The organism is Trichocoleus sp. DQ-U1 (assembly GCF_039961925.1).
GTDB lineage: Bacteria > Cyanobacteriota > Cyanobacteriia > Cyanobacteriales > FACHB-T130 > FACHB-T130.
The window spans coordinates 57,395-115,065 of sequence record NZ_JAMPKB010000006.1 but is presented as its reverse complement, the minus strand read 5'-3'; the positions used below and the strand labels follow the sequence as shown (position 1 = coordinate 115,065).

The window sequence follows — 57,671 nt, the reverse complement described above, 5'->3', positions numbered from 1 at the left end:
TACCGCACTGCCTTTGATGCCCGCGAAAATTTTGAAATGGAATACCGCCTGAGGCGCTTTGATGGCGAGTATCGCTGGGTTTTCGATCGAGGCGTTCCCCGGCTGACTCCAGGCGGGAGCTTTGTCGGTTATATCGGCTCTTGTATCGACATTACCGAGCGCAAGCAAGCCGAACAAGAGCGCGAAAAACTGCTCGTTTACGAACAACAGGCGAGAATGGCAGCTGAAGAAACCAACCGCCTGAAGGATGAGTTCTTAGCAACCCTCTCTCACGAGCTTCGCACCCCCCTCAACTCAATGCTGGGATGGACTCAGTTGCTTCGGACTCGGAAGCTTGACGAAGCGATTATTGTGCGGGCAATGGAGACAATTGAGCGTAATGCTCGGTTGCAAACACAGCTAATTGAGGATCTGCTGGATGTTTCGCGGATTATTCAGGGGAAATTTCGCCTTTATGTCCGTCCGCTGGAGCTATCCTCCGTCATTGAAGCTGCGATCGCGACCATCCAACCGGCGGCTAGTGCCAAGTCGATTCGATTGGAGTCTTTTCTTGATTCCTCCGCAGGGTTAATCTGCGGCGATCCCGACCGCTTGCAGCAAGTTGTATGGAATTTACTGTCGAATGCAGTGAAGTTTACACCCAAACGGGGGCGAGTCGAGGTGCGGCTGGAGCGGAGCAACTCTTGGGTTGAGATTCAAGTCAGCGACACCGGACAGGGAATCGCTGCCGACTTTCTCCCCTATGTGTTCGATCGTTTCCGTCAAGCTGATAGCTCCATCACCCGGTCATACGGCGGACTGGGACTGGGGTTAGCCGTCGCCCGCCACTTGATAGAACTGCACGGAGGTACGGTCTTTGCCCAAAGTCCGGGAGAAGGAAAAGGCGCAACCTTTACAGTGAAGCTGCCGATCCTCGCTGTCCTCATCGAGCCAAAGGATATCGAGCAGGGATTCTGGACAAGGGACAACGAAGGACTCTCAGAGTGTCCTCCAGGACTCAACGGATTGCGAGTGCTGGTAGTAGATGATGAAGCCGATGCCCGTGAGTTGCTGACGGTTATCTTGCAACACTACGGAGGCGAAGTGATGGCAGTTGCATCCGCAAAAGAGGCAATGGCAGTCTTAACTGACGATGCTTCGGATTGGCGTCCGGATGTCCTGGTGAGCGACATCGATATGCCGAACGAGGACGGCTATACTTTTATCCGCAAAGTTAGGGCGCTGGATGCACAACAAAAGGGAATTCCAGCTTTGGCTCTGACAGCGTATGCCAGAGAAGAAGATCGCTCGCGGGCTGTCAAAGCTGGCTTTCAGACACACGTCGCGAAGCCAGTGAAACCATTAGCATTGGTGGCAGCGATCGCCCATTTATCCAGACGATGCGGATGAATCGGAGAATCTTTTCCTGACGCAATCAATCTCGTCTGGAGACGGGGAGTTTAACTCCACCCCTGCCCCTCCTCCCTTCAGGGTAGTTTCATACAAGAAGAGAAAAAACTTGGTAGAGTTGATTGGCTAAAGCGCGTTGCGCCTGAGGGATAGTTCGGAAACCAAGAAATCTGGCGATGGTAATGAAAAAATTGTGTAAAATCGCCCAATTAACCGGAGCATTGCCACCGCGTCGGGGTGGAAAGTCTTCAGCGAAGGTAACATCTCTAACCCAATGGAGCCGGTTTTCAATCCCCCAATGTCCAATGGTGTCGGCTAGAAATTGGTTGGCACACAGGGATTGACTGCTGATGTAAAACTGACAATCATGAAAGTGTTGACCATCCCGAAAGCCCTCTCGTTCGACAAGGTTCCATCAAGCCGCGTCGTACTGCTTCACTCATTGCTTGGGCTTTCTATAACAAGCCTTCTTCGTAAACCTGCATCAGCGCTAGTAACTCGGAACGTTGTGTTTGTGTAAGTGTCCCATCTTGTTGTCTGTCCAACAGTCTACTCAGACTTTGGTCTTGATCCGGTTCCATCTGAAGCTGCGCTAAAGCCATCACTTCATCATCAGATAAAGCTGATACTGGTTTAATTGCTTCTGAGTGTAGACCAAGTGGTGATAGTGAAAGCTCAATTGTATCTGCCAGGACATCAGCGACATCTCGGCTGCTCAGTTGTGCTAGTCGCTCAGCTCTACGGTAAACCTCATCTGGCAGGGTAAGAGTGACTTGGGTACTCATAAGAATATTTTGTGTAAAAGTTTTCTTTATTGTGGCAGAGGAGAGCGATCGCGTTTGTAGTGGATGGGGATGCGATCGGTTAGTTGCTTATTAGTTGCTTAATAACCCTCTAATTTTAACCTTGATTAAAGTGTAGAAGAAGTTACAGTGTCCTAGTTAGCGGTAGTGACTTCTTAAGAATAAAGAAATTACGATCTTGACTTAGTAATTCTTTAAACTCCTACCTTTAAAAATAAAATGTCACAAGCTAATGCACCAGTACCTAGCAACTCCGGTGCGGAGAGGCTACTTAGCACTTTAGACGCCTTAAAAACTTGTCTAATTCTTGTAGAAGGAATTCAATCTATCTTGAAAAAACACCCTGAAGCAAAAGACATAGCTCCCTATTCAAAGATTGAGCAGCTTTTATTGAATGTGCAATCCGATTTACAAGAACAAGTAAAGCAGGTTGAGCCAAATTTATCAGAACCCGCCGCAAATCTTTATAGAGACGATCAAATTATGAATTCCTGTTGGTTTCAACTGCGTGTAAAAATAAGAACTTTACTGCCAGATTAATTTAAATAACACTAACAGGGTATTTAGATATATCTTTGCACTTTTGGGCTAAATAAGGTACCAAAAAGATGGGTGTAGTTTTACGCCCATAATCATTCATTGACTGACATTTATTATTAACTTTTCATAAGTTCTTTTATCAATTCGTCAAGATAATGTTCAATAATGCCTGTGTTGCCAGAGCGTTGTTGTAGTTCATCATCTAATTTAATAGCCGTGAGCGCATCTTTATAGGGCTTGAAATTATTACCTATCTTTGATAAAGCTGTAGTCATTTCAGGCGGATATACTCGACGCTTGTCAAGCACATCAATACTATCCCGTAACCAATTTACACACCTACCAATATCTTGGCTAAAAGCTCTAGATACAGAAGACATAGCTGAAATATTATTTTTTCGTAATGTTTCAGCGACGATTTTTTCTAATAACTTTTCACGCTCTTTTCTATTGTCTAACCACTTGACAATTTCTTGAGATACCTCATAGTTATTAACGTAGTTTTTAAAAATTTCTTTAAAAGAATTAACTTTTAATAAGCATTCAGTAGCAACAGGTTCATTCGATTTTCTTAATTCTATTTCTACTAATCCTAAAGTTCTTAAATGGTTAATTGCGTAGCTTTTAACCTTATTTTCGCATTCCTTTTCTTTTTCCTCTATTATGGTTTTTGATTGCTCCTCAATTTGAGTATTAATAAAATAGTTAAGAGCCGCTGCTGCTAAAGGAATTAAGCCTAATAAAAAAGGATAAATTATTTTTTCTCTCTCTAAAACAAGTTCATTTTTATCAGGTATCCTACCGATTTCGTAGCCAATCCACCAAAGAAAGGCACTGTAAAGACTAAAGAGTGTGACAGTCGTTGATTTAAAAAGAGTTTTTAACATGGCAATGCCTTTCTAGATAAGGACTTAACAAAAAAATTAAGCTCATATGACACAGAACATAGAGCCTACTATCAGTCTCATTTAAACACTGCAAAAGTTTTTAGACTTGTTTAATACTCGTCAGCTTCGATAAGCCTCCGTAGTAACTCGGCTTCCTCAACCAACGCTTTACGGATACGCTCAATCATGTAGGCTGCTGTATTCTTATTAACCCCAACCTCCTTGGCAAGCTGACGCACGCTGATACTTTCTGGTGAATTTAGGACAAGGTGAATCGCGAAAAACCATTTTTCCAAGTTTACATGAGTCTTATGAAATAAAGTGCCAACTGTAACGCTATATGAAGTAAAACAGAAATTACAGTGGTATCTGCGTTCATTCTTGTATGCTGTAGCATTTTTCGATTCACAATAGGGACACTTTGGCTTTCCACTCCAGCGAATTTGTTCAAGAAGGGCAATGCAATCTTCGTGGTTTCGTCTCATCTTAAAACTCAGAACTCTGAGCTTTAAGATGGATTACAAATTCAAGCGTTCAACTGCCTATTTGTGTCTGTAAGCCGTTTGGGATATGCGATCGCCTGTAAATTATTGATAAAGCAAAACCCCAAAGCAGCTAACCTTGGGGTTTTGCGGGTCTATTCTCAATAAAATTCACTTAAGCTATAGAAAAGACACAGCAGGCGATCGCCTAAGACTTCCTCCTACGCTCCTCTTCAAGCTTGAACTACCGTAAAGCTTGCGATCGCAACAATTTATCAGCCCAAGCCACATCTGCGTCTGAGAGAGATCGCACTAGCCCATAAACCTAATCTATTGCACCCCGCAAAACAATTAAGAACAGGTTGTGCCTACACCACATTGATCGTCACTTTTCAGCCAACCCTTAACACCTCGATATTCAATCTGCGCCCATTGTCCCTGACAGCCTATTAATTTAACATCAGTTCTACGTGGAACTCGTGCGATTTTTCGGCTTTGCTGACTGGGATTGGCATAAAGATTAACGCCATTCGTTTCATAGCCCCTTGTTGCAGTGCCTAACATGGACAAAAACACCCAGCCAGTTCCCTGAAAGCCGCCAATTTCTCTATCAGCATTCGTAATTTTTACCCAATTTCCAGAGGAAGCGATGATTTCAACTGACTCATATGTGGGGATTTTTCCTAAGATTCGACTATTACTACTTGGGCCACTACGCACATTTAAACCTTGCGGATCTTTGTCTATGACAACCGCAGAAATATCGCATTTTTTTTCATTAATTGGTTGTGCTAATACGCTAAGATTAGCCGTACCAGTATTGATAACCCAGCTCATGCTAGCTAGCGCTAATCCTACGGTTAGCTTTGATGCTGTCTTGTTCGCCTTTTTAGCCATAATTTTCCCAATTATTTAACACCAGCGTTAGTGCTGGTGCCAAACAATTACTTCATATCGTAGCCGAACAATTTCGGATCAACTTCTCCTAATTGCAAGTCGGCTAAACCATACTCTGCCCAGCGTCGTTCCACCATCGCCGCCACATCTGGATCGGATTCCAAAGGTTCGCCCCATTCATGTTCGGTTTCAGGAGGAATTTTCGTGGTCGCATCAATTCCCATGCGTCCGCCTAAACCAATTTTTTCACTGGCGAAATCCAAAGTATCAAAAGGCGTATTCGGCAAAATGAAAACATCACGCACGGGGTCAACTTTAGAACTAATTGCCCACACCACTTGACGCGGATCTCGGATGTTAATATCTTTATCCACGACAATCACAAACTTGGTGTAAGTAAACTGAGGTAAAGCACTCCAAAAAGCCAAAGCAGCCCGTCGCGCCTGACCCGGATATGCCTTATCAATGGAAATAATCGCCGCTTTATAACTCAACGCCTCCATTGGGAGGAAGAAATCAACAATCTCTGACACTTGTTGTCGCAAAATCGGGGTATAGATGCGGTTCAGCGCGATCGCCATCATCGCTTCTTCTTTCGGCGGACGACCGCTAAAAGTCGTCATATATATTGGATCTTTGCGGTGCGTCATGCACTGGAAGCGAATTAACGGCGAATCCTCCACACCGCCGTAATAACCCATGTGATCGCCAAAGGGGCCATCTGACAGCACTTCCCCCGGCGTAATCGTGCCTTCTAGGACAAATTCCGAGTCGGCAGGCACTTCTAAATCTACCGTCTTACACTTTGCCAACTGCACCCCAGAACCGCCGTAGAGTCCGGCAAACAGCCATTCTGATAAATCGACTGGAATCGGCGTTGCAGCTGCCATGATGATCAGAGGGTCAACACCGAGTGCGATCGCCACCTCCAACTTTTTCCCCTGTTCCGCCGCCTTGCGTAGATGTCTCGCACCACCCCGCACCGATAGCCAATGCACCGTCATCGTGTTGTGCGATTGCAGTTGCAGGCGATAAACACCGACATTCGGCGTCCCCGTCTCGCAATCCTTGGTAATTACCAAGCCCAACGTGATAATCTTGCCAGCATCCCCAGAATAAGGACGAATTAACGGCAATTGGTTCAGATCCAGATCATCGCCTTGGATAACCACTTGCTGACAGGCTGGGAAAAAATCGCGCCCCGGTTTCGCCTTCAGCACATCAAATAGCACCTTGCCAAATTCCACCGCCTGAGAAATCTTCTTCGGTGGCTTCGGCTGTTGCAACATACTCAGCTTTTTGCCCAGTTCCTCCAACTCCAACGGATGCTGCATATTCATCGCCCAGCAAATCCGTTCAACTGTACCCATCAGGTTCACCGCCACCGGATAAGCTGATCCTTTTACATTTTCAAATAGCAGCCCAGGACCACCGCGTTGTAACATCCGGTTAGAAATCTCAGCAATTTCCATATCTGGGTCAACTAGGGCATCGATTCTCCGTAACTGCCCTCGTTCTTCCAGTAGCTTGATGAATCCCCGCAAGTCTCTTGCCATAGTAAAGATTAAGAAGTATAAAGCACTTTCTTTTATTATGAGGGGAATCCTAAACCTAAGAGCGCTCCCTAGAGACTTCAGGGATACGCCGCCTGAATATAACCCAAAAAAACTATGCCAGATAACGTTCGCGTGACGTCGGTAAATGATTCTACTGTCATTAAGGAAATTAGTTTCTGTATCTATCAAACCATTATTTTTGTTCAGCAACAGCAGCCAAAATTATTAACTGAAAAGTACCGGAATGTTCCTTGGAGTGATGCTCTCTATCAATCCTCTTTCCTATTAAAACTGCAAACAGAATTCAACAAAGCACCTGATAGAGACACACTAATTAAAACAGTACAAAAGTTACTGCGATTAATCTTAACTCCTCAATGTTTAGAATTGCCGATATCTAGTAAATTAATAGAAAAACTCCGTATTTTAATCGATTCAGCATCTGAAATAGCTCCCAGAAATGGCTCAGGCTTTTCACCTCCACCAGAAGCGCCGCGAGTGCTGATTCCAGAGCAACACATCGCGATTTTGCTTTTGGATGCCGAAAACTTACAACTCGATACCGAAACAGAAAAGTTCCTGGCGGCAGTCTGTACTTATCCCATCCAAATCAAAATTGCTTTTGCAAATTGGCGCAATATGGGAAAGCAAGATGCAGAACTACACGGGCGCGGCTACGAACTCATTCATGTTCCTGCTGGTAAAGACAGCGCTGATGTAAAAATGGCAACAGTTGGCTCTTCTATTTTTGTACATTATCCGACTGCTAAAGAAGTTTTTGTCTGCTCATCCGACAAGGTAATGACTCATCTATGTACTACGCTTCAAACTCACGGATTAACAGTATATTTAGTTTGCAAACAAGGAGAGAATATAACTGTCCTCAATAGTAAGACGGGTCATTCTCAGACTCGTTCTCTCAAACCTAATTCAGAAATTCCCTCTCTCGATCAATGTATTATCCAGCTCAAACAGTTAATTAAAGCTGAAAAAGAAGGGGCTGCTAACTCATGGATAAAGCTTTCTAGACTTTCACAGCTTTTTCATACAACATATAACATCACTATCAGTCAGGTAGTATCTGCTCATACTCCGGGCAAGAGAGCTAGAGACATTTTTCTAGAACGTCCCTCCGAGTTTGTTGTGCATCAACCCCAAGATCAAGCTGAATTATATGTAACTATCTTTGATATGAACCAGGAAAATAATTTGATGGTTAAAACTTTTGAAAAAGAAATTGAGTCAAAAACTCAAAAGCCAAGCTCTTTCAGTAAAATCACGTCAAAAATAGAGCTAGAAAAGGCATTAGTTATTATAATAAATGATTTAACAGCTCATTCTCCAGGAAGCTATATTGGAATTCCCAGTGTAGGTAGTGAATTTCATAAACGCTATAAGCAACCCATTACCAAAGTTCTCAAGGACTTACAATTAGGTAGTAAATTTCCTGTTTTTTTGAAATCAAATAATACTTTTAAACTGAAGAAGGCAGCAAATACATATCAAGTAGCGATCGCTCAAAAATCCTAAATCAAATCGCGATCCATTGCTTATATTAAACAAATTAATTCTTAGATGCCAAAAAGGCTTTGAATTCGTTGACGGATTCGGATTAAAGGAGTCTGTTCGGAGACTTCTTCTGTCAGTATTCCCAAATCTCGTAACGCCTGTTGCCGTTCTGATAACTTTTGGGCAATCTGATCGGCTAACTCCTGATGCGTGACTAAAAGCTTCTGTAAGTCGTTGCGGTCTACGACAAACAAAATGGAATCTTCCAAAGTGCGAACTGTTGCTGAGCGAGGAGTTCCTAGCAACAAAGAAATTTCTCCAAAAAATTCCCCTTTGTGAAGCGTTGCAATATATTTCTCTGCTTTTTGAGAAAAGACTTCTACAGAGCCAGTCAGAATAATATAAAATGAATCGCCAGGGTCATTTTCTTGACAAACAGCCTGTCCGTTTGGATACAGTTGTCGATATCCGTACTCAATCAATTGACGCAGTTCTAAATCCGTACACGACTCAAAGAAAGTGACTCTCCGCAACAAATCGCGCAGCGTCCAATTATCGGGGGATTTGGGAAGAACTTTGGGGTTGGGTGTGATAGTACTATTGTGCGAATTGACTTTGCCATTAGGAACATCTGTCGCGCTGGTTTTATGAAACCGATGCGTTATTTCTTCTAAATTGCGAATGTGGATATCCCTCTGGGGAAAAGGAATCTCGATTCCCCGGTCGCGAAATTCATTCTCAATCGCAAAGTTTAAAGAACTTTTGATGGGATCGCTACCCTGCGGTCGATCGATCCAAACTAATAGCTCAAAATTTAAAGAACTTTCCCCAAAATTTTTAAACCAAACTTTAGGAGCAGGAGAAGATAAAACGCCTGGTTCCATTCGAGCAGCCGCTAAAAGTGCTTCTGTGACTAAGATGGGTTCGCTCCCATAGGCAACTCCAATCGGGATATGGATGCGACACTTGGGGTCTTTATAAGTCCAGTTAATAATATGGTTTTCTACAAATCGAACATTGGGAACGATGACAAAAACGCCATCCAGTGTCCGAACAATCGTAGAACGAATAGAAATATTTTCTACAGTTCCTAACAGACCGTCAACTTCAATAAAATCTCCGGCTCTAATCGGTTGTTCAAAAAGTAGCGTCAATCCGCTGATAAAGTTGCTGGATAAATTCTGTAATCCGAAGCCCAACCCAATTCCAATCACTCCAGCGAATATCGTTAGAGAACTCAGGTTGATGCCTGCTGTTTGCAGGACAATCATAAATCCGAAACCGGCTAAAAGGTAGCCGATGACCGCTGCGATCGCTTCTCGCGTTCCTCGATCCAATTTCACCCGCACCAGAATTTTCCGCTTAATCCACTCGCTGGTAGCGCGAGAAGCAATAAAGACAGCGATCGCTAACAAAATCAGTTGGACAATCGAACCGAGAGAAAGACGGGTGTTGCCGATTTCAAAAACCGGAGTTGTAAATAGCTGGGATAAGCCAGCAAATATTTCCCCGGTCTCTTTGACTATCCAATCCATGATTCACTCAACCTGAAGCAGGAACTCTCACGCACTTTGTCCATCACAGCCTCGATTTTTACGAAATGTCAAGGTTTTACCTGGGAAGTCTGCTCATTTTCGCGGTTTCTGCTTTGAGAGGCTCTACGAGGAAATGCCTACTGGATGGGCTGCTGCTGCGCTTAGGTGCTACTACGGTGTTCCCACCCTCTTCCTAGAGTTTCTCGGTGATGGCGGCAAGCAAGAGCCTCCTGAGAGCGTTCTTAGGCGAGGTCTCCTCACCTTGGAAACGAGAAATCACTGGTTTGAGCAGAATGAATCGCGGTCAGTATGATGGGAGAGGATGTAAAGAAATGTAAAGGAATATGCAAGATAAAGTCGTTGTCATCGTTGGTGCTACCGGCGGCATTGGTTCTGTCTTAACTCGCAAACTAGCACCGATGGGGGCGCGGTTGGTACTAGCGGCAAGAGATAGCAGTCGGTTGGAAAACTTGGCATCTGGACTCCCTCAAGTCTTAACCGTACCGACAGATATTACTAAACCGCAGCAAGTGGAGACGCTAATGGAAAAAGCGATCGCCCACTTTGGTCAAATTGATGTTTTAGTCAATGCGGCGGGCGCTGGCGTCATGAAGCAGTACAACCAGTTAGAACCCGCAGATTTAGACGCCATGCTCGACGTGAACTTAAAAGGCAGCTTCTACACCTGTCAGGCAGCTGCGGAGGCGATGAAGGAGCAGAAAAGCGGTCATATCTGCAATGTGGTGGGGATTCTGGGCAAGCACTCAATGGCGATGGCATCGGCTTACTGTGCCTCCAAGTTTGGCGTCGTCGGTTTCAGCAAGTGTATGGCAGATGAGCTGAAGCGCTTCGGCATCAAGTTCACCCTGTTCTATTTTGGCGGCGTTGATTCTCCTTTTTGGGACAATGTCAGCCTAAAAGTCGATCGAAAAAAGATGCTTAGCCCTGAAACTGCTGCTGATGCAATTCTGTTCGCGCTCAGCGCCGATCCGCAAGCGGTGCCGATGGAAATTAATATTCAACCAGAAAGCCACCTGTTTTTCTAAATCGTCATTGCGAACTGAGTACACCACGGATAAAATTTGCTGTTTTTTTACTGACTCTGTGCTGCTTTGCCATCTCCCACTCGGTTCTCAACAGGGCAGGGAAACCTAATGCCTAAAGCACTCAGCGCTTTATCAAAGGAGGGATTCTTTCTCAAGAATGACCTGTAAATGCCAGGAAGAGGGCAAAATTTACACTCAGGTAGAGCTGCTCAGACTGGATAAACCATGAAAATTGACCACGTTCACTTCTATGTTGAAGATGCCAAAGCGTCGCGCGACTGGTTTGTGCTACTGCTAGGGTTTCAAGCAGTAGCCGCTGAGGTAAGCAACCACACTCGCACGGAAGTGGTCAAAAGCGGCTCAGTTTATTTTTTGCTGTCTTCACCCCTGACATCGGCGAGTCCCGTTGCTCAGTTTCTGCACCAACATCCTCCTGGCGTTGCTGACATCGCTTTTAGCGTTCCAGACGTGGAAGAGGTGATGACGAAGGCGGTCAATGGAGGCGCTAAGGTGTTGCAACCCATCCAAGAACAGCAACAGGGTAAGGTCTTTCTGAAGTGGGGCAAGATTGCCGCTTGGGGTTCTTTGAGCCATACCTTGATAGAAAGGCAGCCTAGGTTTGTTGAGCGCCAAGATAGAGGTTTTATTTGCACTTTTCCCCACCTTGACTGGGATGGCGGAAAAGTCTTATGGGATGATGATTCCGAGCGGTTAGATGGCAGGAGCAACACCGGCTTCGCGTTTGGCGGCATCGATCATGTCGTGCTGAATGTGGCGGCTGGGGACTTGGATCGGGCAGTTGCTTGGTATGAAAAGACGCTAGCGTTTATACCGCAGCAGTCGTTTGCGATTCAAACCGAGCGTTCGGGACTGCACAGTAAGGTGATGCTTCATCCGGATGGTTGGGTCAAGTTACCGATTAATCAACCCGCATCTGCAAATTCCCAAATTCAGGAATTTTTGGAGGTGAATCGGGGACCAGGAGTTCAGCATATTGCTTTGCAAACGCCCAATATTGTGGATGCGATCGCTTACCTGCGTCAACGCGGTCTACCCTTTCTGCAAGTTCCCCGCACCTACTACACGCAACTACTTCACCGGCAAGGACTTCAGCTATCAGAGGCTGAAATTCAGGAAATCGCGGCGCAACAAATTTTGGTGGATTGGGAGGAAAACTCTCCCGAAGCGTTGCTACTGCAAATCTTCACTCAACCGATTTTTGAGCAACCTACTTTCTTCTTTGAGTTAATTGAGCGTCGCTTACAGGCACGGGGTTTTGGGGAAGGCAACTTTCGCGCTCTTTTTGAAGCGATTGAACGAGAGCAGATGAAGCGGGGTAGCCTGTATTGAGGAACCTATCGGCAGGCAGGTAAAAAGGGGGTAATTTGTGATTAATCTTAGTCATATAGATTAACCCCTGCGTCTAAAAATGTTAAGAATTATCAGTGACTTCGACGGCCCAATTATGGACGTTTCGGAGCGATATTACCAAGTTTACCAGTTTTGTTTGGAACAGACGCGGCGGGAAGACCAGTCAGTTCGTCAGATGTCTAAGGAGGAGTTTTGGGGTTTGAAGCGATCGCGCGTCCCAGAACGACAAATCGGCATCCTTTCCGGTCTCGATGAAGAGCAAGCCCAAGCATTTGCGGCACTGCGGCGTCAAACCGTGCATACCATGCCCTATCTAGTTTATGACGCCCTGGCACCCGGAGCCGTTGACGCCCTGGAAAAAGTACAGCAAGCAGGCGTCGATTTGGTCGTACTAACCATGCGCCGTCAACGAGAGTTAGATTACGCTTTCGGTCGTTACGACTTAGCGCGATTTTTCCCAGAGAATCGGTGCTACCACCTAGCGAACGACTACGTGAAGACTCGTGACATCGACGACAAACCGCTGCTGATGGAACGCGCGATCGCGGAACTTCCTCCCGCCTCTGAGGTGTGGATGATCGGGGATACCGAGGCTGATATAATTGCCGCAAAAAACCACGGCGTTAAGGTCATCGGGGTTTTGTGCGGGATACGCGATCGCGCTCAGCTTGAGCAATACCAGCCAGACTTGATCGTAAACAACCTTGGTGAAGCCGTAGATTTCGTGTTGAGTCAGCCGCTGCCTGAAGAATTAAACATAAAAAATGAAAAATTAAAAATTCTCTAATTAACTCTTAATTTTTCATGTTTAATTCTTAGCTTTAGCGCAGAAAGCTACTAACCAGCCAGAGAATAATAAACGTCACCACCGTGACGAATTTATCTGGCGTCAATCCGATATTGGAAATTTGCGTCATCAGCACATTATCGAGCAGCGTTCCCAATCCAATTCCAACGAACAACCCCAGCAGCGTCAGCAGGAAAGCGCGACCAAATTTCCGCTCTTTGCGATTGACCAAAAATAAAGTTAATCCAGCCCCTAACGCCATATTCAATGGCAGCATCGAATCATTGGTGCCTGGATAGGCTGTAATGGCGCTCAATGCCAAGAACAAACCGCTAGGCCACGCCACCTCCTGTAAGCTGGGCGTATCAATCAGATTTTGCAACCAAGCTGGGGAACGGTTGACCGGCACAGGAGTAAAAGTGGGAGGAGGCGCGATCGCCCGCTCTGGGAACCGAATCCGTTCCGGAACCTTAATTTTTCCCTCTTGGCGCATCCTCAGACGTTCCATTAAAATCGCATCGTAGGCCGTCTCCATCGCTTCCAGAAGCTCCTTCTCGCCATGATGCTCTTGAAGAAGGCGCTTGCGGGTCTCCTGAATTTCCTCAAAAGTTGCGTCTTCTGACAGTCCAAGCTTTTCGTAGGGATTTTGCTCGCTCATCCAAAACCTCCCAGAGATCTATTATTTTTAGCAGTCTTCATCGACTCAATCGTTTCTGGCAATCTAGCTCCCTATCTACACTGCCAGTTCCTCAGGCTAGAAGAAAGTATCGTTAGCCAGCCGTTCTAACCTATGTAACCTAAAACTCCCTAATTCCCGTTGCGAAAAGAAGATCTCCGACCCCATGAGAGCGCGATTGGAATACTTTCACGCTGATTGGAGAAGGTGCTACGGCTCTTGAAGGATGGAATGCTCATAAATTACTACATTTGGCAAAGTATCTATACATTTCCCGTGAAGTTTTGTCATACTGGTTTTTTGTTCAAAGCCGTTCAAGTCCTTGAAATCACTGCCTAATCGCAGTTGACCCTTAGCCTTGAGTGCCTACATTCATCCTATCCTCCAAGTTAGTTTAGCTTGATCCTTGAACACAAGCGCTTCTCTCGAAAGACACTTTTATTCGTTTACCAGCTAACCGTCAGATGATTTATCCGGATTCGCTCGGCAAATTTAATTTTTTTAGACAAAAAAGACTTACAACAAACCGCCAGACTGCCCATCGTGGAGACTTGACGATTACGAGATATTTTCACTAACTGGGGAGAGCGACGATAATTGTCTAAAATGCTCATTACGTCATTAAGCTTGGGAATATTAATAAGGTAAGGAAGCGATTTTTCGCCTTCCAAAGCGCTTATTTCCCCGACTCGACCTGTTTGCTTAAAATACCGCTGTCCGTTAATCATAATCCAGTTCTTAGTGGAAAGTTATGGTCCTGGCTTCCGCAACTCACAAGATTCTTGTCGTGGATGACGATCCGGCCATCCGGAATCTCATCTATCGCTTCTTAAGTCAGCAAAATTATCAAATGGAGTCTGCTGAAGACGGCAAGACCGCCCGCGCCGTGTTTGATCAATTCAACCCAAACCTGGTGATTCTGGACGTGAATTTGCCTGACGCGAATGGCTATCAACTCTGCAAAGAATTGCAAAGCCGCACCGACGTATTAGTACTGCTGCTAACGAGTCGCGCCGACGAAAACGATAAAATCCACGGCTTCTCCCAGGGTGCGGATGACTACATTACCAAGCCTTTTAGCTTGGGAGAATTAGGCGTCCGCGTCGGGGCGCTTTTAAAGCGCCATCGACCCCTGAAAGTCGCCGAACAGCAACGCCTCATCTTTGACAAACTAGTGATCGATCCAGTGCGTCGAGAGGTGAATCTAAGCGACCAACCAGTACCTCTGACCGCCTTAGAATTTAATTTGTTGCATTTCTTGGCGAGTCATCCCGGTCGAGTTTGGCGTCGAGCCGAGTTAATCAAGGAAGTTTGGGCTTCTGACTACATTGGAGACCCACGGGTTGTTGACGTTCATATCGGGCAGATTCGCAAGAAGATAGAAATCGATTCTACTCAGCCTGAGTTAATTCAAACGGTTCGGGGCGTCGGTTACAAATTTGAAGTTCCGGGTAAACCCGAACTCAATGGCAAAGCGGAGCGCTGAAACGAATGGTTCAAGAACATCAAAGCCTAAAATCATAGTTTTTGCTAGGGAAAAAACGCTTGAGTTCTTTTTTGATGCCACGCAAGTGTCCGGAGAATGCCAATCGGTTCGCTATCCTACCCCCTCTCATCCTGCTAAGTCTGGTTATGAGTCTTCTGCTGGGGGCTTGCAGTGCCCCAGCTATTTCCCCAAAGGCATCTGAATCTACATCTACCACGCTGACTGTTGCTGCTGCTGCTTCGTTGAGCGAAGCTTTTACAGAGATTGCCACATCCTTTCAAGCTCAGCTTCCTACCTTTACCGTTAACTTTAATTTTGCCGCTTCTGGTTTCTTGCAAAAGCAAATCGAACGGGGTGCCCCCATTGATGTATTCGCGAGTGCAGCAGCTCGACCGATAGATGCTTTAGAAACGCAGAATTTGTTGCTTCCCCAAACTCGCAAGACGTTTGCTCGTAATCAATTAGTCCTGGTGGCAACTACTGCTCAAACCCCTTGGCTGAAGAAACTATCTGACTTAAGGGATAGTCGTCTGAAACGTTTAGCAATCGGTAATCCAGCTACCGTGCCAGCGGGAGAGTACGCAAAAATGGCTCTGGAAAAAGAAAATCTTTATACCAAACTGGAAAAAGAAAAAAAGTTAGTCTTTGGTGACAATGTGCGTCAAGTTTTGACTTATGTGGAGCAGGGAAATGTTGACGCCGCCCTTGTCTATGCAACGGATGCGGCGATATCGAAGAAAGTGAAGGCGATCGCCCGAATTTCCCTTGAATCAACTCGACCTATCAGCTATTGGATAGCGGTTGTCAAGCAAAGTCAAAATTCTCAGCAGGCAAAAGAATTCATCGACTTTGTTACTAGTAACAGAGGGCAGCAGATATTGCAGAAATATGGCTTTCTACCAGTCGCTGACAATTAGCGTCTACCCCCTTTCCTGTTCTATAGCAATTCTCTATTGGATCCACTACGGTTTAACCCCACTCCTGCACTCTCCCAGCGAACGGGGAGGGGTTCGATATTCACCCTCTCGGTTCATAAAAGGGGGTTGGGGGTGAGGTTCCTGTATATTCCACTAAGAGTGAGAATCGCTAGCGTGGCAACGAGAATTGCCAGTTTTAGCTGTGTTGCGATGAGCTAGTTGCGGGATTCTCTGACTTTCCGTTTGCTACTTTCTCTGAGTCAGCCTGGGGAAGTGTCTTGACAGCTTGTTCTATCTGCTCTGCTTCCTGCTTGAACTCAGTTTCAAATTCTCTGGATGCTTCCTGGAAGCCGCGAATTGCCTTGCCCATACTGCGACCAATTTCTGGCAACTTTTTGGGACCAAAAATCAAAAGAGCCACAACCATAATCAGCGCCATTTCCGGCAGACCGATGCCAAAGATATTCATAGGATTTTTCGTGCAAAAGGTTAACTTTAGTATAGAACCGACAAAAAAACCCGGTCTAGCCGGGAAAGCATCAGTGTTTTTTAATCGTGGCGTTATGTAAAGCCCAAGGACTTCCCGCCCGATCGCAGTCGATTAACGCCCTAGGCTTTTCCAATCGACATCAACACCCTCAACGAGGAGTGAGGAATTGTAAAGTTGCAGAATAATCAGTAAAAAGACCAAAAATAGCACCATAAAGACGCCCATCAATGGCGTAGTGCCCCACCCCGGAGATACTTTCCCATATTCAGAGTTAAGGGGTTTGAGGACATCTCCTAACCAAGTCCGTTGTGCCATAGCTTTCCTAGGATCAATCTCGACAGAAGTTTTTAACGTTTTGTAATATTGTATAGGAACTGCTCTCATAAATTATCTCACCTATGGAACCCGCAACAGTTCTTAGCATTTCTATCGCTACCTTTCTCGTCGCTATCACTGGTTTCACCATCTACACTGCGTTCGGACCTCCTTCTAAGGAATTGAGCGATCCGTTTGAAGATCACGAAGACTAAAGCTTTCCGACGACTGACCCGTGTAGGGCGATCCAGTGTAGGGCGATCGCTCTTAGGGGTAAGCGTAGCTACACAAGATTGTCCTAATTGGGCGCTGATGATGCGCCAAACCTGGTGTCGTTTTCATCCAGGTTTGGCTGTGGCGTCCAGTACAGATTTGAGCCTTCTGGGTGGCGACCCGGCTGTAGGATGGGATGTTGTTTATCTAGGTAGCGATTAGGTAGCGATCGCTTGACTCTGGATTCCCCCCAGGGGGGAATCCGCCCAATTGTAACTTTGATTACATTCTCCCTTAAAATTTATTGATATCTATACATTTAAGCTTTCAAAGTTCATCCAACAAATATTGATAGCTATCGGGTAAAAAAAATTAATAGCTTCTAGGGTTCCGGTTTAAGTCTCAAGATTTAAACGGCTGGTCCGAGAGAAGCGAATCAGTCATGGAGTGTTTTTAGAAATTGAAACACGGACTGGTTACACGGCGGGAGAAAAGCCCGGGAGGTACATAGCAGAAGCTTATCTGTTATGGCTTACCCGGGCTATTGTTTTTGCAAGTCTTCTTTGACTTGGGAGAAAAAATAGAGCTTTTAGACTGACGAAACATCCCATTTTTCCAAACATGACTGACATAAATTCTCAAAACTCGAATTCGGATTTTCAGCCGCCGTCTACTGAAGCGAGTCGCGCCTTAGAGAAAGAAACCCATCTGCCAATGACAGGCTGGCAACAGGAGGTTGCAAAAGGGTTAGAGTTTGGATTAGAGGCAGCAGAAAGTATACGCGATCGCTCTATTTCCACCTTCTCTCGCGGCGAACTTCCCCATTACGCAGGCATTAACACCTTCCTGAAAGCACCTTATATAGAAGATGTGCGAAAAGTCGGTGAATACGATGTTGCAATTGTAGGCGTACCGCATGATTCTGGCACCACCTACCGGCCTGGAACCCGGTTTGGACCCCAAGGAATTCGGCGGATTTCGGCTTTGTATACGCCCTATAACTTTGAATTAGGCGTCGATTTGCGAGAGCAAATAACTCTGTGTGATGTTGGAGATATTTTCACAATTCCGGGAAATAACGAAAAGTCATTTGACCAAATTTCTAAAGGAATTGCTCATATCTTTAGTTCTGGTGCTTTCCCAATAATTTTGGGAGGCGATCATTCAATTGGCTATCCCACAGTGCGCGGAGTTTGTCGCCACTTAGGGGATAAAAAAATGGGGATTATTCACTTCGATCGCCACGTCGATACCCAGGAAACAGACCTTGATGAGCGCATGCACACCTGCCCTTGGTTCCATGCCACAAACATCAAGAATGCCAATCCAAAAAACCTCGTGCAATTAGGAATCGGCGGCTGGCAAGTGCCGCGTCAAGGTGTAAAAGTCTGTCGAGAACGAGCCACAAATATTCTGACGGTTACAGACATCACAGAAATGGGTTTGGATGCAGCAGTAAACTTCGCTCTAGAAAGGGCTTTAGACGGAACCGACTGCGTTTATATCAGCTTTGATATTGACTGCATTGATGCCGGTTTTGTCCCAGGAACGGGTTGGCCTGAACCGGGCGGATTATTGCCCCGCGAGGCTCTTTATATGCTGGGCAAAATTGTTCAGAAAGCACCCGTTTGTGGACTTGAGGTGGTGGAAGTGTCGCCCCCTTACGACATCAGCGACATGACATCTTTGATGGCAACTCGAGTGATTTGCGACACGATGGCGCATTTAGTGCTGTCAGGACAGTTACCTCGAAAAGAAAAAGCCGCATACATTCACCCCTACGCCCAACCAGAATTAGTTGCAGAGTGGAGTTGAGCCTTGCACGAAACTGACATGACAAAGGCGCTCATTTTCACAGTAAAAGACTGGTGGGAATCCCAGACTGAGCGCCCCCAGATTACCCAGATTCACTTAATTGTTGGTAAGTTCACTTGTGTCGAACCTGTCAGTCTAAAATTTGCTTTTGAAGTACAGACTGGCAACACCTTTTTAGAAGGGGTAGAACTGGTAATTCAGGAAACACCGCTGATTGCCTTTTGTCACCGCTGCCAACAAGAATATGCACCCCAAGTTGGATTGCAATACGGCTGCCCTGAGTGTGACTCACCGATGGAGGATATTCGCTCAGGTAGAGAACTAAAAATTGACCGAATTGAGTATAGTTTTGACGAAGTACAGAAAAACGCTTATGCATCAAACATTTGACGCTGCATTAGGAATTAACTTGCTCCATGCTAATCAGAAAGGAGCCGATCATAATCGGGCGCATTTCGATAAGTGGGGGATTACTTGTTTCAATATTATGAGTAGTCCTGGGGCGGGTAAAACGGCACTGTTAGAGCGATCGCTTGCTGTTTTGACAGATGAGTTGAAAATCGCCGTAATCGAAGGGGATATGACGACGGAGTTGGATGCCGACCGTTTGCGTCAATATGGAGTCCCTGTTATTGCAATTAACACGGGGCGTTCCTGCCACTTGGATTCCAAGATGGTAGCTGGGGGAATTCATCAACTAGAACACCAGTACAATCCTGCTGATTTTGATTTAGTGCTGGTTGAAAATGTCGGTAATTTAGTTTGTCCTGCTGAGTTTGAAGTGGGAGAACACATTAAAGTTGCTTTGTTGAGCGTGACTGAAGGAGAAGATAAGCCGCTCAAATATCCGGTGATGTTTCAAGAAGCGGATTGTTTATTAATTACCAAGATCGATTTAGCTCCTTATCTTGATATTGATATTAATCGGATTGCCGCTAACGTCCGTCAGATGAACCCTCATGTCACAATTATTGCGGTTTCTGCCAAGACAGGTGAGGGATTAGAAAATTGGTTTGATTGGGTAAAATCGCAAGTTTTAAATCAACGTTCATCTGCTGCGGCAACAGAAATGCTACCCGCCTAATGAGCCTGCTAGTAAAGAGTGAGACTCAATGAAGACCCGCCAGTTACTTTCTCTATTCTCGGTCTTTTTGCTCAGCCTCGTCATTACGGTTAGTTGTGCTAACCCCCAGCAAACCGCTACATCCTCAAAAACTGAAACAATTCAAATGGGTTTCAGTGTTTGGCCTGGGTGGTTGCCCTGGCAGGTGGCTCAGGAAGAAAAGCTGTTTGACGCGAACAAAGTTAATGTGAATTTGAAGTGGTTCGATGGCTATTTAGATTCCATTAACGCCCTCAATGCTGGTCAGCTCAGCGCGAATACCCAAACCTTGAATGACACGATCAGCTCAGTGGCTGCTGGTTCCGATCAAGTGATTGTATTAGTTAATGACAATTCGACAGGCAACGATAAAATTATTGTTCGGGAAGGTATCAATAGTATTGCCGACCTCAAAGGGAAAAAAATCGCTGCTGAAGAAGGAACCGTCGATCATTTTTTGCTACTTCTCGGACTGAAAAAAGCGGGTTTAACCCAGGCTGATATTACTTTTCAGCCTTTAGAAACCGGCGCAGCCTCAGCTGCTTTTGTTGCGGGTCAAGTGGATGCAGTTGGAGTTTTTGCACCGTTTACCAGCAAGGCATTAGAACGTGCTGGAAGTAAAGAGTTATTCAGTTCTAAGGACTTTCCAGGAGCAATTCCCGATCATTTAACAGTCAGTCGAAAACTGATTACCGAACGTCCTCAAGACGTGCAAGCTTTGGTCAATACTTGGTTCGACACGTTGGCGTTTATCGGCACCAATCCTGACAAAGCTTACGCCACAATGGCAAAACGGGCTGGGGTCACGGTTGATGAATACAAGAAATACGAAGCCGGGACTAAAATCTTTACCATTGAAGATAATTTGAAAGCATTTAGTCCCGGTAATGACATGACCTCTTTGGGTTACGCCGCTCAAGAAATTAGCAAATTTTTAGTTGAGGCTAAGTTAGCTAAACAGGCTCCGAATCTCACCCAAATATTTGACGATCAGTTTATCAAAGCCTACGCGGCAAAGCAAAAATCATGAACCGCTACGCTGAAGATTTGCCGGAAAATAATTCCGCTCGTCCTCGTAAAATGTTATCGCCTAGCGTCTTCTGGCGCATTGGTGAGGAGATTCCTAAAAAATTGGCATGGACTTTAATGGTTCTGTCAATTTGCATCCCGGTTGCTCTTTGGTGGATAGTCTCCAATGCTGGGATAGTCGCACCTTTATTTTTGCCGACTCCCGCTCAAGTTTGGGGCGCTTTTCAGAGGCTTTTAGCAACTGGCGATTTGCAAAAAGATATTGCCTATAGCCTGTTTCGCGTTCTGAGTGGCTTTTCTCTGGCGGCGCTGATTGCAATTCCCTTAGGGATACTGATGGGAACTTTTTCCAGCATTCGAGCGCTGATGGAACCGATTATTGGCATTGTGCGTTATATGCCAGCACCGGCTTTTATTCCCTTACTAATTTTGTATTTTGGTCTGGGAGAAGAACCAAAAATTCTGCTGATTTTTATCGGAACGCTATTTTTTAACACGCTCATGGTGATGGATGCGGTGAAGTTTGTACCTAAAGAGCTATTGGAAACTTCCTACACCTTGGGCGGTCAGCGAAAGCAAGTTTTATTGCAAGTAATTTTTCCCTTTATTCTTCCGAGTATTATCGATGCGGGTCGCGTCAATATGGCAGCTTCTTGGAACTTAGTCATCGTGTCCGAGTTGGTGGCAGCGACAGAAGGCTTGGGTCGCCGTATTAGTGTCGCCCAAAGATTTCTCAAGACCGATGAAATTTTTGCGGGACTGATTGTAATTGGCTTGATTGGTTTGACGATCGACCTTTTGTTTCGATTGTTACTGCGCGTGTCTTGTAAGTGGGCTAATGATTAAGAAAAGAAGTAAGCAGTCATTGGTTTTGAAGGATTCGTTCGGTGCTAGTGACCAATGACGATTAGAGTGGGCAACTCAATCTAAAAACTTAAAATTATCACTCATTATGCATTTGCAAGTTTCTCAACTCCATAAACAATTTCCAATTCGACGCGGTTCGCTCGTTGCTCTCAAAGATATCAATTTGCAGATTGAAGAGGGAGAATGTATCTGTGCGGTAGGTGCTTCGGGTTCTGGTAAGTCAACATTGCTACGGTTGATTGCTGGATTGGATACTCCCACGGCGGGGGAAGTTTTGGTCGATGGGGTGCGCGTGACGGGACCTGGCCCTGACCGGGGAATGGTGTTCCAAAGCTATACGCTATATCCGTGGATGACGGTTGCAGATAACGTGGGATTTGGTTTAAAGCTGCAAGGTGTCTCCTCGATAGAACGACGGCGACGGGTGGCTTATTATCTGGATGTGGTTGGGTTGTCTGGGTTTGCGAAGGCACTTCCGAAAGAACTTTCAGGTGGGATGAAGCAACGGGTCGCGATCGCGCGTGCTTTAGCCTCGCAACCGAAAATTTTACTGATGGATGAACCGTTTGGGGCGTTGGATGTGCAGACGAAAGAAGCGATGCAGCAATTTTTACTGCAAGTCTGGCAACGCACGCGGACAACAATATTTATGATTACTCACGATGTTGAGGAAGCAGTGTTTCTATCTCAACGCATCTATGTGCTGAGTTCGCGTCCAGGTACGGTTAAAGAAGAATTAAGTATAAAACTCCCCACCGATCGCACTTATGACATTAAGTGCAATCCTCTGTTTCAGGATTATAAGGATCGGGTAATGGAACTCCTCCGCGCCGAGGAAGACAAAACTTTACTAAAAAGTAGCTTTCAAGAGTTACCGATGGTGGTTTAAGCAACAAGATCGTTTCATTCTAGTTCCGGAACCCCACCCCAACCCTCCTGAATAAAATTTATTCCTTATCTTCCCTCTGCTGGCGGGGAGATAGAGGGGGGTACGGAGAAGGGGAATTTTGCCTTTTGGGATTAAAAATTATTTCCGATCTTACTCTTGCTGGTGGGGAAGTGAGGAGGTTGTGCAAGTAAGCAGGAACAGGTCAATCGGGTATGCCCAAACCTTCTGTAAGTTTATAACTCGCGCATTTTCCCTTGAAGTTAAGAAATAGAAAAATTTAAGAGTCCTGGGCAGAAAAAGTAGTATTCCTCAAGATTGCCCCCTTGCACTCTCCCTATGAATCGACCCCTCCGTACCTTGGGTGTGCCGCCGAATGCTTGGGCAGTTGATGCGGAAATTGCTGATATCACGCGCCCGCCTTTAAAACCGCAAGTTGTCACCCTAGCCACAGAAACCAAGACGCTACGCCTAGATTTGGCAAAAGCCGCAATTTTGGTGATTGATATGCAGAATGATTTCTGTCATCCCGATGGCTGGCTAGCCCACATTGGCGTAGACGTGACACCCGCCCGAACTCCCATCAATCCGCTTAAAACGCTGTTGCCAGAATTGCGAACGGCAAACGTTCCGGTGATTTGGGTTAACTGGGGAAACCGTCCCGATTTATTGAATATCAGCGCTAGTGTACGCCATGTTTATAATCCCACGGGCGATGGTGTGGGTTTAGGAGATCCACTGCCCGCGAATGGTGCGCCAGTGCTGATGGTGGGCAGTTGGGCGGCGGCGGTGGTGGATGAATTGGAACCAAAACCGGAAGATATCCGCGTCGATAAGTACCGGATGAGCGGTTTTTGGGATACACCTCTCGACAGCATCCTGCGGAACCTGGGAAAAACGACTTTGTTCTTTGCCGGAGTTAATGCAGATCAGTGCGTGATGGCAACGCTGCAAGACGCTAACTTTCTCGGCTATGACTGCATTTTGGTGAAGGATGGTACTGCTACCACATCGCCAGAGTATTGCTGGCAAGCTACTCTTTATAACGTAAAACAGTGTTTTGGTTTCGTGGCAGATTCTCAAGCTATCGTAGAAGCAATTAAGTTGGCTAACCGCTAATGCTAATCGCCAATGGTAACGAACAATTAGCCATTAGCCATATTGCTCTCTTTTAGAGGAGAAATGCCCGATGGACTCGTCCCGTTGCATGATTCCGATCGTCAAGTCTCCCAGAGACTATCAAGCCTTTCGCATCAGTCCTGAGGATAGCAATCGGTTAGCGATTGTCTTCGATCCGGCAAGCGCTAACGTTTCATTAACTTTTTGTGTAGAAATTTTTGATATTGGTGGGAAAACTCCTCCCAATCGTCACCAAATGGCTGTGGAGATGTTTTTTGTCCTCAAGGGGCAAGGGCTAGCGACTTGCGACGGCAAAACCGTCCCGATTTGCCCTGGAGACAGCTTATTAGTACCGCCGACGGGGATTCATAAAATTGAAAATACAGGTTGCGATCGCTTGTATACGCTGTGCTTTATGGTTCCCAACGAGGACTTTGTGGAACTGATTCGCAGCGGCGTCCCCGTCGAGTTGGATGAGGAGGATTTAAGAGTTCTGAATCGTTCAGATGCGCTTGTCGCTTGCTAAAGGTTTAAGAGAAAGAAACGGTTTGTCTGCTTAGTTATTAGTTACGAGTTATTAGTGAAGGCGAGATCCCCGACTTCTCCCAGAAGTCGGGGGTCTGAACCGCTCGTATCTGATAACTAAACCAGGCTCGTTATCAATACAAATAAGTTCAATAAATAGAGAAAGGTAATTATTGTAATTTAAAGTTTCAACTTATCTAAAAACAGTTTTTATATAAGCTTAAATTTTAAAATTGTTATAGTTTTGCCATGCTTGCCAAAAGACATAAATAGATAAAATCCCTAGCAAGGTGCGAAAGGCTAAACTGACGACTTCATCGGGCAATTTGGGTAGAAAGCGCGTGCTTATTTGCGCCCCCAAGAAACCACCACATCCTAAAAGAAGTCCTTCAACTAACAAAACATTGCCTCTGAAAGCGTGTCCGATAGTCGCTGATATAGCTGTAATAACGATGACACCTAAACTGGTTTGAATGGCGACTTTGATGGTTTCTCCTAAAAGTAAAATTTGCAGCGGCACCATAATTACACCGCCACCAACCCCAAATAAACCTGCGAGTATCCCAGCAGCGCTGCCAGTGGCAATTCTGGCAAAATTTGGATTGAAGAAGATGTTTGAATTTTTAGGGATGGTATCGTGGCTACCTGAAGTTTTTAGTTCCTGTTCTTCTTCCTGCTTCTTCTTGATTGTTAGCTGCTTGCGTAGTTCAACTAAGTAAATATTTAAAAGTAGCAATAATCCAAAAGCTGCTAGCAGTAAATAAGGACGGAATTGGGTAGCTAAATAAGCACCAATTTGTGCAGTGACTACAGCAGGAAATCCAATGGCAATCACTCTTTTGAAGCTGAATAACCCCATCCGCCAGTTTTGGACACTGCCAGAAATTGCCGTGATTAAAATTGCTAGGCTACTGGTGCCAACCGCTTGCACGGGTGTGTATTTCAAAGCGACTAATAAGGGGACAAGAACCGTACCGCCGCCAATGCCTAAAAATCCCGCGAGAATTCCGGCAAAGAGTCCAGCGATCGCAAAAATAAATAAACTCGTGGTTGTCATAGTAAAAACGCCTGACGATTGAAGTCGCGGCTATACAAACAAAGCCTGCCTACGCAGACTAATAGGGATTGTATCGCTACAACTGTAGCGGCGATAATTGGGTGAGAACCTCGTCTTCTTGACCTGCTGCCCAACTAGCAAAATGCTTGGCTAAGGATGGCACGAATACCAAGGGATTTGAAAATCCGGAGAAGAGATAAGCACCGTCTACGTTATTGAGTGCCCCAACTAAGGGAAGGCGATCGCTACTAAACGCAACCAAGCAGTGATGCCACTTTCCGGGTAGATTTTCTAGTGTTGGTAAGATTTTCCCCACCGCAGCGCGGAGGTTCGCTTCACTTTGGGCCGCATCAATTTTAGCGTTGGGAGCGGTCAGAACTCGGCTAATTTGACCGATGCGTAAACTGCCATCTTGGAACTGAATCGCACCGGCATCTAGAATCGGTGGAACAGGCTCATAATCGGGTTCATCCCATAAGCGATCGTGTTCAGGGATAGTTGCTTGGGCTTCTAGTTGAAAGCGTTTGATCTCTGCTGGCATCACCGTTGTCTGCAACTGTACATCAATGGGTGGCGTTTCGATGAGTTCGGTATGGGTGAAATACAAGCGGATGGGAATCTCCGCAGCTTTGAGTAGCTGCCGACTCATGGCACCGGCACAAATAACGGTTTTGGCAGCGTGGTAGGTTGCAGTTGCGGTTTTGACTCCCTGAATCTTTGAGCCTGTGCCGAGTAGTTCCACCACCCGATCGATTTGCACCTCACCCCCAGCGCGGCGAAAAGCTTGAGTGTAGCCTTGAGTTAGTTTTTCGGGTTCAATGTGACCGTGACGAACCGTTAAAGCAGCAGCGATCGCATCTGGATTGAGTAGCGGTTCCATCTCGCAAGCTTCTGCAACGCTGAGTAACCGAGGCGGAATTGCAAACTCAGCGTAGTTGGCAGCAACTTTCTCCGGATCGTCATCAGTACCAATGGTCAAAATTAAATCTAATTCGCGGAACTGGGTATCGGTGTCTAATTCCTCAGATAAAATGCGGTGACGCTCAATCCCCTCAGCACATAACTGTCGCGTCAACTCAGTCGTCCCTGACCAGTAGGCAATTCCACCATAACTATAGCGAGTGGCACCTTGCAGTGAGGCGTGTTGCTCTAATAAAAGAACCGAAAAGCCTTTGATTGCCAGTTCGTAAGCCAGCGCCGCGCCTGTAATGCCGCCGCCGACAACAATCCAGTCGTAAGTTTTTATCATTGCCATTGGTCATTCCTGCGTCTAATGACGATTTTTCTTCCCCGCGCACATACGCTCTGTAAAGCTCTGTAACCCTAACGAGCCTTGGTTTTGCCTGATTTCTGGAAATGCTTTTCGTCGATTTGAAGAACCAAAAAGCAGGCAGTTGAAGGGTGCTAAGTGCAGATGCCGACAACTCGTCTTCAGTTCAAAGGAAGGTTAACACATGGCATTCGGTCTTCGTAAATTTAATTACAAATATGTTTCAACGCTGGCGCTACTCGGTGCAGGCGCATTTCTATTGTTGAACTCCCAAGCATGGGCGACAGCACTCACTAACAACGCTTCCGGTATTCATGTTTCTAAGACTAACGTAGGCAATACTACCCTCCAAATAGCCGCCCAACCCCAAACCGGCGTCAATCGGCGCGTACAGTTTGCACGGGGGAGAAGCTCTACTACGATTAAGGGAGCGGTGCCCCTAGGCAAAAAAGACATCTATACTTTCAGGGCACGGAAAGGTCAAACAATTATTACAGAAATAACCTGGGAAGGCGATCGCGTAGGTGCCGATAACAACGACGAAGGACTGTCTGGCTTCACCTTCGTTTGGCCTAACGGAGAAGTGATGGAACACCCACAAAATATTTATTTCCAGGCAACGTCAACAGGCGATTATCGGGTTGTGGTTGCACAGCCTTATAAGCTGACCAATTCCAGATACACATTTAAGTTGACGATTGAATAAGGAATCGGGCTTAAATAACGTATAAAGTTCGTGTTCCCTAGGGATATGGTATTGCCATGCCCCTAGGGTATTTTTATAGCCGCCCAGCACAGCCACTCAGCACTCGGTCAGCAGCTAGTAGATAATAAGAAATTTCTATGGAGTTACAAATGCAAAGCTGTCCCTGTTGCTGGAATAAGCGCTTATTTGCCTGGTTGCTATCCAAAGGCAACGCTGGATATGAAAAACTGGTAAGCGATCGCAAGCGCGATCTATTTTCTGACTTGCACGGCGATGTGTTGGAAATTGGCCCCGGAACGGGTGCTAACTTCCCTTATTATCCCAAAGACATTCGCTGGATTGGCATCGAGCCGAACCCGTATATGCATCCTTATCTGCGAAAAGAAGCCGAACGAAATGGCTTAAACAATCCCGATATCCGCAGTATTAGCGCCCAACGACTGGAAGCTGAAGATAACAGTATCGATGCAGTCGTTAGTACCCTTGTCTTGTGTTCGGTGCCGGATTTAACGGCAACTTTCCATGAAATCTTGCGAGTTCTCAAACCCGGCGGGCGCTTCTTGTTTCTCGAACACGTCGCCGCACCCCAAGACACTTTCTTGCGACGGGTACAGGAGGGAGTGCGTCCAGTGTGGAAATTTCTTGCCGATGGTTGCAACCCAGATCGAGAAACTTGGGTAGCATTGGAAAACGCTGGTTTTGACCGCCTCAATTACGAAAAGTTTGAGATCGATTTCCCCATTGTTAGCCCTCAAATCGCCGGTGTCGCGACCAAGTAGCAGGATTGTTTGGGAAAGTAATTGAAGTGCTTGGAGTGCGCTCTTTGTGTAGCCCCAAGTCCGCCTTAAACTCAAGTTCAAGGCTCATCGCTCAAGTCCATTGAAATAAACTAAAATTCTTAGGCAGTCTTCTCTTAGAAGACTTGATTCTGTTAGCCAGGAATTAAGCTCCGGGCGGGTAATGCGACTGGTGAAAGATGTGACAACCAACTTATCGTTAGCGTCGAGCTTAAAGTCGCCTGTAACAAGGTTGAAAGTTTATCCTAGATTGCGTCTGCATATTAGCTTTGCCGACCTTATAGCAAGTCTTTTTTCCTTTCTTTACTTCCCAAACAGAGAGCAAATCATCCGAGACATTCAATTTGATTGGCTGGGAAAGCGAGAACTTTTAGTAACACAATACGATCGCGTCAAAATTCTTTCTAAGCCTGGGTGTAAGAGTGGATGGGACGAGCAAATTGATGAATGTAGCAAGGTTCTAGTTACACTTTCAGTTAGAACAGCTCTCGATCTGCTGCTACAGTCATTAAACCTTCCTGCTGGGTCGGAAGTGTTGATGAGTGGTGTCAATATTCGGGATATGGTTGATGTGGTGAAACGGCATGGGTTAGTGCCGATACCCGTTGATATTTCCTTAGATACGCTTGCACCCGATCTCAATTTACTGGAATCTCTGATTTCGGAAAAAAGTAAAGTTTTGATTGTGGCACATTTATTCGGCTCGATTATCAATCTGGAGCCTTATGGCGAACTGTGCAAGAAACACCAGATTTTCTTAGTAGAGGATTGTGCCCAAGCTTTTGCCGGTGACAAATATCACGGTTATCAGGACGCAGATGTAAGTTTATTTAGTTTTGGCCCGATCAAGTCCTGTACGGCGCTTGGAGGAGCGATCGCTATCATTCAGGAGCGATCGCTTGCTCAACAAATGAGAGAGATCGAGCAACAATATCCCTCCAAGAGCGAGCCTTGGTTTTTTAAACGTATTCTTAAGTATTTTTGCTTAAAGCTTTTTTCGATTCCTTGGATATATTACCCTCTACTGGTTTTTCTTAAATATTTGGGAAAGAATCTCGACTCCGCGATCAACTCAATGACACGGGGGTTTTCTCAAGGAGATATTCTGGCAAAAATTAGGTATCGTCCTCCGACTCGGATGCTGGTTCTTTTGAGGCGGAGATTAAGAACCTGCGATACCCAATGGTTTGAAAGACGGTCAAAAAATGCCCGCAAATTTCTGTCTCTTCTCAAACCCGAAATTCCTTGCCCCGGAAGCCAAACTGAGTACAACTCGTTTTGGGTTGTTCCCATACTGGTTTCAAATCCCCCATCGGTGATGGCAAAACTTAGAGAGTCTGGTTTTGACGCTACTCAAGGAAATACCAGTTTGACCTTTATAGATATAGATATAGATAACGCTTCGTCAGGTGACAAACCAGCGACTGAAGCAGCGGAGAATGCACAACGGCTGATCCAGCATGTGCTTTACCTGCCCGTGTCTGAATCTTTACCGGAAAATGACCTAGTGTGTCTTGCACAATTAATCAATTCCATGAAGTGTGCCCCATGACAGCAAAAATGTAAGGGCGACTAGGCGGACTGAATACGCACATATCCCCAAGCTTGAGGCGGTAAGACTAAATTCGCATGCATCAGGATGCTCCTCCCAAAGCATGATTTTTATTATGAAATTGAAATTCTGTCAAGATAATGAAATAAAGATGTTATATTAGTTTACATAGGTTCACACGAGGTTACACATTCATGCGATACACCAATAAAGAAGGGAATACCCTAACCCTCGATGAGTGTATGACTGCCGACAGCTTCTTTATGGAGGCTGATGTGTATGTCGGCGAACCACTAGAGATGCATTTCGACGAAAAACAAGAGCTAAAAGCAGGCAAGAAACCGAAGAAAGCAGTAGCAGCCAATCCAAGCGATCGCACATAAACCGCTCCCTACGAAGGTGTAATGGCTTTACTGTTGCAGAAACTTCAAAAATTAAAGAATTCTGGAAGTGTTACAGAGTGGTTGTTAGAGCGATTGACACCCATAGCAAGATCGGGGGTTTGAAAAAGCTCAACACGGCTAAAACACTTTCCTAAACCGGATATCTCTTCTCTAGACATTAACCTCGGCATACACAACCGAGGTTTTTTCTTGGGATACCCTTTAACTTTTGGGCAACGATAGATCAGAAACCCCCGTACCCCGACGTTATCAGGGATGGGATTTCTAAAAACTGAATCTCGATAAGGAGATGTATCGGGTTAAGCGCGATCGCCATTTGCAATTGGCGCTGAAATGATACCCTGTGCCTCCAGTACCGCCGCCACCCGGAGAATCAGCGTCTCGTTGTAAGGTGCGGCGATGATTTGCACTCCTAAAGGCATGGCATCGGGGCGATGAATGGGGACAGAGAGAACCGGCAAACCAATAAAAGATAGGGGTTGCGTGAAGAGTCCTAAGTGGGGACGGACTAGCACCTCTTCTCCAGCGATCGCCATTTTTTCTTGTCCAATCGGAGGGGCAATGCAGGGAGTGGTTGGGGCGAGAATGATATCAACCTCGCTGAAGATTTCCCGAACGCGCTCGCGGTACCATTGCCGAAATCTTTGCGCCTGAATGTACCAGCTTGCTGGAATGAGGGCACCCGCTAGAAAGCGATCGCGGGTTGCCGGATCGAAATCTTGAGGACGCGATCGCAAGGAAGCTAAATGCAGATTCGACCCTTCACTCGCCGTAATCACATACGCCGCCGCCCTTGCCCGATGGGGTTCCGGGATGGTGACAGTTTCTTGCACGCCTAACGCCCGCGCGACATTAGCAACCGCTTCCAACGCTTCTGGTTCTGCACCTTGGGCAAAATAAACATCCGCCACGGCAATTCGCAACCCCTCAATGCTCCGTTTGAGGTACGGCAAGCACGGTTCTGGGGGGCGAGTTGTACAAACCGGATCTCTGGCATCTGCCCCTTGCAAGACATCAAAAACGGCAGCTAGGTCGCGCACGGAACGGGCAAACGGCCCAATATGATCGAAGCTACTGGAAAACAATCCCGCGCCTGCTCTTGACAAACGCCCATAAGTAGGCTTAAAGCCGAAAACTCCGCAAAATGCCGCAGGAACGCGGATCGAGCCGTTCGTATCCGAACCCAGCGTCAGCGGCACTAATCCAGATGCCACAGCAGCCGCAGAACCTCCAGAAGAACCTCCGGTAACGCGAGTCAGATCGTGGGGGTTTGCTGATGTACCGTAGTGGCTGTTTTCAGTGACAAAGCCGTAAGCGTACTCATCCATGTTCAACGCCCCGACTAGGACGGCACCTGCTTGTTTGAGTTTGACGACGGCGGTGGCGTCTTGGATCGCTGGAGGATTTTCGGCGTTAATTTTTGCGCCTGCGAGGGTGGTTAAACCGGCGATATCGAAGAGATTTTTAACGGCGAAAGGCACCCCTGCTAAAACACCCGGATCGTCGCCTTGAGCGATCGCGCGATCGATGGTTTCGGCGTCTGCAATTGCCGTCTCAGCCGTAACAGCCGTAAAACAGTTCAGCGTCTGATTCTGGTCGGCAATTCTCGCCAAGGTAGCAGCAACGACGGCTTTTGCTGAAACTTCAGAATTCCGCACGGCATAGGCAATTTGAGTAGCGTCAGGATAGGCTTGGCTCATGGTTGAAACACGGGTGCGGCTTCGATTTCATCGGGCAGAGGAAACTCGTTGACGAGTTGCGCGATCGCGGCAATTTTACTCAGATTCTCCACCACACCTGGATGGTGTTCTGGAGCCAGTGGCAAATCAATTAATTTTGCCATCAAATTGACATATTCTTCAGCGATGTCGTCAGTAGTCATTGCGGAAAAGGGAATGGGGAATAGTGCGTATTACTTGGGCAGATCCCAGATTAGTTCGATGAAAGCAGACTAACTTTCGCGGAGGGTTTGCATAAGTTTGTTCAGATGCGAACTCTATGCGCCAAGTATTTTTTTGTTTTCATGTCGTTTTTATCAACTGAGTTTAATTTAAATTTTATGAATAAGTTTCCAGAGCGATCGCGTTGAATGAACGAGATTGGCGTGAATTTAGACACTAAAACCCAAAGATACCGGGAAAAAGTGGCGAGTTGCGATTTTGAGCGCGATCGCTGCTAATCATTGGGAATCCTAACAACTCAATAAATAATCCATAAGGTGAATACCAAAAAATTGTCATCTATCTTAGGGTAAAAAAAGCCTTGATGAAGGTGCGCTTTGGATTTCAATTTTGAAAGGTTCATGCTGAAAGTAACACGCTCCCAACTGCTGAGCTATGGCGTGGCTGTCTTGAGCGTGGTAGTAGCACTGCTACTGACACTCCTGTTACAGCCGCTGATGGGACCGCTCATTTTCCCCTTCTTTTATGCAGCAGTGTCGATTAGTGCCTGGTATGGTGGCATGGTTCCGGGGCTGCTAGCTGCAATTTTATCGGCTTTAGTTACCAATTTCCTCTTCTTAGGGCCGCTCTATTCTGTAAACGTCACCAGCACGAGCCTTGTAGTGCGACTGGGTGTATTTATTCTGGTGACGTTCTTGATCAGCTCGCTGAACTCAGAACTACACACTGCAAAACAGCGGCTAGAGACGAGTCTGCTGAAGCTACAAGCAAGTGAGAAGCGCTATCGTCGCCTCATCGATACTGCCAACGAAGGCATCTGGACAATCGATACCCAAGGACGGACAGACTACGTCAACCAGCGAATGGCGCAAATGCTGGGATACAGGGTGGAAGAAATCCTGGAACGATCCATTTTCGACTTTGTGGATGAAGCGTCGCGCCAGGAAGCACTGCAAAAAATACTACAACCCAACCCAGACGTCACCGCTCAATATGACTTGCAGTTCCGCCGCAAAGACGGCTCGGATCTCTGGGCAATTGTATGTACCAGTCCAATTTTCAGCGACATGGGGGAATTCCTCGGCACGCTTGCCATGATTACCGATGTCAGCGATCGCAAGCAAGCAGAGTTGGTGCTACAGGAGTCCACCCGTCGCGTTACGAACGTCCTAGAGAGCATCACTGATGCGTTTGTCGCTTTGGATCGCCAGTGGCGGATCACCTATGTAAACCATGAAACAGCGAGGCTCAACGGGCAAAAACTGGAGGAAATCGTTGGAAAAACTCACTGGGAGCAATGGCCTTGGTCAGTAGGGACGAAAGTTGAGCGAGAATATCGACGGGCAATTACCGAGCAGGTGGCTGTCCATTTCGAGGTGTTCTACGAGCCGTTAAGCATCTGGTTAGAGATCCATGCTTATCCTTCCGAAGACGGGCTGAGCATTTATTACCGGGACATCACCGAGCGCAAGCAAGCGCAGGAGACGCTGGAAAAAAAAGAAAATGAACTCCGCCTGATTACAAATGCCTTGCCAGTCCTGATTGCCTATATCAATTCAGAACAGCGCTATTGCTTTCACAACAAAGCCTATGAAGAATGGTTCGGGGATTATGGCACGCAAGTGAATGGAAAGCACGTTCGGGAGGTTCTGGGCGAAGCCGCTTATGAAGCGACTCGTCCGTATATTGAGACAGTCTTGTCAGGAAAACAAGTTACTTACGAAACCAAACTCCCCTATAAAGATGGTGATACCCGCTACATCAGTGCCACTTACATTCCCCAGTTTGACAGTCTTGGGCAAGTTGAAGGATTTGTCGGCTTAGTCAGCGATATTAGCGATCGCAAAGCGGCTGAGGAAGCGCTGCGTCGCTCGGAAGAACGCTTCCGTAGACTGTTCGACTCTAATCTAAGCGGCATTGCCTTCTGGAATTTGGATGGTTTCATCACCGAAGCCAATGATGCTTACCTCCGCTTGGTTGGCTACACCCGCGAAGAATTTACCGAATTGGGAAAAATCAGTTGGAAAAACCTAACGCCCCCAGAGTACCAACACGTAGATGAGCGAGCGATCGCAGAGGTTCTAGCAACGGGAGTTTCCAATATTTACGAGAAAGAGTACGTCCAACGGGACGGCAAGCGAGTGCCGATCGTTCTGGGGATTGCCTTGCTCAACGACTCCCAACAAGAGGGTGTAGCTTTCGTACTGGATATTAGCGATCGCAAACAAGTAGAGGCAGAACGCGCTGTGCTTTTATCCTTAGAGCAAATCGCCCGTGCGGAAGCAGAAGCCGCTAGAGAGCAAGTCTCCAATATTCTCGAAAGCATCACCGACGGCTTTCTCGCCTTCGACCGCGAGTGGCGTTTCACCTACGTCAACCGCGAGGGAGCCAGAACTTTGGGTCGTTCCCCGGAAGAACTTCTGGGCAAGAACTTCTGGGAAGAGTTGCCAGAAGTTGTCAACACCCGCTTCGATCAGATGTACCGGCGGGTAATTGCCGAGCAAGTGCCTCTGGAACTGGAAGACTATTACCCACCATTCGACGCTTGGTTTGTCGTCCGCGCTTACCCTACGGAAACCGGAGGACTATCGCTATACTTCCGCAATATTAGCGATCGCAAGCACGCTGAAGCCGCATTAATCGAAAGTGAGGAACGCTTTCGCCTAATGGCAGATACGGCTCCCGTCTTGATTTGGATGTCTGGTTTAGACAAGCTCTATTACTACTTCAATAAACCTTGGCTAAACTTTACTGGCAGGACTTTGGAACAAGAGATGGGCAACGGTTGGATAGAAGGAGTCCATCCCGACGATCTCCAGTTTTTAGATACTTATGTAAATGCCTTTGATGCTCGTCAAGATTTCAAAATGGAATATCGTCTCAGACGCTTTGATGGGGAGTACCGATGGCTTCTAGAGATTGGGATTCCCCGATTTACACCGGATGGCAGTTTTCTGGGTTATATCGGCTCGTGTATCGACATTAGCGATCGCAAAGAAGCTGAAGCATCGATTCGACAACTCAATGAAAAGTTAGAAAAACGGGTCCAAGAACGGACTGCTCAACTAGAAGCTGCTAATAAAGAACTTGAATCTTTCTCCTACTCGGTTTCCCATGACTTGCGGGCACCACTTCGCCATATTAGCGGTTTCGTGGACTTGCTCCTAAAACGGCTAGGGTCAACAACCCTCGATGAAACCAGTCTGCGTTATCTCAAAACGATTGCCCAGACCACTAAACAAGCCGGAGTTCTCGTCGATGAACTGCTCGCCTTTTCCCGCATGGGGCGCACTGAGATGCGCTATGCATCGATTAATATGGATCGGCTGGTTCGAGAAGTCCAACGCGATCTAGAGCCGGAAATCAATAACCGGGCGGTAACTTGGCAACTTGAAAACTTACCTGAAGTCCAAGGCGACCCTTCCATGTTCCGGCTGGTACTCCAGAATCTGATGGCGAATGCTATTAAGTACACGCAGACACGCACCCATGCCGAAATAGAAATTGGCAGCACTGACAATGAGTCTGAGGTTGTCTTTTTTATTCGTGATAATGGCGTAGGATTCGATATGCAGTACGTACACAAACTTTTTGGCGTATTTCAGCGCCTGCACAGCCAACAAGAGTTCGAGGGGACTGGCATTGGATTGGCGAACGTCCAGCGAATTATCCATCGTCATGGCGGTCGAACCTGGGCAGAGGGTGCGGTAGAGGGTGGAGCAACTTTCTACTTCTCATTGCCAAAATTGGCAGGAAAAACATGAAAATTAAAAATGCAAAATTAAAAATTAAGAAGAATAAATTTTTTAATTTTTAATTGATACAGGGGGATGAATGAAAGAATTGAAACGAATTTTGCTAGTTGAAGATAGTCCCAACGATGTTGAGTTAACACTCGCAGCGCTAGAGGAAAACCATCTAGCGAATGAAGTGGTGGTCGTGCGCGACGGGGAAGAAGCGCTAGATTATCTCTATCGACGGGGGATTTTTAAGCTGCGGATTGAAGGGAATCCGGTCGTGGTACTGCTAGATCTAAAATTACCCAAAGTGGATGGGCTGGAAGTGCTAGCACAGTTGAAGTCTGACCCTACGATGAAAGTAATCCCAATCGTCATGCTGACTTCTTCACGGGAAGAGCAAGATCTGATTAGGAGTTACGATTTAGGGGTGAATGCTTATGTTGTGAAGCCAGTTGATTTTCATGAATTTGTGAACGCAATCAAGGAAATCGGGCTTTTTTGGGCAGTCGTCAATCAGCCACCACCTGGTTCTTTACCCATTGCCTGTACTGTCTAAGCAGGTAGAAGAAATTAAGCATTCATGATGGAGTTTATTCATGAAAACAAGGGATTATAAACGAAAAATTTTTAAATTATGAGTTTTAAATTTGAAATCAAAAAAAATCTAATCACTCAAAATCAAAACTTTCATTTTCAGTTTTCAGCTTTAAGCAGTAATGTTGATTTCCACGGTTGCGCTGAATAATCAAAAAAAGGTTTGAGTCCTGTGAAAGTACTGCGTATCCTCCTACTCGAAGACAGTCTGCTAGATACAGAACTCATCTATGCGAATTTAAGCAATGGTGGGATTGACTGCGAGTTGGTGCAAGTAGAGACGCGCACTGACTTTGTTACAGCACTAGAAACAGGCTCTTTTGACTTGATTCTCTCAGATTACTCACTGCCGTCGTTTGATGGCATCTCAGCGCTGAAAATTGCTCGCTCCCTTTGCCGCGATGTGCCATTTATTTTTGTCTCGGCGACGATTGGCGAGGAATTGGCGATTGACACTCTGAAAAACGGTGCGACAGACTACGTGGTGAAGCAACGGCTAGAGCGACTGGTGCCATCAGTCATGCGAGCTTTGCGAGAAAGCCAGGAACGCAGCGATCGCAAAGCTGCGGAACAAGACCTACACAAAAGCCATGAGCGGCTCAAGCTTCTATCGGAAACGGCAAGCAAGTTACTGTTGAACGATCGACCGCAAGAACTGATCGAAAACCTATTTCAAGAACTTTCTTCTCATTTAGGACTTGAAGTTTATTTCAACTACTTGGTCGATCGGGAAAAACAACTTCTGCATTTAAACTGTTGTGGTGGAGTTTCCGAGCAAGTTTCCCAAGAAAGAGAGTGGTTGGATTTGGGTGAAACTGTGTGTGGACGTGTCGCTTTAGAGCGTCACCACTTCGTCGCAGAGAACGTTCAGCAATCCACAGACCCGAAAATAGAAATGGCGCGATCGCTGGGAATGACAGCTTATACTTGTCACCCGTTACTCGCCCACGGTCAGCTCATGGGAACCCTTTCTTTTGGCACCCGCAACCGCATCCGTTTCGAGACGGATGAAATTGAATTGATGAAGGTTGTTTGCGATCAGGTAGCGATCGCTTTAGAACGCGCTCAAATGTTGACCCGTCAACGGCAATATACCAGCCGTTTGCAACGCCTCGCAGAGGCATCCGTTTCCATCAACTCAACCCTATCTCTCGACGAAATGCTATCGCTGATTACCGCACAGTCCCGCGAAATTATCGGGACACATCAGTCAGTCACTAGCATCACGGTAGGCGAGAACTGGGAACAGGCGATTAACTCAGTTTCTCTGTCAGATAAGTACGCGCAGTGGCGAGATTACAGTGAAACAACCGATGGTTCTGGCATCTATGCACTGGTCTGTAGCATGAAGCGCCCGATGCGGATGACGCAAGCCGAACTAGAAGCACATCCAGCTTGGCGAGGTTTTGGGAAGGCGGCTGACCAGCACCCACCGATGCGGGGTTGGCTGGCTGTACCGCTGATTGGTCGGAATGGAAAAAATATCGGTTTAATTCAGCTTTCCGACAAATACGACGGGGAATTCACCGAAGAGGATGAAGCCATCCTGGTACAAATGGCTCAGATGGCATCGGCGGCGATTGACAATGCACAGCTTTACCAAGAATCTCAGCAAGCGAATCGCATGAAAGATGAGTTCTTGGCGATACTTTCTCACGAGTTGCGATCGCCGCTCAACCCAATCCTCGGTTGGACGCAACTACTCCGCACCCGCAAGTTTGACCAAGCTACCACCACTCGTGCGATTGAAACTATCGAGCGCAATGCTAAGTTACAGACACAGCTCATTGATGATTTGCTGGATGTCTCGCGGATCATCCGCGGAAAAGTCGGTCTAAATATCTCCCCAATCAACCTAGTCTCTACCCTTGAGGCAGCTATCGACACGGTGCGTCTGGCGGCTGACGCGAAATCGATTCAGCTTCAGTCTTTCCTCGATCCATCTGTAGGGCTGGTTTCGGGGGATTCCAGCCGCATACAACAAGTTGTTTGGAATTTGCTCTCAAACGCGATTAAGTTTACGCCGGAAGGCGGTCGTGTTGAGATAAGACTGTCAATGGTCAGCGGTCAAAAGTCATTCGCCAACGAACGCGAACTCATGACAAATGAAGGACTCAGGACTAATCGCAACTATGCCCAAATTCAAGTCCTTGACACCGGAAAGGGTATCCGTGCTGACTTTTTGCCCCATGTCTTTGATTACTTCCGACAAGCGGATGGCTCAACGACTCGGAAGCACGGTGGACTGGGACTCGGTTTGGCAATCGTGCATCATTTAGTAGAACTGCACGGTGGGACTGTCTACGCAGAAAGTCCGGGCGAAGGACAGGGAGCAACTTTCACAGTAATATTGCCACTTATCAAGAGTGAGGCGAAAAAACTAACAATGGAAGAAGATGTTTTATTGGGTTCTGAATCCTCCGTCGGCAGCGCTTTACTCGATGGCGTGCGAGTACTGGTTGTGGACGATGATACTGACACGCGGGAATTTCTGACCTTCATGCTGGAACAATATGGCGCTGAAGCGATCGCAGCGGCATCGGCACAAGAAGCATTTGAGCGAATCCCTCAAGTCAGACCGGATGTTCTGGTGAGTGACATTGGGATGCCCGACGAGGATGGCTATTCTTTGCTTGGGAAAGTGCGGAAACTGGATGCCAGCCAAGGAGGAGAGACTCCGGCGATCGCGCTGACTGCCTATGCGAGGGAAGAAGACCGCACGCAGGCTCTCTCGGCAGGCTTTCAGATGCATTTGGCGAAGCCAGTTGAGCCAGATGAATTGGCGAATGTGGTTGCAAAGCTGGCGGCAAGCACTTCAAACCGATAACTGCTAATTCTAATAGATGAATATCAATCGAAATTGTGGTTTGCACAATTGGGTAGTTTTTCGTAGCGATCGCTAGTCTTAACCCTTAGAGTTTTTCATAGCGATCGCTAGTCTTAACCCTTCCAAGGTTAATCAAACTTTTTTTAAATTTAATAAAACTTAATCTTATATTAACGAGGATTTTACCACTTTTAGGTCTGCAACTCAAACCCCCCAGGAAAGTTTTTTGTTTATAGCTTGCTATTTCTTTGGAAGGTTGATCTCTCATTAATAAGAAATTAATTTACTGATATCAAAGCATTTTTATCTATCGGAAATAAACAGTTTGTACTCCTAGCAGAACCAGAGACGATCTCAGTTCAGCCTAGGATACGTTTCTGCAAACTTTGCCTTTTTCAAAGGAATCATCTGCATTGATGACAAGCTGAAATGTCTGTAGCACGAGCTATTTTTTTCGGGCTTCTTATCAGAGTATTAAGCAATTTTAAGCAAAGTGAGTAAGCTAGCCATCAAATAAGCCGGTTGAGAAAATTTAATTGTCTTTATTTGTTTCCCAATCAACTATTAAACCTTTGCTCGATAAAGCAACAATGTTATATCGCCAATCGGTAAACAAACTGCGAAAATTCCTACCAAACCTCCGCTCTTTGCGTCGCTTTGGGATATCTATTCTTCTTTTCTTGGGCATCGTATTGTTTAGCTGGTTCGTGATGGCTCAGCAGCCAGTCACGCTCAACCTGTTGCTGCCTGCCCCAGATGCCCCACCCTTGCAGCGGATGATCAAAGACTTCGAGGCAGAGAATCCAGGCATTCGCATCAACATCGTTGAAGGTCCTAACGCTACAAACTTGGTTGAAGACCTCTATACCTCTGCTTTCATCTTGGGAGAATCTCCTTATGACCTAGTGGTCATGGATATCATCTGGACGCCAAAATTTGCGGCGGCGGGTTGGCTGCTAGACCTCAGCAACCGGATTTCCCAAGACGAATTGGCAGCATTTTCACCCAATGATGTCGAAGGGGGACGTTACGAAGGCAAGCTGTACCGACTGCCAATTCGTTCTGATGCGGGGATGCTCTACTACCGGAAAGACTTGCTAGCAGAAGCCGGATTGCAGCCGCCAGAAACTTTTCAAGATTTAATGGCAGCTTCCAAAACCTTGCAGAAGACAGGAAAGGTAACATGGGGCTACCTCTGGCAAGGTCGCCAATACGAAGGAGCGGTGGCAATGTTTATGGAGGTTCTCGAAGGCGCTGGTGGCTTCTGGGTGAATCCCGACACGTTAGAAGTTGGGTTAGATCGACCGGAAGCCTTAAGAGCCATCGAGTTTTTGCGCGGCACCGTTCAGGAGGGTGTTGCTCCGCCTGGGGTGACAACCTATCACGAAGAAGATACCCGACGCTTCTTCCAAAACGGTCAGGCAGCGTTTTTAAGAAGTTGGCCTTATGTCTGGCCCTTAGCGAATGAAGAGACTTCGCCAATCAAGGGAAAAATCGGGATTAAACCGATGGTTCACGTCCCCGGTCAAAAAGGGGCGGCTTGCCTAGGCGGGTGGGGTTTTGGAATTTCTAAATCCTCTCGACATCCAGAGGAAGCCTGGAAAGCGATTCAATACTTTACCAGTGAAGAAACACAGCGGCGATTCATTTTGCAAGAAGGCTATCTGCCCAGCCGCCGGGAATTATTTACAGACCCACAGATTGTCGCTAAATACCCCCACTTCCCGCAGATTTTAGAGGTAGTGCAAAGAGCCGTCTTACGTCCGCCGATTGCACAATATGCCCAAGCCTCTGATATTTTGCAACGCTACCTCAGTGCCGCACTAACCAACCGGACGAGTCCGGAAAAAGCAATGCAATCTGCCGCCAATGAAACGCGCCGACTCCTCAACGCGGGTCAAGCGAAACCGTCGGCATAACCAGGCAACCCTGTAAAAGGCAAAAGTAAATCAAAACAATTGCATCATTTGCGGTTTCTTTTGCCTTTGCACCTTGGACTTTTGACTTTTTTAAGAGTTAGTCTTTTGAATTTTTACCTTTGACTTCATGATGAACCTGAATACAATTCGAGGTCGGGAACAACGCACGGGCTGGATCTTACTACTGCCTGCCTTGCTTGTCCTGTTATTGGTCTATGGCTACCCGATTGTCCGGGCATTCTGGTTGAGTTTGTTTACGAAGAACCTAGGAACCGAGTTGCAACCTGTCTTCGCGGGTCTGGATAATTACGGGCGGATGGCGGGGGATGGTCGTTTCTGGCAGAGTTTCTGGACAACAACAGTCTTCACTACCTCAGCCGTTATCATCGAGCTATTGCTAGGGCTGGGAATCGCTCTGGTTCTGACTCAGAAATTTCGGGGAAGAAGCTTGGTACGAACGACGGCTATCTTACCGTGGGCATTACCAACTGCTCTGATTGGTCTTGCCTGGGGTTGGATTTTTAACGACCAGTTTGGCGTTGTCAACGACATCCTCAGACGAGTCGGTCTAATTGAAGGTGGGATTAACTGGCTGGGAGATCCAACCCTGGCATTGATGGCGGTGATCTTTGCCGATGTTTGGAAAACCACGCCGTTTATCAGCATTCTGCTCTTGGCTGGGTTACAGTCGATTTCGCCTGACCTTTACGAAGCCCATTCGATTGATGGAGCAACCCCTTGGCAAAACTTCACTAGAATTACGCTACCGTTGCTGATGCCGCAAATCTTAATTGCACTGCTATTTCGATTTGCCCAATCTTTCGGGATTTTCGACTTGATTGCGGTGATGACGGGTGGCGGGCCTGGAGGTTCGACGGAAGTGGTCTCGCTGTACATCTACTCCACCGTGATGCGCTACTTAGACTTTGGTTATGGTGCGGCGCTGGTGGTAGTGACCTTTACGTTGCTGATTGTAGCGGTAGCGATCGCTAGTTTCTTGCTCAGTCGCTCTCGTGCCAAAACTTCAGGAGCCGCTTAAGTTATGACTGTCATTCCCCAAGAACGCCCAACCGCTCCAACCCCAACCAAGGGGAAAAAGTTTTCCTGGAAAAAAATCTTAATGCCCCTGGCAGTTGCCCTGGTAGTAATCTTCTGCCTAGCGCCAGTTTTATGGCAACTGCTGACTTCATTCAAAGTCAATGAGGATATTGCCGCCGTTCCCACGGTCTATTTTCCCACTCGATACACCCTTGCTCACTACATTGAGTTATTCGTTCGTCGTCCATTTTGGCGCTACATCTTAAATAGTGCCTTCGTCTCGATTACTTCCACTGCTCTGGCTTTAGCGATTGGGGCACCCGCTGCTTACGCTCTGGCACGATTGCATCTTCGGGGCGGCAAAGTTATCCTCGCCGGTGTCCTCATCATTACTTTATTCCCTGGAATTTTGTTGTTCTTGGGACTGTTAGAAATTGTCCAGGCATTTCGCTTGGGTAACAACTATTTGGCGCTGATAATTCCTTATACCGCTATCAATTTACCGTTGACGATTTTAGTGCTGCGAAGCTTTTTCGAGCAATTGCCAAAAGATTTGGAAGATGCCGCTAAAGTTGATGGCTATAATACTTTCCAAATGCTGACGCAAATCTTACTGCCGATGACGGTTCCGGCTTTGGTCACGACTGGGATTCTCACCTTTATTTTTGCTTGGAACGAGTTTATCTTCGCCCTCACCTTTATTACTCGTGAAGATATGAAGACGATTCCGGTTGGGGCGGCTCAATTAGGCGGTGCGTCCCTATTTGAAATTCCATACGGGCCAATTGCTGCGGCAACGGTCTTGGGAACTTTGCCCCTAGTTTTACTGGTGTTGTTCTTCCAGCGCAAGATTGTCCAAGGTTTAACAGCGGGTGCTGTTAAAGGATAAAGGGATGAATTTTGAGTTTTGAGTGATGAATGAATCACTCAAACTTTAAAAATCATCCCTTTGATTCAGGCTGAGCCAGAAACCGAGGTAAAAAAACTTTCAACCTTCAACTTTCTGCAACTTTCAACCTTCAACCTGTTTAAAATCATGGCTAGACTCGAACTCCGAAACTTAAATAAAACCTATAATCCGAAAGTCATCCCGGTCAAAGACGTTAGCTTGAGCGTAGAAGATGGTGAGTTTCTCACGTTACTTGGACCTTCTGGATGCGGTAAATCTACCATTCTGCGGTTGATTGCAGGTCTAGAGGAACCCACGCGCGGTCGGGTCTCCATCGGGGATAAAGATGTTACAAACTTGCGACCGGGCGATCGCGACATTGCAATGGTATTTCAAAGCTATGCCCTTTATCCTCACATGACGGTTTACGAGAATATCGGTTCTGGTCTCAAACTGCAAAAAACACCCCCGGAAGAAATTAAACAACGGGTGGCAGAAGCTTCAAGAGTATTGGGATTAGACGAATTAATGAGCCGCAAACCGGGTCAAATGTCTGGCGGACAACGGCAGCGGGTCGCTCTAGCACGGGCTTTGGTACGCCGTCCTCATGTCTTTTTATTAGATGAACCCCTAAGTAACTTGGATGCGCTGTTGCGGGAAAACGTCAGGGCTGAAATTAAGCAATTATTTGAATCTCAACACGTTCCAGTTGTTTACGTCACCCACGACCAGACAGAAGCGATGACGCTTTCTAGCAAAGTGGCTGTTCTCAACAAGGGCGATGTGCAGCAACTTGACCCCCCCGAACGTATTTATAATAATCCGGCAAATCTATTTGTGGCTGGGTTTGTGGGCAGTCCCCAAATGAATTTGTTAACGCTGCCTTGCCAGGGAAATTCCGCCATGCTAGGTAATTTTAGAATCCCGCTGCCGGAAGTTCCAACCGTGCCGCCGCAGATTGTGTTGGGGATTCGTCCGGAAAATGTTCGCATTGCACAACCTGAAGATAGAAACACCGTTCGGGGTCGGGTGTTTTTGGTAGAAAACTTGGGGATGAACAACTTAGTAAGCGTACGGGTTGAGGGTTCTGCTGGCGAACCCACGACAATTCGTACCTTGTTACCGACGGATCGGCGCTGGAGTGGCGAAGATATAACACTGGCATTGCCACTTCAGAATATCCACTGGTTTGATGTGCAGACGGGGGATGCTGTTTTTAGACGGCAACCGCTTGCGGTTGGGCGTTAGGAACCCGTAAAGGTTCATTTTGCAATCAGAAAAAATTTTTGTTTGACTCGGTCAAAGAGCCAGGGGATTGTTTCCCTGACTCTTTGCTATGCCCCTACATCTGCGAAGACTCTACAGAGCTTGCCTGTGCTATGCACCGCTACGCTAACAAGCGATCGCGTTTCGGTAATGCTCAGAATGGTAACAGGATTAAAACACTTTCTTAAAACACAAAACTGGTGCGGACGGTGCCGACATAAATTAGATCGTTGTTAGCATTGTGTTCGGGATTTGTGACTACAAAAAATCCTGGGGTAATCGCAATATTATCAGTGATTTGATAGCGGTAAAAGGCTTCTAAATGTAAGGAGGTATCGGGATCTTCGCGCCCAACAACATCATTTTCAATCGCTTTAGGCGGTTGACCAATCACGAATCCGAGCAGATTACCGAGTCCACCGACATCGGGTAAAGCAAAGCTTAAAGCCCACGTAAAGATTTTGGCATCGCTACCTTTATTCGGTTCGGATTCGGCACGAGCATTAATTAACCCCGTCCAGCCAGAAATGTTGAAGTTAGGAGAGACTTGATAAGAGGCTTGTAATCCATAAGCATTGGTAGAAAGATTCGCACCATTAAAAGGGTCTTCGGCGTTACGACTGCCTTTGCCAGTGACGATGTTGTAGGAATGAATATAAGTTAAACCCACACTCAGGCTGTCTGTGGGGTATAGAGTGACTTGAGCGATCGCGCCGTAACGACCCCCAAATAGACCCGTTTCCGCTTGATTGGTGTTCGATGCGAGATATCCCAAAGACAGCCGCACCGCTCGACTAATGCGATATTCTAAACCAAACCCCGTGCCTCCATTCAGGCCAAATAGCTGCGATTCTCCAGCAAAGTTAGAAACGGCAGCAAGAAGAGAATTGTTGACATAGGGATTGAGGGTAGGCGTAAAATCACCAAAGCCAATCCCGATCAGTCCAAAGTAAACGATCGCTTGTTCTGTCACCGGATACCGATAGAACAGTGCGCCGAGTTGAATGTCATTCTCGTTGTTTCCGGTGAATGAGAGTTTGGCAAAGTTGGTTCCCGTGACTTCTGCAAAGTTAGGCGTATTTTGAGCCGCTAATCGGGTTCTCAACAAGTCTTGACCAGAGAAACTGGTATCAAAATTCAATTCAACTCGGTTGCTGAAGACAACGTTGGCATCGACATCCTGGTTGTTGATTTCGCCGCCACCCACTCCACTGACGGCAAACAGGATTTCTCCCCGAAGTCTGGTTGTCGTGGAAAAGCGTTGTTCTTCTAACTGAGTAACGGATGCCTCTAAGTTACTTACACGAGTTAACAAGGTTGCGAGTTCTGGTGCAAATTCGGTTTGTAATCGTTGCAGCGTCGCTAAATCTTCTTGGCTGGCAAGTTCGCCAGTTGAGGTTTGAATGAGTTGATTGATTCGATTGAGACAGGCATTTAACCCGGCGGCAAATTCATAGCGACTGAGTGCGCGGTTGCCTCTAAAGGTGCTGTCGGGATAACCTGCAATGCAACCATAGCGCTCGACTAGGGATTCCAGCGCCTGGAATGCCCAGTCTGTCGGCTGCACATCGGAAAGTTGAGTGACGGAAGTGACTTGCTCCATCGAGTCAGCTTCTAGCTCATCTAGGCTGGTTGGCTCCAAGTCGTCAGGGGTTTGCGCTATTGTTGTCGCTTTTTCGCTTAACTCTGTTTCAATAACTGATTCAATAACTGGCGCTTCCGGTAAATTTGGATTGAGATCGGCAGGAGTCGGCTCAGATAGAACGGCAACTGAACTGACATCTATGCTGATATCTATTGGTGAAAGCTCGGTGCTGTTTGCTCCTGGTGACTCCTGGGTTTCTGGGGTAAATAAGGCAATTGTTTCTAAGGAAGTGGTATTAGGTTCGGTATTGGCAATTTCTGTGGCGATCGCTTCTATAGCAACGGCACGATTGCACAATAGCAAAGCGACACCCCAGATGCCTATACCAAGTCCTAAAGCCCGGAATAGCTTAAACATAGTTCCTCCGCACACCTGTATACACGCTGGTGAAAGCGCTGAGTCGGCAAAGACAACCTGTGAAAAACTCCCTAGTTTTTCAAAATCTTTTGTAGTTAGGTTAAAACTCGGTTGTTCTCAGCTTTGCTCAACCGCGCTTTAAAAATTAATCTGTAGCTTGATTTTATCTATTATTTTCCGATTTTCAGCTGATTTGATGCAGTTATTGACATTCTGTAAACTTAGAAGCGGCGAATGAGAACTGCACAAATCTGAAGGGAATTATTAGGAGCGATCGCTCAAATCTTAAATGAAGGTTTAAAATTATATGTTCAAGGCGGAGCTACTTTTAAAATTCTTTGCTATAAAAAAGGTAAGAAAGATAAAGCATCCTTCTTAGGTAGCATTGTTGCTTATCATTTTCATGAATAATTGTTGAAGATGATATACGCGATCGCTTTGCCGTAAATGGCTCTCCCTTTAGAACAGCTTTCCAAGTTCCTGAATCGCATCTACCAGACACTCGCACCCCTAGGAGGTCATAACAATGAAGCGTCTTAAGCAATTGTCTCTGGCATTAATTGCAGGCACTCTTACCTTTGGCGTCGGCGCTTCTGGAGTAAACAATCCATCAGCGCAGGCGATTCAATTCTCAAACGGCAGAAGTTCTTTTGGTGTTCCTTTTCAATTAAGTAATACCAGAACGAGTCAAGCCAGCGTCCGGTTCAGAGGCGCAAGCTATTACTTCACTTTTAACTTACCAAAAACGGCGTCTCAATCTTTAAATCGAGTAACAATTCGTCAAAATGGTGGCAATTTAGTTGAATTCGATTCTGCCAGAACTAAAGCGTTTCTCAATGAGAAACCCAAAGAGAATTGTAAGTTGGGCGAAGTAAAAGTTGACAAAAAAACTCAGGAAGTTGACCTAGTATTCGATCCCCCAATTCAACCCGGTCAAACTGTAACGGTTGCCATTGGACCCTTTGAAAATCCTAGTGTTTCTGGGATATATAACTTTGGCGTGTCAGCGTTTCCTACAGGCGATAAACCCGAAAAGCAATTTTTAGGTTATGGTCCTTTGCGCTTTTTTGATGCTCGGTAAAGTTTGTATTATCAATAAAGCCAAGCCGCAACCGCTGGGGAGTTTTCTCTAGCGGTTTTTTCGTGAATATTCTTGACAATATAAGGATTCTCGGTTAAGCGCGTTTTCTCTATATGGGCGTTGTATTGTAGTGCGGGGATCGTCTGCCGCGATCGCGCCGATCGAGCTTACTCATAAAGCCTAACTAGCGCTGAAAATCCTCTAAAAACCTCAGGAGAAAAAAGTTAAGCACAAACGTTTGTATGGATGAATTCATAGGAGTATAGCGATAGGATTAGATTTCTATTAAGTTAATTTAAAAATCTGGAAATTGTATAAGTTTGTAGCAAATAATACTAAATGAAAGGGTAGCAACCACAAACAGATTTGGCTGTGCAGGATACTCCGAGAGCCAAAATCCCCTTGCTATGATGAGAGCTTATTTCCAATTCCCTGCGTAGATTGCCCTAGACGACATCTTGAGTGCATCTTGTGAGCTATTTATGGAAAACCCAAAAAAAGTATCTTCGCATAAGCATATTGTTTTAACATCCCATCCCGGTAAAGCGGGTAAAAAATCCGTTTCCGTTCATTGGGGAGAAAGCGATCCGATTAAACGAGGACCCATTATTGGGACATTAGCGAACCCAAATCAACGGAATGCAATTGGCACGCATTCGGGATCTTATGCCGTTTATCGGGCACTTGCGATCGCATCTGGCGCACTCCAGGCAAATCACCGCGCCGATTTAACCAATACCTCTCCGGTTGTCCACATTGGGCCATATCCCAGTTGGGCAGATGCGAACAAAATTGTCTCACTCGATCCATTTGGAGCAATTGTGGGTGAAGTTTTCCCTTCATTTTATGAAGAGGGGTACGATATTCGTCCCACCATTGCTGTCACCAAAGCTCATATTAATATGCCGGAATTGCAAGATTCTGTGGCAAAAGGGCGCTTGCAAGTTGACGGTCAAATTATCAAAAATAACGGTAATTTAGTCGTCACAAAGGTCGCAATCGATCCAGTCTGGTATTTACCAGGGATTGCCAAGCGACTCAACATTGAAGAAAGCGATTTACGTCGCATTCTCTTCCAGCAAACAGGCGGGATGTTTCCAGAATTGGTAACGCGCCCAGATTTACACGTATTCTTACCACCGATTGGCGGCACGACGATTTATCTGATTGGCGATGTCGCCGCAATTACAGATCCCAACCGACTGCTTGCCGTGCGGGTACATGACGAATGCAACGGTTCAGATGTGTTTGGTTCCGATATTTGCACTTGTCGCCCTTATCTGGTGCATGGCATTGAAGTCTGCGTCCAGACGGCACAAGCAGGCGGCGCAGGGGTGATTGTCTATTTCCGCAAAGAAGGTCGTGCCTTAGGCGAAGTAACTAAATTTTTAGTTTACAATGCCCGGAAGCGTCAGGAAGGAGGCGATCGCGCAGATGCCTATTTTGCCCGGACTGAATGCGTGGCGGGACTTCAAGATATGCGGTTTCAAGAACTGATGCCGGATGTGTTGCATTGGCTAGGAATTACGCGAATTGACCGCTTGGTGTCGATGAGTGATATGAAATACAACGCGATTACAAATTCTGGTATCGAGGTAATCGAACGCATCCCGATTCCCGATGATTGGATTCCAGAAGATGCGTGGGTGGAAATTGCTGCCAAGCAAGCCGCTGGTTACTACACGCCGGGAGAGGTGCCCACTGCGACAACTCTGGCAGAAATTAAGGGACGGGGTTTAGGGGATTAGGTTTTTTAACGCAAAGGTACGCAAAGGTTTACGCAAAGGTACGCAAAGTTAATCTTTGCGTTTTTATTGTTTATGAACAATTCTGAACGGGAAGCGATCGCATATTTGAGGAGTCCGGCGGCAATTCGGGAAAGATGCGATCGCCTCTTTCTTTTAGGCTGTGAAGACAAACTGCGTTACTTTCGAGTTGATTTAACGCAGTTAGACAAATGCGCTGATTACGTTATCGGGGTGATGCGCGATGATTATCCCGATCTCGATATTCCTTTTCACAGTCGCTGGCGACATTTTGAAGTTGGAAATGTGCCTCGTCTTTTGGAACTTGAACAAGCTTTAACGAGACTGACTGGATTAGAAAAAGCGAAAGTTAAGTTTGATTTAGCGATTGTTAGCGTTTTACTGGATGCAGGCGCGGGCACTCATTGGCAGTATTGCGAACCAGAAACGGGACAAGTGTTTCGGCGTTCGGAAGGCTTAGCCGTGGCTAGCTTCCGAATGTTTTTCCAAGGTGCTTTCTCTAGTCACTCGAAATCACCATTACAGGTAGATGCCGATGGACTCCTACAGTTAACAGAAGACGCTTTAGTGCAAGGTTTCCAAGTTAGTGAAAAAAATCCGCTGGTTGGGGTGGAAGGGCGCGTTCAGCTGCTACAGCGTTTGGGACAAGTCCTCGCTCAAAATCCTAAGTTTTTTGGCACCGAAAGCCCGCGTCTTGGCAATCTAGTCAATTATTTGTGGGATAGCAGCAATCATGGACAACTGGCTGCGAGTAAGGTGTTGAGTGCGGTTTTGGAGGGGTTAGGGGAAATTTGGTCGGGGAGACTTGCGATCGCTGGGGTAAACTTAGGCGATGTGTGGATTCATTCAGCTTTATCGGGAGATAAGAAAAGCGACAATTATGTGCCGTTTCACAAACTCTCCCAGTGGTTAACTTATTCTCTTTTAGAACCCCTTCAGGAACTCGATTTAAAAATCACTGGACTAGAGGAACTTACAGGTTTGCCCGAATATCGTAATGGCGGTTTATGTCTAGATACTGGATTGTTACAAGTCAAAGATTCAGCAGTTTTGCAGGAACGTCATCCAGTAGGTTCTGAGGTAATTGTAGAATGGAGGGCTTTAACGGTTAGTTTGTTAGATAAAATTGCGGCAACGATTCGACAAAAGCTGAATATGACTGCTGATGAATTACCCCTAGTAAAAGTTTTACAAGGAGGAACTTGGAGTGCGGGGAGAAAAATTGCCGCACAATTACGAGAAGGCGGCGTTCCTCCAATTAAAATTGCGAGTGATGGAACCGTGTTTTAATAGAAATTACCTGGTGAATATAGCAATTCTCTATTGGATGCAGTATGGTTTAACCCCACCCCTGCCCCTCCCCGTAAACAGGGAGGGGTTAAATATTCCCTCCTGCTTGTAAACGGAGAGGGGTTAAATATTCCCCCCTCTCCGTTCACGGAGAGGGGTTGGGGGTGAGGTTCTTTTATATATTGCACTCAAGTGAAAAGGAATTTTTGCTTATTTTTTAAGCCTGCGTAGGTAGGCTTTGTCTTTGTGCATCTTTCGAGAGGAATTTATTAATGAATGCTGAAGTCACTGTAATCGAACATCCCTTGATCCAACATAAATTAACCCTGATGCGGAAAACGGAAACTAGCACAGGAAAATTTCGCAATCTCCTCAAAGAAATCGGAATGTTGTTAGCTTACGAGGTGACGCGAGATTTACCGCTAAAATATGAAGAAATTAAGACGCCTATTGCCCCGATGTTGGCACCGATGCTGGCTGCTGAAAAGAAGATGGTAATTGTCTCAATTATGCGGGCAGGACAGGGGATTTTAGATGGAATTTTGGAACTGATTCCTTCCGCAAGAGTCGGGCATATTGGTTTATATCGCGACCCGACTACTCATGTAGCGATTGAGTATTATTTCAAGGTTCCGAATGATATTGAACAGCGAGATATTTTGGTTGTCGATCCCATGTTGGCAACCGGAAATTCAGCCGTCGCGGCAATTGACAGAATTAAGGAAGTTAGCCCGATGTCAATCAAGTTTTTGTGCTTGCTGGCAGCACCAGAGGGGATTGCACACTTACGCCGCGAACACCCGGACGTGCCTATTTATACGGCTGCAATTGACGAAAAATTAGATGAACACGGTTATATTGTCCCAGGACTTGGGGATGCAGGCGATCGCTTGTACGGGACAAAGTAGCGATTTGCACTTAGGATTTGATGATTGAAATCAATTCGGAAATCTGGTTAACAACAAAAGTTGGGTTGAGTGCTAAACATTTTGCGCGATCGCCATAGCCATAAGTAGCCCAACAAGCATCTAATCCAGCATTTTTAGCAAACATTAAGTCTACATGACTGTCGCCAAATACTAAAACTTCGTTACTTTGGATGTCTGGATAAATTGGCTGGATGACTGAGTGGAATAATCTTGCATCCGGTTTGGTTGGCGTTTGTCCGTCATCGCCAATAACCAGATCGAAGTCAGTATTAATTTTTAGCTTTTCTACGGCAAGCTTTAAAAACTTAGTGTGTTTGACGCTAACAATTGCTAAGTTCAACCCCTCGGAGGATGCAGCTTGAATCACTTGCTTCACTCCCGAAAATAAATTGATTTTTAATAAACCTTCTGTTTGGTAAAAGTGTCTGTAAGTTTGAATCCATCTAGGAATTTCTTCGGGCGCGATCGCTGGATGGAAAATCGGGAAAGCCTCGGCAAGCGTAACGCCAATGACTGAGCGAATCTGTTCTTCATCTGGCGGGTCGATGTTAAATGTCTGGAATGTTTTGATAACGCAGGATATGATGGCTGGATGCGTAATGGCTAAAGTGCCATCAAAGTCAAAAATAATTAACTGATATCGACTCATTGTTCGCGACTTTCAGGAATGTAAGGAATACCGAGGGCGGCGGGAGGGGTTGATTTGCCAGCTAATCCCACTAGCGCCAATAGCGCAATGATATAAGGCAACATTACTAAAAATTGATAGGGAATATTCAGATTAAAGGCTTGAATTCGCAGTTGCAAAGCTTCTGTAGCACCGAATAACAAGCAAGCTAAAGCCGTGCTGACGGGATGCCATCTGCCAAAAATCAAAGCGGCAAGGGCGATAAAACCTCTTCCTGCACTCATATCCTCTACAAAGAATCTGACGTGAACTAATGTTAGATAAGCTCCTCCTAAACCGGCAAGACAGCCGCTGAGAGTGACTGCAACATAGCGCACCTTGGTGACAGAAACGCCAGCAGTATCCGCAGCACGGGGATATTCTCCAACGGCGCGTAAAGATAAGCCTAAACTTGTACGAAATAGTAGGTATGTACTCAGGGGAACTAACAGGAATAATAAGTAAATTAAGGGGTCTTGATTAAAGAGGAGATTCCCAATTATCGGAATATTCTTTAATCCGGGAATGCCGATGATTTGAATGCCTGGTAGTTGCTGCGCCTGACCGCTATTAAATAAGACACGCGACCAAAAAGAAGTTAATCCTGCGGCTGTAAGATTGATGGCAAGTCCAGATACTAATTGATCGACGCGCAAGGTAACGCACAGATAGGCATGAAGCAGTCCGACCAATCCCCCGACGACGATTGCTAAAAGCATTCCCAGCCAAACGTTGCCGGTAAAAAATGCTCCTGCTGCACTCGCAAATGCCCCGGAGAGTAACATTCCTTCTAGTCCAATATTTAGCACTCCCGATCGTTCGGAAAAAAGTCCACCAAGGGCAGCAAAGGCTAATGGTACTGAGAGGCGCAGGCTAGCAATTAGATAGTCGGTGAAAAAGTTGAGAGTGTCCATGCTGAATGAGGAACCTCTCCCCCAACCCCTCCCCTGCAAGGGAAGGGGAGAAAGATCCCTTCCAGATAAAAAATTTCTTCTTCCCGCTCCGATTAGGAGCAGGAAGAGAGATGCGAAGGGGGCTGGAGGTTATGTTTTTTGTGGTCTCGTGTAGTAAAAATTAAATCCTTACTTTCTTTACCTCATTGTGAAGGTTTGGGGGAAAGCGCGATCGCTTATGAAAGATAAACAGACGCGATCGCACTTAAACTGGCAGTGCCGGAGTCGTCTGAGAAGTCCCTGCCATCGCCCCAGAGTAAACCAGACCCCGTTGCATATCTAGGGTCAAAATCGCCCCATCCCGAATCATTTCCGTCGCCTTCTTGACGCCCACAATGACCGGCACCCCAAGGCGTAAGCCAATCACCGCCGCATGACTGGTTAGGCTTTCATCCTCAGTAATAATCCCAGATGCCTTGCGAATTGCTTCCACATAATCGGCATTTGTGCCCGGTACTACCAAAATTTCCCCATGATTGAAATTGCCCACCTCTCTGGCAGTGCGAGCCACTCGCGCTCGACCGCTCACCGATCCCTGACCAATCCCAATTCCCTTTCCAAGAATGGATGTCACCACCTCAACTTTAATCAGGTCGGTTGAACCAGAGATACCTTGGAGCGTCCCGGCAGTCATTACCACCAAATCTCCTTCAGCCAGCAGCTGTTTCTCCAGCGCCACATTGATTGCCGCTTGGAACGTCTGACCCGCAGAAGGCAAATCCAGCACTAGAAGCGGCTTCACGCCCCACACCATCTGCAACTGCCGCGCCACGTCTACATGGGGAGTCACTGCTAGAACAGGCGTTGAAGGTCGAAACTTAGAAACATTTCGGGCAGTGGCACCGCTTTTAGTCAACGACATAATCGCTGCTGCCCCTAGCTGCTCGGAAATTTGACCAACCGCCTGACTAATCGCATTCGTGATCGAGCGAGTGGTGCCCCGGACGTTACGGGCGATTTGTTCTTGCTCAATCCGCACGGCAATCCGCGCCATTGTCTCCACCGCTTCCACGGCGTATTTACCCACCGCTGTCTCGTTGGAGAGCATCACGGCGTCGGTTCCGTCCAAAATCGCATTGGCGACATCGGAAATTTCAGCACGGGTGGGACGGGGATTGTTCACCATGCTGTCCAACATCTGAGTTGCCGTAATCACTGGAATCCCCAGTTGATTCGCCGTGGCAATCAGCCGCTTTTGCAGAATGGGGACATCCTCAGCAGGCAATTCAACGCCCAAGTCACCACGAGCTACCATGACACCATCGCTGAGCGAGAGAATCGCTTCCATTTGGTCGATGGCTTCGTGCTTTTCAATCTTGACAACCACCGGCACTTGCTTACCAGCACTAGAAATCAGCTCTTTAATTTCCAGCACATCCTGGGGGTTGCGGACAAAGCTCAGCGCTACCCAGTCAACACCTTGGTCAAGACCAAACATCAAGTCTTTACGGTCTTTGTCAGTTAACGCCTTAATTGACAGATAGACGCCGGGGAAATTCACTCCTTTGTTATTAGAAAGTGGGCCGCCGACGACGACGCGACAGTGCAATTCCCGCGCCGTGCGGTCTACCTGCTCCACCCGCATTTCCACTTTGCCATCATCTAAGAGAATCATTGCCCCAGATGGGACTTCATCTGCTAGAGGTTCGTAGGTGACAGAGCTAATTTCTTGGGTGCCTGGGACAGGGTGACTGGTTAAGATGAAGCGATCGCCCTTATTCAGGACGATAGACCCCGTTTCAAACCGTCCCAAACGAATTTTCGGGCCTTGCAAATCTTGCAAAATGCCCACCGGCTGATTCAGTTCAAAAGCCATCTGGCGGATCAAGCGAATGCTCCGCTGATGGTCTTCATGAGTTCCATGAGAAAAGTTGAGGCGCAGGGTCGTCGCACCCGCTTCAATTAAAGCGCGTAAGACCTCTGGGCTACTGGTAGCAGGGCCAATCGTTGCGACAATTTTTGTCCGGCGCTGGGGATTTCGCAGTTGCATGGGGCAAAATTCAGGGACAGAAGAGGACTGCGTGTAACAGGAAAGCAAAGGGATACTATCACATTTGTTCCAACTCCTATTAGGGCTTTGGAGCTGGTTCCCCTCTCTACTGTGTGGGTATTATACTAAAAAGCTTATTGATTTTACGGGTTTATTGGTTCGCTGCGGTCTTGGTTGAGGGGTTGCCCGGTCTCAGGTGCCGGTTTCTTTTGTGTCTCAGCAAGCGGCTTGTAAACTAGACCGGAAGGCATAATTGTCCCGGTGAGATCGGCACCTGTCACGTCAAATGCTTCCTTCGCTTTGACTCCTTGTAGACTCGCATACTGCAAGTTCGCAAACCGCATCTTCGTACCGCTGAGGTTCGCGCCATTAAGAACCGCATTATTCAAATTCGCATTTTCCAAGGTGGCTGCTGTAAGATCGGCTCCAGCTAGCACGACACTGGTGAGATTGGCATTGAGTAGATTGGCACCCTTCAAGTTGGCACCGCTGAGGTCATACCCAGTTAAGTTCACATTGCTCAAGTCACAAAATTGGCATTCTTTATAAATTAATAATCTCTGAACGTGTTCTGGATTCTCTGCTTTGACCGGCACTGCAAAGCAGATAGGCATCAACAGGGCGACAGCGAGGATTCCTGGTTTCATGGGAGGCTAGCCAACTGAGGAAATGAGTATCGATTGAACTGCCAAAACACCCTCTTGATAGCCATGCGCGATCGCGCTATAGAATGCACAAAATCAGAACAAAAGAGTCAATGGGGATAGAATGCGATCGCTCAATATCCATTCAATCCAATGACACCTTTGAGCTTAGCATCCTTCCAGTTGGCACCCGTCAGGTTGGCATTCGCTAAGCTAGCTTGACCCAAATCTGTTTGAGTCAAGTTGGCATAACTCAGATTAGTATTTCCTAAATTGGCACCCCGGAGATCGGCACTGCTGAAATTGGTGTAACTCAAATTGGCTCCTGTCAAAATAGCATTCGTCAGATTGGCACTTTCTAGGTTGGTACCCATCATCGACGCACCGCTTAAATTGGCAGACCGCAAATTCGCCCCGCGCAAGTTTACACCGCTGAGATTAGCACCGTTGAGATTGGTACTATCCAGATAAGCATCCTGGAGGTTAGCACCTGCTAAATTAGCGTTGGTGAGGTTGGCAAGCGGCAATTTGGCATTGGTTAAATCAGCATCGTTGAATTTAGCACCCGTCAAATTGGCACGATTGAAACCAGCACCCGTCAAATTGGCACCCGTCAAATTGGCATTTGTGAGCGTAGCACTTTGAAAATTCGCTGCTGTCAGCGATCCTTTTTGCAGATTGGCACCCGTGAGAATTCCCCCATTCAAGTCAGCATTATTCAAAGAAGCCTGACTCAAATCAGCATTGCTCAAGTTGACACTATCCATATTGGCAGTCTCTAACTGTGCATTATTCAACTTGGCACCTGTAAGATTGGCACCGGCTAAGTTAACAATTTGCATCTGAGCATCTTTTAGGTTTGCCCCGCCTAAATTGGCACCCGAAAGATTCGCTTCGATCAAATTCGCTTGTCCGAGATTTGCACCGACTAACTGAGCAAAATTCAGTTGAGTTTGGGCTAGCTGGGCACGCTCTAGCTTAGCGCCCGTGAGGTTCGCTGCATATAAGTTTGCCCCCCGCAATTTAGCGTCTGTTAAATCAGCAACAATCTTATTCGCCGCCGCCAATTTTGCCTGTCTCAAGTTCGCTTTTTCCAAATTAGCGGCAGTTAGTTTGGCACCGTTGAGCTGGGCACCCTCTAGCTTAGCGCCCGAAAGGTCAGCCGCCGTTAAATCCGCACCGTCAAGCTGGGCATTCTTCAAGTCGGCGTTTCTGAGGTTAATCCCCCTGAGTTGGGCATCTTTTAGGTCACATCCAGGGCAAGTTTTCAGCGTCAGTAACTTCTGCAAGTCTTTGGAGTTTGCCGCTTGGGCTGGGGTTGGTAAGCCAAGCGTTAACACTCCGACGGCTGAAGTCGCAGCTAAACAAACCAAGCCCACCTTCGCGGGCTTAAGGACAGCAAATTGATTAACGAGTTTTGGGCGCATGGGGCAGTTCTTTGAGCCGCGATTAACAACTACTTAAGAGCCACGATACTGGATGCGGTAAATCCGGTTATTGGCTTCTTCCGTCAGCAGCAAACTCCCATCGGGTAGCACGAGTAACCCCACCGGACGCCCCCAGGTGGTTGGGACAGAGGGGTCAAGCAGGAACCCAGTGAGAAAGTCTTCATAGTAGCCCTGAGGACGCCCGTTAGAGAAGGGGGCAAAGACAATTTTGTAGCCGGTGCCTTGGTTACGGTTCCAGGAACCGCGAAAGGCGACAAAAGCGCCATTGCGATATTTTTCTGGAAAGGTATTACCGTCATAAAACTGCAATCCCAAAGCAGCCGAGTGGGCTTGGAAAAGAACGTCGGGCGTCTTTGTTTTCGCTACCAGGTCGGGACGTTTGCTTTTTCCGTTGACCAGATGACGCGGGTCAAGGAGATTTGGTGCCAGGTAGGCGTAAGGCCAGCCATAGAATTCTCCCTGTTGGATGCGGGTTAGATAGTCGGGTACCAGGTCGTCGCCCAGTCCGTCTCGTTCGTTCACGGCGGTATACAGTTCGCTAGTGGTGGGGTGAAAGTCGAGTCCGACTGGGTTGCGTAAACCGGAAGCAAAAGTTTGCTGGTTGGAACCGTCCAGGTTCATCACCTGTACAGAAGCGCGGGGGATGGGTTCTTCTGAAGCGTTGGATGCCGACCCAACTGAGACATAAAGCTTTTGCCC

Annotated in this window: 54 protein-coding genes, 1 pseudogene and 1 riboswitch (2 of these 56 running past the window's edge); of the genes and pseudogenes, 33 read left to right on the top strand and 22 right to left on the bottom strand. The window is 46.6% G+C overall.

The window, feature by feature from the left end; genetic code table 11:
* Positions 1-1,389 carry the 3' portion of an MHYT domain-containing protein gene (locus NDI34_RS04440; RefSeq protein WP_348231976.1) on the top strand. Its footprint begins 1,374 nt before the window's first position, so the window shows 1,389 of its 2,763 coding nt (coding positions 1,375-2,763); its start codon lies off the left edge, out of view; it ends in the stop codon at positions 1,387-1,389.
* Positions 1,390-1,579: 190 nt separating this feature from the next.
* Here the strand turns inward: NDI34_RS04440 and NDI34_RS04435 are convergent.
* Together NDI34_RS04435 and NDI34_RS04430 are read right to left on the bottom strand one after the other, a co-directional pair.
* Positions 1,580-1,690, bottom strand: a pseudogene (locus NDI34_RS04435) (ISAs1 family transposase); the annotation flags it as partial.
* Between the two features lie 154 nt (positions 1,691-1,844).
* Positions 1,845-2,174: a hypothetical protein gene (locus NDI34_RS04430; RefSeq protein ID WP_348231975.1), complete on the bottom strand. Its 330-nt coding sequence runs from the start codon at positions 2,172-2,174 to the stop codon at positions 1,845-1,847.
* A gap of 237 nt (positions 2,175-2,411) precedes the next feature.
* Here NDI34_RS04430 and NDI34_RS04425 point away from each other — a divergent pair, with 237 nt between their 5' ends.
* Positions 2,412-2,732, top strand: coding sequence for a hypothetical protein (locus NDI34_RS04425; protein WP_348231974.1), 321 nt, complete (start codon positions 2,412-2,414; stop codon positions 2,730-2,732).
* A 116-nt stretch (positions 2,733-2,848) separates the two neighbouring features.
* Here NDI34_RS04425 and NDI34_RS04420 read toward each other — a convergent pair whose 3' ends face one another.
* From NDI34_RS04420 to NDI34_RS04405, 4 genes are all read right to left on the bottom strand, one after another.
* Positions 2,849-3,619: a hypothetical protein gene (locus NDI34_RS04420; protein WP_348231973.1), complete on the bottom strand. Its 771-nt coding sequence runs from the start codon at positions 3,617-3,619 to the stop codon at positions 2,849-2,851.
* Positions 3,620-3,729: 110 nt separating this feature from the next.
* Positions 3,730-4,104: an IS1595 family transposase gene (locus NDI34_RS04415; protein WP_348231972.1), complete on the bottom strand. Its 375-nt coding sequence runs from the start codon at positions 4,102-4,104 to the stop codon at positions 3,730-3,732.
* A 348-nt stretch (positions 4,105-4,452) separates the two neighbouring features.
* Entirely contained in the window at positions 4,453-4,998 is a 546-nt protein-coding gene (locus NDI34_RS04410) for an SH3 domain-containing protein (protein WP_348231971.1), read from the bottom strand.
* A gap of 47 nt (positions 4,999-5,045) precedes the next feature.
* On the bottom strand, positions 5,046-6,554 hold the full coding sequence (locus NDI34_RS04405; RefSeq protein WP_190428905.1) for a UbiD family decarboxylase: 1,509 nt from the start codon (positions 6,552-6,554) through the stop codon (positions 5,046-5,048).
* A gap of 114 nt (positions 6,555-6,668) precedes the next feature.
* Between NDI34_RS04405 and NDI34_RS04400 the strand changes: the two genes are divergently transcribed.
* Positions 6,669-8,084 (top strand): NYN domain-containing protein, encoded by a 1,416-nt coding sequence (locus tag NDI34_RS04400; protein ID WP_348231970.1) that lies wholly within the window; start codon positions 6,669-6,671, stop codon positions 8,082-8,084.
* A 41-nt stretch (positions 8,085-8,125) separates the two neighbouring features.
* Here NDI34_RS04400 and NDI34_RS04395 read toward each other — a convergent pair whose 3' ends face one another.
* On the bottom strand, positions 8,126-9,598 hold the full coding sequence (locus NDI34_RS04395; protein ID WP_348231969.1) for a cyclic nucleotide-binding domain-containing protein: 1,473 nt from the start codon (positions 9,596-9,598) through the stop codon (positions 8,126-8,128).
* A gap of 344 nt (positions 9,599-9,942) precedes the next feature.
* Here NDI34_RS04395 and NDI34_RS04390 point away from each other — a divergent pair, with 344 nt between their 5' ends.
* The 3 genes from NDI34_RS04390 to NDI34_RS04380 all read left to right on the top strand — a co-directional run bounded on the left by NDI34_RS04390 (position 9,943) and on the right by NDI34_RS04380 (position 12,802).
* Positions 9,943-10,644, top strand: coding sequence for an SDR family oxidoreductase (locus tag NDI34_RS04390; RefSeq protein WP_190678345.1), 702 nt, complete (start codon positions 9,943-9,945; stop codon positions 10,642-10,644).
* Between the two features lie 225 nt (positions 10,645-10,869).
* Positions 10,870-11,994 (top strand): 4-hydroxyphenylpyruvate dioxygenase, encoded by a 1,125-nt coding sequence (hppD, locus tag NDI34_RS04385; protein WP_348231968.1) that lies wholly within the window; start codon positions 10,870-10,872, stop codon positions 11,992-11,994.
* A 79-nt stretch (positions 11,995-12,073) separates the two neighbouring features.
* Positions 12,074-12,802, top strand: coding sequence for an HAD family hydrolase (locus NDI34_RS04380; protein ID WP_190985563.1), 729 nt, complete (start codon positions 12,074-12,076; stop codon positions 12,800-12,802).
* Positions 12,803-12,836: 34 nt separating this feature from the next.
* On the opposite strand, the gene NDI34_RS04375 is transcribed toward NDI34_RS04380, so the two are convergent.
* Entirely contained in the window at positions 12,837-13,460 is a 624-nt protein-coding gene (locus NDI34_RS04375; RefSeq protein WP_190411412.1) for a CPP1-like family protein, read from the bottom strand.
* A gap of 464 nt (positions 13,461-13,924) precedes the next feature.
* Complete coding sequence (locus NDI34_RS04370; protein WP_190426037.1) at positions 13,925-14,206, bottom strand: hypothetical protein; 282 nt, start codon at positions 14,204-14,206, stop codon at positions 13,925-13,927.
* A gap of 23 nt (positions 14,207-14,229) precedes the next feature.
* Between NDI34_RS04370 and NDI34_RS04365 the strand changes: the two genes are divergently transcribed.
* Together NDI34_RS04365 and modA are read left to right on the top strand one after the other, a co-directional pair.
* Complete coding sequence (locus tag NDI34_RS04365; protein ID WP_190411414.1) at positions 14,230-14,964, top strand: response regulator transcription factor; 735 nt, start codon at positions 14,230-14,232, stop codon at positions 14,962-14,964.
* A 74-nt stretch (positions 14,965-15,038) separates the two neighbouring features.
* The gene (gene modA, locus NDI34_RS04360; protein WP_348231967.1) at positions 15,039-15,881 is read left to right on the top strand and encodes a molybdate ABC transporter substrate-binding protein; all 843 of its coding nucleotides are present in this window, start codon (positions 15,039-15,041) and stop codon (positions 15,879-15,881) included.
* Between the two features lie 196 nt (positions 15,882-16,077).
* Here the strand turns inward: modA and NDI34_RS04355 are convergent, their stop codons facing one another.
* Together NDI34_RS04355 and psbH are read right to left on the bottom strand one after the other, a co-directional pair.
* Positions 16,078-16,350 (bottom strand): TatA/E family twin arginine-targeting protein translocase, encoded by a 273-nt coding sequence (locus tag NDI34_RS04355; protein WP_190411416.1) that lies wholly within the window; start codon positions 16,348-16,350, stop codon positions 16,078-16,080.
* 132 nt (positions 16,351-16,482) lie between these two features.
* Positions 16,483-16,686, bottom strand: coding sequence for a photosystem II reaction center protein PsbH (gene psbH, locus NDI34_RS04350; protein WP_190411417.1), 204 nt, complete (start codon positions 16,684-16,686; stop codon positions 16,483-16,485).
* 83 nt (positions 16,687-16,769) lie between these two features.
* On the opposite strand from psbH, the gene psbN reads away from it, so the two are divergent.
* The 10 genes from psbN (at position 16,770) to NDI34_RS04300 (ending at position 24,243) form a co-directional block, all read left to right on the top strand.
* Positions 16,770-16,901 (top strand): photosystem II reaction center protein PsbN, encoded by a 132-nt coding sequence (gene psbN / locus NDI34_RS04345; RefSeq protein WP_190411418.1) that lies wholly within the window; start codon positions 16,770-16,772, stop codon positions 16,899-16,901.
* Positions 16,882-17,121, top strand: coding sequence for a hypothetical protein (locus tag NDI34_RS04340; RefSeq protein ID WP_348231966.1), 240 nt, complete (start codon positions 16,882-16,884; stop codon positions 17,119-17,121). Before psbN ends, NDI34_RS04340 begins: the two co-directional genes overlap by 20 nt.
* Positions 17,122-17,270: 149 nt before the next feature.
* Positions 17,271-17,404: riboswitch (guanidine-I (ykkC/yxkD leader) on the top strand.
* A 116-nt stretch (positions 17,405-17,520) separates the two neighbouring features.
* The gene (gene speB, locus NDI34_RS04335; RefSeq protein ID WP_190822435.1) at positions 17,521-18,714 is read left to right on the top strand and encodes an agmatinase; all 1,194 of its coding nucleotides are present in this window, start codon (positions 17,521-17,523) and stop codon (positions 18,712-18,714) included.
* Between the two features lie 3 nt (positions 18,715-18,717).
* Positions 18,718-19,104: a hydrogenase maturation nickel metallochaperone HypA gene (gene hypA / locus NDI34_RS04330; RefSeq protein WP_199299643.1), complete on the top strand. Its 387-nt coding sequence runs from the start codon at positions 18,718-18,720 to the stop codon at positions 19,102-19,104.
* Complete coding sequence (hypB, locus tag NDI34_RS04325; RefSeq protein WP_348231965.1) at positions 19,088-19,798, top strand: hydrogenase nickel incorporation protein HypB; 711 nt, start codon at positions 19,088-19,090, stop codon at positions 19,796-19,798. The genes hypA and hypB overlap by 17 nt, the downstream gene beginning before the upstream one ends.
* 28 nt (positions 19,799-19,826) lie before the next feature.
* Complete coding sequence (locus tag NDI34_RS04320; protein WP_348231964.1) at positions 19,827-20,846, top strand: ABC transporter substrate-binding protein; 1,020 nt, start codon at positions 19,827-19,829, stop codon at positions 20,844-20,846.
* Positions 20,843-21,691: an ABC transporter permease gene (locus tag NDI34_RS04315; protein ID WP_190411422.1), complete on the top strand. Its 849-nt coding sequence runs from the start codon at positions 20,843-20,845 to the stop codon at positions 21,689-21,691. Before NDI34_RS04320 ends, NDI34_RS04315 begins: the two co-directional genes overlap by 4 nt.
* 106 nt (positions 21,692-21,797) lie before the next feature.
* Positions 21,798-22,601 (top strand): ABC transporter ATP-binding protein, encoded by an 804-nt coding sequence (locus NDI34_RS04310; protein WP_348231963.1) that lies wholly within the window; start codon positions 21,798-21,800, stop codon positions 22,599-22,601.
* A 336-nt stretch (positions 22,602-22,937) separates the two neighbouring features.
* Positions 22,938-23,717: a cysteine hydrolase family protein gene (locus NDI34_RS04305; RefSeq protein ID WP_348231962.1), complete on the top strand. Its 780-nt coding sequence runs from the start codon at positions 22,938-22,940 to the stop codon at positions 23,715-23,717.
* 70 nt (positions 23,718-23,787) lie between these two features.
* Positions 23,788-24,243, top strand: coding sequence for a cupin domain-containing protein (locus tag NDI34_RS04300; RefSeq protein WP_190411425.1), 456 nt, complete (start codon positions 23,788-23,790; stop codon positions 24,241-24,243).
* Positions 24,244-24,462: 219 nt separating this feature from the next.
* Here the strand turns inward: NDI34_RS04300 and NDI34_RS04295 are convergent, their stop codons facing one another.
* Both NDI34_RS04295 and NDI34_RS04290 read right to left on the bottom strand, forming a co-directional pair.
* Positions 24,463-25,299: a sulfite exporter TauE/SafE family protein gene (locus NDI34_RS04295; protein ID WP_348231961.1), complete on the bottom strand. Its 837-nt coding sequence runs from the start codon at positions 25,297-25,299 to the stop codon at positions 24,463-24,465.
* A gap of 76 nt (positions 25,300-25,375) precedes the next feature.
* Entirely contained in the window at positions 25,376-26,545 is a 1,170-nt protein-coding gene (locus tag NDI34_RS04290; RefSeq protein WP_348231992.1) for an FAD-binding oxidoreductase, read from the bottom strand.
* A 208-nt stretch (positions 26,546-26,753) separates the two neighbouring features.
* Here NDI34_RS04290 and NDI34_RS04285 point away from each other — a divergent pair, with 208 nt between their 5' ends.
* From NDI34_RS04285 to NDI34_RS04270, 4 genes are all read left to right on the top strand, one after another.
* Entirely contained in the window at positions 26,754-27,275 is a 522-nt protein-coding gene (locus NDI34_RS04285; protein WP_190526835.1) for a hypothetical protein, read from the top strand.
* Between the two features lie 149 nt (positions 27,276-27,424).
* Positions 27,425-28,054 carry a class I SAM-dependent methyltransferase gene (locus NDI34_RS04280; RefSeq protein WP_190532765.1) on the top strand — a complete coding sequence of 210 codons (630 nt, stop codon included), beginning with the start codon at positions 27,425-27,427 and terminating at the stop codon, positions 28,052-28,054.
* A gap of 181 nt (positions 28,055-28,235) precedes the next feature.
* The gene (locus NDI34_RS04275) at positions 28,236-29,624 is read left to right on the top strand and encodes a DegT/DnrJ/EryC1/StrS family aminotransferase (RefSeq protein WP_348231960.1); all 1,389 of its coding nucleotides are present in this window, start codon (positions 28,236-28,238) and stop codon (positions 29,622-29,624) included.
* 194 nt (positions 29,625-29,818) lie between these two features.
* Positions 29,819-30,007, top strand: coding sequence for a hypothetical protein (locus tag NDI34_RS04270; protein ID WP_190411487.1), 189 nt, complete (start codon positions 29,819-29,821; stop codon positions 30,005-30,007).
* Positions 30,008-30,327: 320 nt separating this feature from the next.
* Here the strand turns inward: NDI34_RS04270 and NDI34_RS04265 are convergent, their stop codons facing one another.
* Both NDI34_RS04265 and NDI34_RS04260 read right to left on the bottom strand, forming a co-directional pair.
* Positions 30,328-31,728, bottom strand: coding sequence for an AtzE family amidohydrolase (locus NDI34_RS04265; RefSeq protein WP_348231959.1), 1,401 nt, complete (start codon positions 31,726-31,728; stop codon positions 30,328-30,330).
* Positions 31,725-31,910 carry a DUF4089 domain-containing protein gene (locus tag NDI34_RS04260; protein ID WP_190411431.1) on the bottom strand — a complete coding sequence of 62 codons (186 nt, stop codon included), beginning with the start codon at positions 31,908-31,910 and terminating at the stop codon, positions 31,725-31,727. Before NDI34_RS04260 ends, NDI34_RS04265 begins: the two co-directional genes overlap by 4 nt.
* 420 nt (positions 31,911-32,330) lie before the next feature.
* On the opposite strand from NDI34_RS04260, the gene NDI34_RS04255 reads away from it, so the two are divergent.
* From NDI34_RS04255 to NDI34_RS04225, 7 genes are all read left to right on the top strand, one after another.
* The gene (locus NDI34_RS04255; RefSeq protein WP_348231958.1) at positions 32,331-35,693 is read left to right on the top strand and encodes a PAS domain S-box protein; all 3,363 of its coding nucleotides are present in this window, start codon (positions 32,331-32,333) and stop codon (positions 35,691-35,693) included.
* Positions 35,694-35,763: 70 nt separating this feature from the next.
* Positions 35,764-36,225 (top strand): response regulator, encoded by a 462-nt coding sequence (locus tag NDI34_RS04250; protein WP_190436369.1) that lies wholly within the window; start codon positions 35,764-35,766, stop codon positions 36,223-36,225.
* Positions 36,226-36,435: 210 nt separating this feature from the next.
* On the top strand, positions 36,436-39,090 hold the full coding sequence (locus tag NDI34_RS04245; RefSeq protein ID WP_348231957.1) for a response regulator: 2,655 nt from the start codon (positions 36,436-36,438) through the stop codon (positions 39,088-39,090).
* A 590-nt stretch (positions 39,091-39,680) separates the two neighbouring features.
* Positions 39,681-41,009, top strand: a complete 1,329-nt coding sequence (locus NDI34_RS04240; RefSeq protein WP_190411435.1) for an ABC transporter substrate-binding protein — start codon at positions 39,681-39,683, stop codon at positions 41,007-41,009.
* 127 nt (positions 41,010-41,136) lie between these two features.
* On the top strand, positions 41,137-42,048 hold the full coding sequence (locus NDI34_RS04235; protein WP_348231956.1) for a sugar ABC transporter permease: 912 nt from the start codon (positions 41,137-41,139) through the stop codon (positions 42,046-42,048).
* An 81-nt stretch (positions 42,049-42,129) separates the two neighbouring features.
* Complete coding sequence (locus tag NDI34_RS04230; RefSeq protein ID WP_242028893.1) at positions 42,130-42,936, top strand: carbohydrate ABC transporter permease; 807 nt, start codon at positions 42,130-42,132, stop codon at positions 42,934-42,936.
* Positions 42,937-43,083: 147 nt separating this feature from the next.
* Positions 43,084-44,184 (top strand): ABC transporter ATP-binding protein, encoded by a 1,101-nt coding sequence (locus tag NDI34_RS04225; protein WP_190411438.1) that lies wholly within the window; start codon positions 43,084-43,086, stop codon positions 44,182-44,184.
* A gap of 202 nt (positions 44,185-44,386) precedes the next feature.
* On the opposite strand, the gene NDI34_RS04220 is transcribed toward NDI34_RS04225, so the two are convergent.
* On the bottom strand, positions 44,387-46,204 hold the full coding sequence (locus NDI34_RS04220) for an iron uptake porin (protein ID WP_348231955.1): 1,818 nt from the start codon (positions 46,202-46,204) through the stop codon (positions 44,387-44,389).
* Positions 46,205-46,730: 526 nt separating this feature from the next.
* Here NDI34_RS04220 and NDI34_RS04215 point away from each other — a divergent pair.
* The 4 genes from NDI34_RS04215 to upp all read left to right on the top strand — a co-directional run bounded on the left by NDI34_RS04215 (position 46,731) and on the right by upp (position 51,249).
* On the top strand, positions 46,731-47,285 hold the full coding sequence (locus NDI34_RS04215) for a DUF2808 domain-containing protein (protein WP_190411440.1): 555 nt from the start codon (positions 46,731-46,733) through the stop codon (positions 47,283-47,285).
* A gap of 482 nt (positions 47,286-47,767) precedes the next feature.
* On the top strand, positions 47,768-49,033 hold the full coding sequence (locus tag NDI34_RS04210; RefSeq protein WP_348231954.1) for a GTP cyclohydrolase II: 1,266 nt from the start codon (positions 47,768-47,770) through the stop codon (positions 49,031-49,033).
* A gap of 72 nt (positions 49,034-49,105) precedes the next feature.
* Positions 49,106-50,341 carry a URC4/urg3 family protein gene (locus tag NDI34_RS04205; protein WP_348231953.1) on the top strand — a complete coding sequence of 412 codons (1,236 nt, stop codon included), beginning with the start codon at positions 49,106-49,108 and terminating at the stop codon, positions 50,339-50,341.
* Between the two features lie 272 nt (positions 50,342-50,613).
* On the top strand, positions 50,614-51,249 hold the full coding sequence (gene upp / locus NDI34_RS04200; RefSeq protein WP_190426659.1) for a uracil phosphoribosyltransferase: 636 nt from the start codon (positions 50,614-50,616) through the stop codon (positions 51,247-51,249).
* Between the two features lie 10 nt (positions 51,250-51,259).
* On the opposite strand, the gene NDI34_RS04195 is transcribed toward upp, so the two are convergent.
* The 6 genes from NDI34_RS04195 to NDI34_RS04170 all read right to left on the bottom strand — a co-directional run.
* Positions 51,260-51,919: an HAD family hydrolase gene (locus NDI34_RS04195; RefSeq protein ID WP_348231952.1), complete on the bottom strand. Its 660-nt coding sequence runs from the start codon at positions 51,917-51,919 to the stop codon at positions 51,260-51,262.
* Entirely contained in the window at positions 51,916-52,851 is a 936-nt protein-coding gene (locus NDI34_RS04190; RefSeq protein WP_348231951.1) for an ABC transporter permease, read from the bottom strand. The genes NDI34_RS04195 and NDI34_RS04190 overlap by 4 nt, the downstream gene beginning before the upstream one ends.
* 244 nt (positions 52,852-53,095) lie before the next feature.
* Positions 53,096-54,880, bottom strand: a complete 1,785-nt coding sequence (pyk, locus tag NDI34_RS04185; protein WP_190426665.1) for a pyruvate kinase — start codon at positions 54,878-54,880, stop codon at positions 53,096-53,098.
* A 143-nt stretch (positions 54,881-55,023) separates the two neighbouring features.
* Positions 55,024-55,527 carry a pentapeptide repeat-containing protein gene (locus NDI34_RS04180; RefSeq protein WP_348231950.1) on the bottom strand — a complete coding sequence of 168 codons (504 nt, stop codon included), beginning with the start codon at positions 55,525-55,527 and terminating at the stop codon, positions 55,024-55,026.
* 131 nt (positions 55,528-55,658) lie between these two features.
* Positions 55,659-56,951, bottom strand: a complete 1,293-nt coding sequence (locus NDI34_RS04175) for a pentapeptide repeat-containing protein (RefSeq protein ID WP_348231949.1) — start codon at positions 56,949-56,951, stop codon at positions 55,659-55,661.
* A 33-nt stretch (positions 56,952-56,984) separates the two neighbouring features.
* Positions 56,985-57,671, bottom strand: partial view of a sorbosone dehydrogenase family protein gene (locus tag NDI34_RS04170; RefSeq protein WP_348231948.1) — the 3' portion only. Its footprint extends 672 nt past the window's final position; only the last 687 of its 1,359 coding nucleotides appear in the window; the start codon falls outside the window, past its right edge — the gene reads right to left on this strand; its stop codon occupies positions 56,985-56,987.

Coding starts and splice junctions, on each gene's coding strand:
- pyk (WP_190426665.1), bottom strand. CDS start 54,880: ATGCAACTGCGAAATCCCCAGCGCCGGACAAAAATTGTCGCAACGATT.
- NDI34_RS04410 (WP_348231971.1), bottom strand. CDS start 4,998: ATGGCTAAAAAGGCGAACAAGACAGCATCAAAGCTAACCGTAGGATTA.
- NDI34_RS04265 (WP_348231959.1), bottom strand. CDS start 31,728: ATGAGCCAAGCCTATCCTGACGCTACTCAAATTGCCTATGCCGTGCGG.
- NDI34_RS04275 (WP_348231960.1), top strand. CDS start 28,236: ATGCGACTGGTGAAAGATGTGACAACCAACTTATCGTTAGCGTCGAGC.
- NDI34_RS04175 (WP_348231949.1), bottom strand. CDS start 56,951: ATGCGCCCAAAACTCGTTAATCAATTTGCTGTCCTTAAGCCCGCGAAG.
- NDI34_RS04230 (WP_242028893.1), top strand. CDS start 42,130: ATGCCCCTGGCAGTTGCCCTGGTAGTAATCTTCTGCCTAGCGCCAGTT.
- NDI34_RS04220 (WP_348231955.1), bottom strand. CDS start 46,204: ATGTTTAAGCTATTCCGGGCTTTAGGACTTGGTATAGGCATCTGGGGT.
- NDI34_RS04390 (WP_190678345.1), top strand. CDS start 9,943: ATGCAAGATAAAGTCGTTGTCATCGTTGGTGCTACCGGCGGCATTGGT.
- NDI34_RS04315 (WP_190411422.1), top strand. CDS start 20,843: ATGAACCGCTACGCTGAAGATTTGCCGGAAAATAATTCCGCTCGTCCT.
- NDI34_RS04300 (WP_190411425.1), top strand. CDS start 23,788: ATGGACTCGTCCCGTTGCATGATTCCGATCGTCAAGTCTCCCAGAGAC.
- NDI34_RS04260 (WP_190411431.1), bottom strand. CDS start 31,910: ATGACTACTGACGACATCGCTGAAGAATATGTCAATTTGATGGCAAAA.
- NDI34_RS04195 (WP_348231952.1), bottom strand. CDS start 51,919: ATGAGTCGATATCAGTTAATTATTTTTGACTTTGATGGCACTTTAGCC.
- NDI34_RS04425 (WP_348231974.1), top strand. CDS start 2,412: ATGTCACAAGCTAATGCACCAGTACCTAGCAACTCCGGTGCGGAGAGG.
- NDI34_RS04280 (WP_190532765.1), top strand. CDS start 27,425: ATGCAAAGCTGTCCCTGTTGCTGGAATAAGCGCTTATTTGCCTGGTTG.
- NDI34_RS04255 (WP_348231958.1), top strand. CDS start 32,331: ATGCTGAAAGTAACACGCTCCCAACTGCTGAGCTATGGCGTGGCTGTC.
- NDI34_RS04405 (WP_190428905.1), bottom strand. CDS start 6,554: ATGGCAAGAGACTTGCGGGGATTCATCAAGCTACTGGAAGAACGAGGG.
- speB (WP_190822435.1), top strand. CDS start 17,521: ATGACTGACATAAATTCTCAAAACTCGAATTCGGATTTTCAGCCGCCG.
- NDI34_RS04310 (WP_348231963.1), top strand. CDS start 21,798: ATGCATTTGCAAGTTTCTCAACTCCATAAACAATTTCCAATTCGACGC.
- NDI34_RS04240 (WP_190411435.1), top strand. CDS start 39,681: ATGTTATATCGCCAATCGGTAAACAAACTGCGAAAATTCCTACCAAAC.
- NDI34_RS04400 (WP_348231970.1), top strand. CDS start 6,669: ATGCCAGATAACGTTCGCGTGACGTCGGTAAATGATTCTACTGTCATT.
- NDI34_RS04430 (WP_348231975.1), bottom strand. CDS start 2,174: ATGAGTACCCAAGTCACTCTTACCCTGCCAGATGAGGTTTACCGTAGA.
- upp (WP_190426659.1), top strand. CDS start 50,614: ATGAATGCTGAAGTCACTGTAATCGAACATCCCTTGATCCAACATAAA.
- NDI34_RS04180 (WP_348231950.1), bottom strand. CDS start 55,527: ATGAAACCAGGAATCCTCGCTGTCGCCCTGTTGATGCCTATCTGCTTT.
- NDI34_RS04320 (WP_348231964.1), top strand. CDS start 19,827: ATGAAGACCCGCCAGTTACTTTCTCTATTCTCGGTCTTTTTGCTCAGC.
- NDI34_RS04295 (WP_348231961.1), bottom strand. CDS start 25,299: ATGACAACCACGAGTTTATTTATTTTTGCGATCGCTGGACTCTTTGCC.
- NDI34_RS04365 (WP_190411414.1), top strand. CDS start 14,230: ATGGTCCTGGCTTCCGCAACTCACAAGATTCTTGTCGTGGATGACGAT.
- NDI34_RS04420 (WP_348231973.1), bottom strand. CDS start 3,619: ATGTTAAAAACTCTTTTTAAATCAACGACTGTCACACTCTTTAGTCTT.
- NDI34_RS04305 (WP_348231962.1), top strand. CDS start 22,938: ATGAATCGACCCCTCCGTACCTTGGGTGTGCCGCCGAATGCTTGGGCA.
- NDI34_RS04270 (WP_190411487.1), top strand. CDS start 29,819: ATGCGATACACCAATAAAGAAGGGAATACCCTAACCCTCGATGAGTGT.
- hppD (WP_348231968.1), top strand. CDS start 10,870: ATGAAAATTGACCACGTTCACTTCTATGTTGAAGATGCCAAAGCGTCG.
- NDI34_RS04370 (WP_190426037.1), bottom strand. CDS start 14,206: ATGATTAACGGACAGCGGTATTTTAAGCAAACAGGTCGAGTCGGGGAA.
- NDI34_RS04235 (WP_348231956.1), top strand. CDS start 41,137: ATGATGAACCTGAATACAATTCGAGGTCGGGAACAACGCACGGGCTGG.
- NDI34_RS04190 (WP_348231951.1), bottom strand. CDS start 52,851: ATGGACACTCTCAACTTTTTCACCGACTATCTAATTGCTAGCCTGCGC.
- psbH (WP_190411417.1), bottom strand. CDS start 16,686: ATGGCACAACGGACTTGGTTAGGAGATGTCCTCAAACCCCTTAACTCT.
- modA (WP_348231967.1), top strand. CDS start 15,039: ATGCCACGCAAGTGTCCGGAGAATGCCAATCGGTTCGCTATCCTACCC.
- NDI34_RS04205 (WP_348231953.1), top strand. CDS start 49,106: ATGAACAATTCTGAACGGGAAGCGATCGCATATTTGAGGAGTCCGGCG.
- NDI34_RS04395 (WP_348231969.1), bottom strand. CDS start 9,598: ATGGATTGGATAGTCAAAGAGACCGGGGAAATATTTGCTGGCTTATCC.
- NDI34_RS04355 (WP_190411416.1), bottom strand. CDS start 16,350: ATGAATATCTTTGGCATCGGTCTGCCGGAAATGGCGCTGATTATGGTT.
- NDI34_RS04250 (WP_190436369.1), top strand. CDS start 35,764: ATGAAAGAATTGAAACGAATTTTGCTAGTTGAAGATAGTCCCAACGAT.
- NDI34_RS04375 (WP_190411412.1), bottom strand. CDS start 13,460: ATGAGCGAGCAAAATCCCTACGAAAAGCTTGGACTGTCAGAAGACGCA.
- NDI34_RS04380 (WP_190985563.1), top strand. CDS start 12,074: ATGTTAAGAATTATCAGTGACTTCGACGGCCCAATTATGGACGTTTCG.
- NDI34_RS04225 (WP_190411438.1), top strand. CDS start 43,084: ATGGCTAGACTCGAACTCCGAAACTTAAATAAAACCTATAATCCGAAA.
- psbN (WP_190411418.1), top strand. CDS start 16,770: ATGGAACCCGCAACAGTTCTTAGCATTTCTATCGCTACCTTTCTCGTC.
- hypB (WP_348231965.1), top strand. CDS start 19,088: ATGCATCAAACATTTGACGCTGCATTAGGAATTAACTTGCTCCATGCT.
- NDI34_RS04285 (WP_190526835.1), top strand. CDS start 26,754: ATGGCATTCGGTCTTCGTAAATTTAATTACAAATATGTTTCAACGCTG.
- NDI34_RS04415 (WP_348231972.1), bottom strand. CDS start 4,104: ATGAGACGAAACCACGAAGATTGCATTGCCCTTCTTGAACAAATTCGC.
- NDI34_RS04210 (WP_348231954.1), top strand. CDS start 47,768: ATGGAAAACCCAAAAAAAGTATCTTCGCATAAGCATATTGTTTTAACA.
- NDI34_RS04215 (WP_190411440.1), top strand. CDS start 46,731: ATGAAGCGTCTTAAGCAATTGTCTCTGGCATTAATTGCAGGCACTCTT.